Source organism: Nocardioidaceae bacterium, from assembly GCA_018672315.1.
Lineage (GTDB): Bacteria > Actinomycetota > Actinomycetes > Propionibacteriales > Nocardioidaceae > TYQ2.
The window spans coordinates 2684243-2741160 of the sequence record CP076053.1 but is presented as its reverse complement, the minus strand read 5'-3'; the positions used below and the strand labels follow the sequence as shown (position 1 = coordinate 2741160).

Here is a 56918-nt window from a genome sequence, read left to right as displayed (position 1 = left end):
CCGAGCCCGGACGGTCGTGGGTGAAGGAGCCGACCGCCCTCACCCGTGCGCCCCCGCCAGGTGCAGCGCGCCGAGCGCGGCCAGGTCGCGCTCCGCGTGGTGCTGGCGCAGGAAGACGGTCAGGTCGGCGACGCGCCGCGCGTGCTCGGGGTCGCGCACCAGCGGCCCGGGACCCAGGCCGTGCCCGACGCGGGTCATCACCTCCTCGCACGCGGCAGCGACCGAGGAGCGCACCTCGTACGCCACCGCGGCGGCCTCGTCGCCGTCCTGGTCCAGCGCGCGCTCCAGCGCCTCGGCCGCCCAGATCAGCTGGCTGCGGGCGTTGCCGATCGCCACCCGACAGGCGCCGATGTGGAGGTGGGCGACCTGGTCGGGCGTACGCAGCGCGGCCGCGCGGACGAGCGCGTCGGCGATGGCGACGGCCGCCCCGAACCAGACCGCGGCGACACCGACGCCGCCGGCGGCGAAGCCGGGCCGCCGGACGTACCAGTCCGCGCCGCCGACCGGCGTCGCCGCCACGTCCTCGAGGGACAGGTCGGGGGTGTCGATGAGCTCGAGGCCGCGCGGCACCCAGACCGCGTCCTCGGGGTGTACGCCGGGTGCGTCCAGCTCGATCGCGAGCAACCGGTCGGCGCCGTCGTCGTCGCGAGCGGTGACCAGGGCGGCCTGCAGGCGCCCGGCCAGCGACGCCCAGCTCTTCGTGCCCGTCAGCACCGACCCGTCCGGGCCGTCGACCACCTCCAGGCGACCGGGGCCTCCCGCGGCGTACACGCCCCAGCGGCGCTCCGGCGGGCCTGCCGACATCTCGGCCTCGGCCAGGATGGCCCGGGCGTCGAGGTGGGGCTCCACGGCACGGGCGACGGTCAGGTCGCCCGCCCCGATGGCCGCCAGCACGCTCCAGCGCCGCAACCGGGAGGCCGGGCCGCGGAGCCCGGTGTCGACGTCCCCCGCGACCTGGTCCAGCGACGACAGGGCCGTGCCGACCGGGTCCTCGCCACCGCGGCACGACCGCGCCCAGACGGCCAGGGCGGGCACCGGGAGGTCATCGTCGTCACGGGCCAGGCGGAGCAGGTCGATCGCGGGCGGGGTCAGCGGGCTCGGGTAGGTGTCGTGATCAGGCATCGTTCCCGACGCTAGAGAGCCCCGGCGCCGCAGGTCAGGCCCGCACGGGTGGCACGGGTGGGCCTGAGGGGCCTGGCTGGCCAAGGCGGGACGCGTACGGGGCCGCCCGCAGCAGCGGACGGCCCCGTACGGGTCAGCTTCGACTCAGGTGACTCACTGGGCGGTGATGCGGCCCTCCCCGCCGGCCGGGTAGTCCTCGGCCGTGACGACGCCGCCCAGACCCTCGGCGACGTAGTCGGCGAGCGCCTGCTGGTAGGTGACGCCGACCGTGGTGAAGTCCAGTCCACGGAAGGGGTACTGGTCGCCACCGCGCGCGGAGAAGTCGTTCGTCGCGACCGCGATCGGGGCGCCCTCGACGACCTGGCCGTTCTCGACGAGCACGGTCCCGTCGTCCAGCGTGACGGTCTGCACCCGGGTGCCCGGCGTGAGCACGTCGCCCGCGTCGTTGACCTCCTGAGCCTGGCCGGAGAGGTCGTAGACGAACGAGAAGCCGGCCACCTGCGCGAACTGCCCGTCGGGGCTGATGCCCGTCTCACCCGCGGGGGCCGAGACAGCGTTCTCCAGGATCTCCTTGAACTGCGAACGGCTGACGCCCGGCACCACGGAGACGAAGTTGGTGAACGGCGCGACGTCGAACGCGTCGAGCGCGGTGAAGTCACCGGGCTCGAGCACGGCGCCGTTGCGGATGCCGCCTGCGTTCTGCAGGGCGACGTCGGGCTCGACGACGCCGAACTCCGCGGCGTTCTGCCGGCCCGCGTAGAGCAGGGCGTCGGCTAGCAGGTTCCCCAGGTTCGTCTCCATGCTGCGGACTGCGTTGCGGGTGCCGTCCAGCGGCTCCTCGGCGTCCGCGAGCACCGTCTCGGCCAGCTGGTCGACGTACGCCTGGACCGGCTCGACGACCGCGCGCTGCACGAAGGGGTTCGGGGCGACAGCGTCCGGCGCGACGCCGGAGACGCGCACGGGGCCGCTGCGCTCGCCGACCTTCACGAGCTCGCCCTTGCGGTTGAACTTCACGATCAGCCGCCCGACGTACTTGTAGTCACCGGCCGTGGTCACGATCGGCACCTCGGTGTCGGTCGCGTCGGTGGCGTACTGCGGGTAGGACAGCGGCTCGCCGTCGAGACCGACCGAGATCTCGTCACCGGGGACGAGCAGGTCGCCCTCGTTCGCCAGCAGCTCGTCGCCACCGCCGGCGATGGCGATGTCGACGCCCTGGAGCCGCGAGACCAGGTCCTGGTCCTCGAGGATGCTCTGCAGGTGGCTGATGAGGATCACCTTGTTGACGCCCTTGGCGCTCAGCGCGTCCACCTGGTTCTGCACGATCGCGGCGACGGCCTGACGCACCACGACGTCACGAGGGCTGGAGACCGAACGCAGCGCCGGGGTGGTGGCGCCGACGATGCCGATGCGCTCGCCGCGCTTCTTGACCACGGTGCGCCTGACGATGGTGCCGTCGGCCTTGAGCGCGGCCAGACTGGCCTCCTCGCTCACGTCGAGGTTCGCCGAGACGAACGGCGGACGGTCCTCGGCGTCGGCACCGAATCCGGTGATGAAGTCGGCCAGCACGTCGGGACCGAAGTCGAACTCGTGGTTGCCGATCGCCATCGCGTCGTAGCCGACCGCGTCGAGACCGATCGAGTCGTAGAACGGGACGCCCTTCTCCAGGCTCGCGGTGAACTCCGGACCGGCGAGGAAGTTGTCGCCGGAGGAGAGCATCACGGCTGCACGCTTCAGGCCGCCCTGTCGGGCGCTGCGGCCCGTACGCGCCTCCTTCTTCAGCTGCGCGGAGAGCGTCTTGAACCGCGCGATGCCGCCGAAGTCCTCGGCGCCGGGGGCACCGAGCAGCTGGGACTCACCGTCGTTGTTGTGCAGGATCGTCAGGCGCAGCGCCTGGCCCTGGCGCTTGTTCTCGCCCTTCTTCTTGCCCTTCGACTTGTCCTTCTTCGCGCGGCGCTCGAGTGCCGTCGCTGCGGCCGCCGCGGTCGTGGTGCCGGCTGTCGGCACGGGCGACGTCGGGGCGGGCGCGGCGGTGCCGGCGGCGGGCACCGCGAGCACTCCGGCGGTCAGGGCGGTGACGGCGGCGGCGGCGAGGCCGGACCGGTGGCGACGCGGTGCGCGCGTCGTGGTGCGAGAGGGCACAGGGGCTCCTAGAGATCAGTCTCGGACGGCATGTGTCGCGACGCCGACCAGGTGGACCGACGCCGAGGTGACCCTAAGCGGACGAATCGGTCGCCGCCATGGTGGATCGCACCGCGCGCGTCGTCGTCACACGGATTTCTCACTCCGTTCACACGCGCACCCCGCGGCGCGGCCCGGGACTTTCGGCCCGGTGGATCACAGGGCCGTTCGGCACTACTTCTGAGGTGTGACGCCCGACACGCTGACGTTTACTTGCAGGTCACAGGTTTCTGGCCGTAACTTACTCTCAGTAACCCGCTCGTATCCGACAAATCAGGCACTCGCCAGTCGGCCACCTCGGCCCGCGTTCCCCAGGGCCCCTTGCACCCACCGAAGGAACCCACCCATGCGCAGCCACGCCCTCGCCGGCGGCGCGCTCGCGGTCGCCGTCGCCCTGACGGTCGCCCTGAGCAGCGTCCTCGAGCTCGACCTCCTGCCACTGGCTCTCGCCGGCGTCGCCGTCGGCGGCGCCGTCGCCCTCATCCCGGCCGGCAACCCCGGCCTGCGCGCCGTCGGCTTCATCGTCGGCACGGTGCTCGGCCTGATCGGCTACGTCGTGCGGGCTGCTGTGCTGCCCGACATCACCGCCGGCCGGGCGGTCGCCTTCGGGCTGATCGTGGTCCTGGTGACGCTGGCCGCCGTCGCGACGCGCGGCCGCATGCCGCTGTGGTCGACGCTGCTGGGCGCCGGCACCTTCTCGGCCGTGTACGAGGCCGCGTACGTCGCGAACCCGCCGCAGGTGCTCACCACCTCCTTCAGCACCCTCTTCGCGCTGCTGCCCGCCTTCGCGATCGGCTACCTCGTCGCGGTGCTGACCGAGCCGACCCGCTCGCTCGCCCCGACCGCGGACGGCCCGCAGGGCCACGTGCCCGCGCAGTCCACCGACTCCCCCACCGCGACCGGCACCACCGGCACGACCTCCCTGGAGAAGACCCGATGAGCACCTCTCTCACCGCCACCCCGCGTCACCGCGCGGACCGGTCGCGCCACGCCCGTCGTACGCGTCTGGCCACCACCGCCGTGGCACCCCTGCTCGCGCTGAGCGTCAGCGCACCCTTCGCCGGCGCGGCGTTCGCCGCCGACGGTGAGAACACCGGCACCGTCGACGTGGTCAACACCGAGACCGTGCAGGTCGTCGCCGACGCCACCGGCGCGGTCCAGTCCAAGAGCCTCTACGAGCAGCTCTCGTTGACCGGCAACGGCCAGGTCGCGCTGCTCAACCCGGTCGTCACCGAGGGCCTGCGCAACCTCGACGGCTTCGGCGGCGTCTCGGTCGAGGACGGCCAGCAGGTCGTCCGCGCCGACGTCGAGGGCAAGGAGAACCTCCGCACCGTCTCCGACTACGAGGGCGACCTGCCCCTGGACATCTCGGTGACCTACATCCTCGACGGCCAGGAGGTCTCCCCCGGCGACCTCGTCGGCGCCACCGGTGAGCTGTCGGTGACCTACACGGTCAAGAACGTCACCGCGAAGCCGCAGGAGCTCACCTTCGCCGACGGCGAGGGCGGCACCATCACCAAGACCGTCGACGTGCCCGTGCCGATGGTCGGCTCGCTGACCACCACGCTGCCGTCGAGCTTCACCGACGTGCGCTCCGAGGCCGCGAACCTCGCCGGCGACGGCCGTGGCGGCACGCGGGTCTCCTTCACCATGACCCTGCTGCCCCCCATCGGGTCCGACACCGCGACCGTCGGCTACACCGCGACGCTGACCGACGGCGAGCTGCCGAAGGCCGAGCTGACCGCCCTGCCGGTCGACCCGCTGTCGGTGCCGACCTTCAAGTCCGCGGCGACCTCCTACGAGGGTGGCGCCGAGACCGGTGCCGAGCTCGCCGAGGGCGCCTCGACCATCGACTCGAACCTGCTCAAGCTGCGCGACGGTGCCGCCGACCTGCTCGCGGGTCTGGTGCAGCTGCGCGACGGCGCGGCCGAGCTCTCCGAGGGTCTGACCGGCAGTGCCGCCCCGGGGTCGATCCAGCTGGCCGAGGGTGCCGAGGAGCTGCGTGAGGGCCTGCAGGGCCGCGCCGCCCCGGGTGCCGCGCAGGTCGCAGACGGCGCCTCGGAGCTCGCCGACGGTCTCGGTGGTGCCGTGACCGGCACCGGCCTGCTGGTCGACGGCTCGCTCGAGCTCACCGAGGGTCTGCGTACGCGCGCCCTCCCCGGCTCGCGCCAGCTCGCCGACGGTGCCCGTGACCTCGACTCCGGTCTGCGTCAGCTCGACGCCGGCGCCGGCGAGCTCGCCGGTGGCGCGACCCGCCTCAAGGCCGGCTCCGGTGCCGCCCTGACCGGGTCGCAGAAGCTCACGGCCGGTCTCACGCAGCTGCGTGCGGGCCTCGGTCAGCTCTCCGGCGTCGAGGGTCTCGGCGCCGCGGCCGCGGGCATCGAGCAGCTGCAGGGTGGCGTGGACGCCCTGCTCGCCGGCTTCGGCTCCGCGTCCGAGCCGACCACCCTGCTCGGCGGTCTCGCCCAGCTCGAGGGCGGCCTGGCGCAGCTGAACACCGGGGCGGGTCAGCTCGTCGGTGGGCTCCAGCAGCTCAACGGCGGCCTGCCCACGGCGAAGGGTGGTGTCGACGACGTGAAGGCCGGCCTCGATGCGGCCGCTGGGAGCACGGCTCAGCTCATCACGACGCTGGACTCGCTCAAGACGAACCCTGGGTGCGCAAGTGACGCAGTCTGTGTAGGCACTGTCACGCAGCTCGCCACCAACGCACGTCAGTCCGCGAGCAAGCTCGGCGAGGCATCGGCCGGCCTCGGCGCTGTCTCCTCCGGCCTCGGAACGGCGATCGGCGCCCTCAGCACCCAGCTCATCCCGGGCGCTCAGGCCCTCCAGGGCGGCATCGGTCAGGCCCAGGCCGGCGCCACCCGCGTCACCGCGGGTGCCCAGCAGCTGAAGGCCGGCACGCAGCAGGTCGACGGCGGTCTCACGCAGCTCTCCACCGGTCTCGCCTCCGCGGTCGAGGGCGTGCTCGCCCTGCAGGCCGGCGCGGCCAGCGCCGAGACCGGCGCGGGCGACCTCACCGCGGGCATCTCGCAGCTCGACGCCGGTGCGGGCGACCTCGCCGCGGGCGCCGGTCGTCTGGCGGCCGGCACGGGTGACGCGACCGCGGGCTCCGCGCGGCTCGCGGCCGGCGCCTCCGACCTCAGCAGCGGCATCGACGACGCCGCCGGCGGGTCGGCGCAGCTCGCCGACGGCATCGGTCAGCTCTCCGACGGCATCGGTGACGCGGCCGACGGTTCGGCCCGCCTGTCCGACGGCGCGAGCGAGCTCTCCCAGGGCATCGGCGACGCCGCCGACGGCTCTGGTCAGCTGGCCGACGGCGCCGGCGAGCTCGCGGACGGCCTCGGCGACGCGGCGACCGGCTCGGTGCGGCTCTCCGACGGCCTCGGTGAGGCCGCCGAGGGTGCCCCGCAGCTGGTGGACGGCGCGCAGCGGCTCTCCGACGAGGGCACCTCGCAGCTGATCGAGGCGGGCAAGGACACGGCTCAGAACTTCGGTGAGCTGTACGCCGTGCTCGAGGCCGGCTCCGAGCGCGCCAACGGCGAGAAGATGGTCGTGGGCGCTCCGTCCGACTCGGTCGGTCTGGCCGCGTACTCCTTCACCCTCGAGGGCGAGGACGGCGCGACCGGTCGCAACATCCGCAACGGTGCAGCCGGCCTGGCGCTGCTCGGTGCCGCAGGCAGCGTCCTGTGGCTCCGCCGCCGTGGCATCTGACACCTGATCGACACGTCACTCCAGAAGGAACGAGGACGGCGGCTGTGGGAGCATCGAACCCCGCGGCCGCCGTCCGCGTCCCACGCGCTCGCCGTCCCGTCTACGTGCCGAAGGAAGCCGTGAGCACCAGCTCCGAGTCCCCCGCCGCCACCGACAACGGCACCGCGCGGCCGCGTCGCAAGCGCGTACGCCTCACCCACGACCAGCGGGCGGCCCAGCTGCTCGAGATCGCCGGCACCCTGTTCACCTCCCACGGCTACGAGAACGTCTCGATCGAGGACATCGCCCGTGCCGCCGGCGTCACCCGGCCGGTGATCTACCAGCACTACGGGTCCAAGGACGGCATCTACCTGGCCTGCGTCGAGCAGGTCAGCGCGGAGTTCATGGACCAGCTCACCGTTGCCCGCGAGGAGGCGGGCGGTGACCTCGTCGCCTTCATCGAGCTCGGCACCTCCGTGCTCTTCGACCTGCTGGTGGAGCATCCGGGCGCCTGGGCGCTGCTCTTCGGCGCGACGCTGACCGAGGGCGGTCCCCTGGCAGAGAAGATGAGCGAGCTGCGCTTCGGTGCGGTCGACCGCATGGGCGAGCTGGCCGCGGAGTTCGTGCCCGGCGCCGACCGCGATGCCCTAGACGCCTTCGCGAACGCCGTCTCCGGCATCGCGGACTCCTTCGGGCGCTGGTGGCTGCGTCGGCCGGACCTGCCGCGCGAGGCGGTCGAGCACTACTTCCGCGTCTTCGTGAAGGGCGCGATGAGCTCCGCGGCTCACGCGATGGCCGACCGGCCGGCATGAGCGAGCAACCCGTCGAGGAGTGGCTCGCGGAGCAGCTCGACGCCCTGGCCGATGCCTTCGATCTCGACGACGACCAGGCCATGGCCGCCGTCATGGTGGCGAGCCTGGCGCACGAGGTCGGCGACGTCGTCCTCGAGCGCCTCGACGCCGAGGGGTCGGATCTCGCGAGCGGCGGCGAGGAGCTGCAGGCGTACGCCACGGAGGTGCTCTCCTCCCCCGCCGGCGGCGACGAGGACCCGGGCGAGGGACTGGACGCGGAGACGCTGCTGCAGATTCTCCCCCACCTCCGCGATCCGGACGTCGCCGAGGCGACGCTGAGCCAGACCCTGAACACGCTCGACCCCGAGGGCGGGCACGAGGCCGTACGCGCCGCCGCCCTCGGACTCGGGACCCTCGCGGAGTTTCTGGTGCCACAGGCGCCGGTCGAGGCACGCCCGGCCCTGCACTGGCTCTGGGCGCGCGCTGCCGAGGCGCTGGCCGACACCGAGGAGGCCGAGCGCCTCCACGAGGCCGCCCTCGATTCCGACCCCGACTGGTCGCCGGCGCTCTATGACCTCGCCCGCGTCGCGAACGACCGCGGCGACGCCGTCCGGGCCCTGTCGCTGCTGCGCCGCAGCCGGGCCCGCGAGGACGACGTGCTGGTCGAGACCCTGCAGCGGTTCGTCCCCCGGGACCGCACCGACATCGGCCGCAACGACCCCTGCTGGTGCGGGTCGGGCCGCAAGTACAAGGCCTGCCACCGAGGTCGCGAGACCCTCACCCTGGCCGAGCGCCTGCCCTGGCTGGTCGCGAAGGCCGACCTGCACCTGACCTACGGCGGTGCGGGCGTGCTCCTGCACGCGGTGGCGGCCTGGTGGACCGACGGGCAGCGCGAGCCCGAGGCGCAGCTCGACGCCCTCGCGGACCCGCTGCTGCGCGACGCGGTGCTCTTCGAGGGCGCCGGTCTCCAGGTCTACCTGCACGAGCGCGGCGCGCTGCTCCCCGACGACGAGAGCGAGCTCGCGGCACGGCTCGTCGCGGCCCCGCGGCAGGTCCTCGACGTCGAGGTCCCCGGGTCGAGCACGGTGCGCGTACGCCCCGTCGCCGGCACCCCCGGTGAACCGACCGAGTCGGTCGAGGTCGACTCCCGCAGCCTGGCGGGCGTACGCAAGGGCGACGTCGTCGCCGCCCGGCTCGTCGAGATCGACGAGCGTTGGCACGCCTTCGGCACCGTCGAGCTCATCGACCCGGCCGCGGCGCTGGGCCTCGCCGAAGGACTGGCCGCTGGGCCCGACGCGTACGAGACCGTGCAGCTGGTCTTCGACGCGATGCCGGCGCAATGAGGATGCCGACAGGCGTTTCCGAATCGACACGTGGCGGTTGTTGACGTCTTAAACCTCTGCTCTCGATACTGCGAGTACGAGCATCACGTCCGTGGGCTCGTCCTCTCGCGCCCTGTCCTGAACCGAGGTCTCGTGTCCCACCGCCACCGCTCCACCCGTCGTCACGTACGCCGCGCCGCCGGCTCGCTCTCCCTGGCGCTCGCCGCCTCGCTCGTCTCCGTCGGCACCGCCTCGACGGCGGCCGCCCATCCGGGCCACCGGGTCCACGAGGCCACGCTCGCCGCCGTCGAGCCCTCCGCCCAGGACGGCTCGCTGCTGGTGCTCGACTCGCTCGAGCGCGTCACGACGAGCACCAACAAGCGCGGGTACGTGCGCTGGCTCGACACCGGCTTCTCGCTCACCGCCCCGGGCAGCGGGGTCGCCCTGTGGTCGGCGCGCGCGTCGTACGAGGACCCGATCATCACCCACCTGCGCACCGACGACGGCGCCACGCAGCTGCCCCCGGGCGTCCTGAAGCGCTTCGGCGCCCTGCCGGGCTTCCTCAGCGTGACGGTCACCGAGGTCGGCAAGCGCCGTCCGGTGCTGGAGACGGTGCGCTCGATGTGCCTGTCCTCCGGCTGGGGCAGCACGCGCATCCGTCCCGACGCGGCCCCGACCTCGGACTACCCCGAGGGCTGCGGCGGCGGGCCGTACTCCCTCGGCTCGGTGATGGGCATCGAGGGCGGCTGGTCCACCCGCATGGAGCCGCCGCTGCGACGCCTCAAGGCGGACGCGGGGCGCTATGACATGACCATCAGCGTGAACCCGCGCTGGCGCGAGATCATGGGTCTCTCCCCCGAGGACGCGACGACCACGACCCGGCTGCGGATCCGTGAGCCCCGCCGCGGTCGCACCGTCCGCAGCAGCTGGATGAGGTACGCCCGGCAGGCGCAGGCCGACCAGACGCTCGCCGACCAGTCGGCCCCCGGCGACGAGCCGGTGCGGCCGGTCTCGACGCCGCCCGCCGGCACGCCCGTGCCCGACCTGCGGTCGCTCCCCGCGTGGCAGATCCAGCTCAACCGCGAGGGCACCGTGCTGCGCTTCGGCGCCACGGTCTGGAACGCCGGCGAGAGCCCTCTGGTCATCGACGGCTTCCGCGACTCCGACAACCGCAAGCGGATGACGACGTACCAGTACTTCTTCGACGGCGAGGAGCAGGTCGGCTACCAGCAGGTCGGTGAGATGCGCTGGCACGCGGCCAACCACAACCACTGGCACCTCGACGACTTCGCCAAGTACGTCCTGCTCGACGCCGACGGTGAGCAGGTCGTGAAGTCCGCCAAGCGTTCGTTCTGCCTGGCCAACACCGACATGGTCGACTACACGGTGCCGGGGGCGAACTGGAACCCGTACAACACCGATCTCTCCACCGCCTGCGGCGACCTGTCCGCCCTCTCGGTGCGCGAGGTGCTCGACTCCGGCTCCGGCGACACCTACCACCAGTACCGCGCCGGCCAGGCCTTCCGCATCAGCGACCTGCCGGACGGCGTGTACTACGTCGCCACCATCGCCAACCCGCTGGGCAACCTCGTGGAGTCCGACACGACCAACAACGAGTCGCGACGCAAGATCCAGCTGGTCACCACCCCGCGCGGTCGCAAGGTGATCGTCGAGCAGATCGGTGACATCGACGAGAACGTCCGCACCCGCGGCAGCTACTACTTCGGCTGACGACTCGGCGGGCGGGTGGCGTTCTGCACGCCCCCGTCCGCCGCATCACTATGCTCTTGACCGTGCCGTCCCCCATCCGCGTCGCCGTGGTCAACGACTACGAGATCGTCGTGCGCGGCATCGCCGCCATGCTGGAGTCCTTCTCCGACCGGGTCGTCGTCGTCGAGCTCGACAGCAACCTGCCGGTGATCTCCGAGGTCGACGTCGTCCTCTACGACACCTTCGGCCAGCCCCAGGGCGCCCAGCTCGACCCCAGCACGGTGCTGGCCGGGGCGGGCGAGGCCAAGCTGGTCGTCTACTCCTGGAACGTCTCGGCTGACCTGATCGACACCTCCTTCACGACCGGCGCCCACGGCTACGTGCCGAAGTCGGTCTCCGGGCAGGAGCTCGTCGCCCTCATCGAGCGCGTCCAGGCCGGCGAGCACGTACGCCCCGAGCCCGACCGCTCCGAGATCGTCGGGGACGTCGGCGCCTGGCCCGGTCAGGACATCGGGCTGACCCCGCGCGAGTCCGAGGTGCTGGCCCTGATCTGCCAGGGCTTCAGCAACGACGACATCTGCGGGCGTACGCACCTGAGCCTGAACACGCTGAAGGGCTACATCCGCAACCTCTACCGCAAGATCGGCGTCGCCGATCGCGCCAACGCCATCCTCTGGGGCGTCGACCACGGTTTCCGGCCCGACCAGGTCAGGCACGTCAAGCCCTGACGCGGGCCCTGACGCGAGCCCTGACGCGAGCCCTGGTTCACGGTGCGAGCCGTTCCCAGTGGCGTACGAAGCCCTCGACGTCGCGGATCCCGAGCGTCGCCCCCGGGTGCTTGATCACCCGCGTCGGGTCGATGCCCGCCACGGGGTCGCGGAAGGTCAGGCACACCGCCCGGTCGCCGTTGGGAGTGAAGCTCACCCCGCGGTCGCTGAAGGACAGGTGGGGCGGGCCGGCGGTCTTCAGGAACGCGAAGTCGCCGGTCAGGGTGGCACCGGTGATGTTGGCCAGCGGCGTACGCAGCCTCCACGGCCCGTAGCGCACCCGCAGCCCCTCCCCGTCGAGCACCACGCCACTGGTCATCGGGGTGATGCCGAAGGGCAGGCCGGCGGCGAGGTAGACGGGTGAGAAGCGGAAGTCGTACGACGTCATCTGCACGCACTACCCCACCCCGCGGGCTGCACCCCTGCTCGTGGCGTCACTATGCTGCGGCGCGTGTCCGCCATCCGCGTCGCCATCGTCAACGACTACGAGCTCGTCGTGCAGGGTCTCGCCGCCATGCTCGGCCGGTTCGGTGACCGCATCGACGTCGTCGAGGTCGACAGCCGCATGCGCGTCGTCTCCGACGTCGACATCGCGTTGTACGACACCTTCGGCCAGCCCCAGGGCGCCGAGCTGAACATCTCCGACGTCGTCACCCCGGGCTCGGCCACGAAGGTCGTCGTCTACTCCTGGAACCACGACCCCGACCTGGTCGAGGCCAGTTTCGAGGCCGGGGCCGCGGGCTACGTGGAGAAGTCGGTGAGCGGCGCGGACCTGGTCGACCGGCTCGAGCGTGTGCACGCCGGCGAGCAGGTGCGCCCCCAGGTCGACCAGCACGACACCGTCGACGGTGACGTGGGCGACTGGCCGGGGCAGCAGCACGGGCTGACCCCGCGCGAGAGCGAGGTGCTCGCGCTGATCTGCCAGGGGTTCAGCAACGACCACATCTGCAGCCGCACGTACATCACGCTGAACACCCTCAAGGGCTACATCCGCAACCTCTACCGCAAGATCGGCGTCGACGACCGGCCCAACGCCATCCTGTGGGGCGTCGACCACGGCTTCCGGCCCGACCGCGTGCGTCGCATCGACACCTGAGGCAGTCCCCTGCGGCCCGCCCGCCCCCACGGGTGTGACTGACCGAGGGCGCTCTCGGAAACCTGGCGGTGGTGAGGAGCTCTCCCTGGACCACCGACGTCGACCATCCGACGGGCGGCCCCGACCGACTGCGGGTGTTGCTGCTCGCGGCCTCGACGAACCCGGTCCGTGAACCGTTCACCGGCGGTCTGGAGTCGCACACCCATCTCCTCGCGCGTCTGCTCGCCGCGCGTGGCCACGAGGTGACGCTGCTGGCCCCCGCCGGAGCCGACCCGGGTCTGGACGTCACCGTGGTCGCAGCGCCACGCTTCGTCCCGAGCCCGGCCGCCGCCGAGGACGTCAACGCGCCGTCCGCACAGTGGATGGCCGACCACCACACCTACCTCGGGGCGATGCTCGACCTCGCCCGCGGCGCGCAACGCGACTTCGACGTCGTGCACGACAACAGCCTCCACCACCTGCCGGTCGCGATGGCTCCCACCGTGGACGTGCCGGTGCTGACCACGCTGCACACGCCGCCGCTGCCGTGGCTGGAGTCGGCGGTCGCACTGGCCGGGCCGGGGGCACGGTTCTCCGCGGTCAGCGGCACCTGTCGTACGGCCTGGCGCCACTGCGTCGACGCGGCCGTCGTCCGCAACGGGGTCGACACCGCGCGGTGGACACCGGGACCGGGCGGCGAGGACCTCGTGTGGACCGGGCGCCTCACCGCCGAGAAGGCGCCCCACGAGGCGATCCTCGCCGCGCGCGCCGCCGGTCGCCGGATCCGGCTCGCGGGACCGGTCACCGACGCGGCGTACGTCGAGGCGTGCGTGCGTCCCCTCCTGGGCCCGGACGCGGAGTACCTCGGTCACCTGCGTCACCCCGAGCTCGTACGCCTCGTCGGGGAGTCCGCCGTCGCGCTCGTGACGCCCCGGTGGGACGAGCCGTACGGTCTGGTCGCAGCCGAGGCGATGGCCTGCGGGACCCCGGTCGCGGCGTACGACAGGGGCGCCCTGAGCGAGGTCGTGACCCGGTACGGCGGCGTGGTCTGTCCTCCCGGAGACATCGGTGCCCTGGCCGCGGCGACGGCGCGCGCCGCCATGCTGCCCCGGGACCTGGTGCGGTCCGCGGCCGTACGCAGCTGCTCGGCGGAGCGGATGGTCGACGAGTACGAGGGCCTCTACCTCGACGTCGTCGGGCGCGAGCGCGCCGCGTGAGCGCCTCGTGAGCGCCGGTGGGGCGGCGGAGATCGGCTGGTACGTGCACCACCAGGGCGCCGGACACCTGCACCGTGCGACGACGCTGGCCCAGGGGCTCGTCGACGTCCTCGGCGTGAGCGTGACGGGGCTGTCCTCGGCGCCGGCGCCGAGCGGGTGGCCCGGCCGGTGGCTGCATCTCCCCCACGACGCGCCGGCCGAGACGGCCGACACGGCCGACACGGCCGAGCGCGACGACGTCACGGCGAGCGGCAGGCTGCACTGGGTGCCGCGCCATCACCGGGGACTCGCGGCGCGTGGGGCGATGATCACGCGGTACCTGCACGAGTCGGCGCCCCGGCTGATGGTCGTCGACGTCTCCGTCGAGGTCACCCTGCTGTCCCGGCTTCACGGGGTGCCGGTGGTCTCGGTGGTCGTCCCCGGCGAGCGTGACGACGCCGCGCACGTGCTCGGCCACGACGTGAGCGAGGCCCTCGTCGGGTTCTGGCCCGAGGCCGCGACCCCGTCGCTGATGCGCGCTCCGAGCTCCACCGCGAGGCGCCTGCGGGCCCTCGGCGCGGTGAGCCGTCACGACGCCGACGTCGCGGCGCCCGGGGCCGATCGCGGCGTACGCACCGCGTCACCGCGTCGCAGCGTGGTGCTGCTCGCCGGGCGCGGGGGCGACGACTGGCCCCCGCCGACCGTCGACCGGGCTCGCGAGCTCACCCCGGACTGGTCGTGGACCGTGCTCGGCCCTCCGGAGATCGGTGGACGGTGGCACGCCGACCCGCGGGCCGTCGTCCGGTCGGCCGACGTGGTGGTGACGCACGCCGGTCAGAACGCGCTCGCCGAGGTGGCCGCCCTGCGTCGACCCTGCGTGGTGGTGCCGGCGGCTCGACCGCACGACGAGCAGCGGGCCACCGCCCGCGCCCTGGCAGACCTCGGGCTGCCCGCCGTGGTGGTCGACGACCCGGCGGGCGCCGACTGGTCGGGCGTGCTCCAGCAGGCCGCAGGCCTGGACGCCTCGGACTGGTCGCGGTGGAACGACGGACGGGCGACCGGGCGGTTCGTACGCCTGGTCGAGGCGGCGCTGTGAGCACGCCCGGCCGCCGATCGGTGGGCGCGGTGGTGCCCGTGCACGGTCGGCACCGCCATCTCGCGCGCTGCCTCGAGGGACTGCTGCACGGCGACCGCGCCCCCGACCGCGTCGTGGTCGTGGCGGTCGACGACGACCTGGTCCGGCTCTCCGCGGCGCTGCGGCGGCACCTCGCCGACCCGCGGGTCACGGTGGTCCACCAGCGCCTCGGGGCACCGCTGGCGATCGCCGCGGCCCGCAACGCCGGCGCGGCGCAGGCTCTGGCCACGGGCGCCGACGTGCTCGTCATGCTCGACGTCGACGTCGTCGCGGGCCCCGGCCTGGTGCAGGCGTACGCCGCCGCCTGCCGCGAGCACCCCGACACCGTGTGGTCGGGACCCGTGACCTACCTCGAGCAGCAGCACGACCGGGTGCCGGTCGCCGACCTGCCCGACCACGACGCACCGCACCCGGCGCGGCCCACGACGAGCCCCGGCGTACGCGAACCGCTCGAGGACCCCGACCTGTTCTGGTCGCTGTCCTTCGCACTCTCCGCGTCGGCCTGGCGCGCCACGGGCGGGTTCTGCGAGACCTACCGCGGCTACGGCGCCGAGGACACCGACTTCGCCCGGCTGGTGCTGTCCGCCGGGTTGCGCCTCGGGTGGGACGGGTCGGCCCGCGGCTACCACCAGTGGCACCCGACGTCCGACCCGCCGGTGCAGCACCTGGAGGCGATGCTGCGCAACGGCGCCGTGTACGCCGACCGCTGGGGGCGGTGGCCCATGCGGGGGTGGCTCGACGCGCTGGCCGACCAGGGTCTCGTGGTCCGTACGCCCGACGGCGGCTACGCCCACCCCTCCGGACCTGCGCGGCGCTAGGTGGCCTGCCTAGCGTCGAGGACACGGGCGCCCGGACCGGGCGTCACCCCCAGCCCTCAGGAGACGCCGTGCCGGACGTCGAACGCACCGTGACCACCACGACCCCGCTGACCCGCGTGTGGGAGTACCTCCACGACTTCAGCAACGCCACCGAGTGGGACCCGCCGACGGTCTCGTGCGAGCGCATCTCCGGCGACGGGGGTCTGGGCACCACGTACCGCAACGTCTCCGAGCTGCTCGGACAGCAGCAGGAGGTCACCTTCGAGGTGGTCGACTTCGTCGAGTACCAGCGCTTCCAGCTCGCCGGCGACGCCGGTGACTCGCTGCAGCTGCGCGACACCATCACCCTCGCCGAGAGCGCGGACGGCGGCACCGACGTGACCTACCACGCCGAGTTCATGCCGCAGGGTGCCGCGAAGCTGGCGACTCCCCTGATGCCACCGGGGCTGCAGGTGCTCGCCTCGCGCGTGGCGGACAGCCTGCAGAAGACCCTCGACGGGCTCTGAGCCTCACCTGGCACGACCGACCACAGATCGACCACAGACCGACCATCGATCGACACAGGAGAACGCATGGGACTGGACGACAAGGCGAGCAACAAGGCCGAGGAGGCCAAGGGCAAGGTCAAGGAGGGCGTCGGTGAAGCCACCGACGACCAGGAGATGAAGGACGAGGGCCGCGCCGACCAGGCCAAGTCCGACCTGAAGCAGGCCGGCGAGAAGGTCAAGGACGTCTTCAAGTAGGCCGCACTCCGTACGCGACAGCGGGCCCGCACCCTCGGGGGTGCGGGCCCGCTGTGTTGCCGGCGGTGTTGCTACGGGGTGGGCTGTGAGATCAGACCGGGTTCTGGTCCCGACCGGCCTCCGACACGGGCGGGTTCTCGGCCCAGCGCAGCAGCGCCGCGACACCGATGGGTCCGGCGAAGCCGCGGGGCACCACGCTCATGTCGGCGCCCGAGAGGCACGCGGCGGCCAGCAGCACACGACCGAGCGGGAGCTCGCCGGCCTCGACCGCGCCCATCGGCAGCGGCAGACCGGTGAACGCGGACGGGTCCACCGTCGCGTCCTCGAGCAGGCCGGGCTCGACCAGCACGGTCTCGACCTGTGCCTTGGTCAGTGCGGTGAGCACGTCGTCAGCACCCTCGCGTGAGCCCTCGTCGCGCCCGCGTGCCATGTCGAGGTCGTTGCCGAGGCCGCCGTCACGCTCGACCGCGGCCCGCTGCAGCACCTCGTGCACCTCGGACCACATGGCCTCCTCCGACGCGCCGTCGGCGCGGCTTCCGGACTCGAGCTGGCGTACGCGCTCCGCCGCGCCCGCGTCGACGTGCTCGACGGCGGCGACGAGCTCGGTGAGCATCTGGACCTCGCCGGCCAGGAGCAGGAGCGGGCGTCCACCGAGGGACCTGCTCTGGCTGACGACCTCCTCGGCGATCTCGCGGGCGTTGGCCTTCCAGTTCTCCTCGGCCAGTCGCTCGACGCGGTTCTCCGCCTCGCCGCCGACGCCGTCGACCTTGGAGATGTAGTACGTCTCCCCTCCCTCGACGGTCGTCGAGGACTCCGGGTCGCCGGCCGCTGCGCGGTAGGCGGAGACCTCCGCGCCGGTGCGGTCGGCGACCGCCAGCACGAAGGAGACCGCACGGTCCTCGACGGTCACCCAGGGCAGCAGGTGGGGCAGCGGACCGTGGTCGACGGTGCGGCCCGAGTCCTCGACACCCGCGTGCACGGTGTCGAGCACGACCTGACCGTCCGTGGCGACGAGCGTGCGGCGTACGGATCCCTGCAGCCCGGACTGCTCGGCGATGCGACGCCCGATCTCCTCGACCAACGTGTCGTCGACCCCGGCCTCGCGCAGGTCGGACTCGACGTCGCGGCGGCGGATGTCGATGCGGTGGTCGGCGTCCTCGACGTCGCGACTGACGTCGACATGGACGGTGGTGAAGGGGCCGGCGTGCTCGAAGACCGGTCGCAGGGCGCTGAGGTCCATCGGGACTCCTCGGGTCGGTGGGTGGTGACCCGCGCCTACCCGCGCGGACGCGGCTCCCACACATGTCATCGGGTACCGCTCGGAACGATCTCGGTGCGCCTCCCACGAAGTGTCGGTGGTCGAACGTATGTTCGACTCATGCGCATCGAGGGAAAGCCGGACGGCTGGACGGGGCCGACCACGGTCCCCGTGTCCGACCTGCCCGCGGTGCTGCCCTCGCTGCCCTCGCTGCTGTCGACGCACGAGGTCGAGGCCCTCGACGAGTCCGCGCTGCTCGAGCTGATCGGCTCCGCCGAGCGCGCGAAGTCCGCACTCGCCGCCCTGCAGGCACGGGCGAGCGCGACACTGCACAACAAGCGCTGCCGTCGCGAGGAAGCCGGCGGGGTCCCGCAGGCACAACGCGGCCGCGGCCTCGCCTCCGAGATCGCCCTCGCCCGCCGCGAGTCACCCCACAAAGGATCCCGGCTGCTCGGACTGGCCCGAGCGCTCGTCGAGGAGATGCCACACCCGCTCGCGGCGCTCCAGCGAGGTGACGTCACCGAGTGGCGCGCCACCGTCGTGGTCAAGGAGACCGCAGTGCTCACCGCAGCCCACCGTCGCACCGTCGACGGCGAGCTCGCAGACCGGCTCCCCGACCTCGGCGACCGCCGCGCCGGCGCCGCGGCCCGTGCCATCGGCTACCGGCTGGACCCCGGCTCGAGCCTGCGCCGGGTACGCGGAGCGCACGCCGACCGCTGCGTCACCGTGCGACCGGCACCGGACACCATGACCCACCTGACCGGCTTCCTCCCGGTGAAGGACGGCGTCGCCTGCCATACCGCGCTCACCCGGGCCGCCGACGCCGCTACGGCCGCCGGCGACGACCGCACCCGGAGCCAGCTCATGGCCGACCTGCTCGTCGAACGCGTCACCGGTGTCGCCCCCGCGACCGGCACCCCCGTCGCCCTGCACCTCGTCATGGACCAGCAGGCGCTGCTGGCCGCCCCCACCGACGCACCGCCCTCGGCCCACGAAGCCGCCGCCGAGACCGCGGCGCACCTCGACGGCTACGGACCCATCCCCGCCTGGCTCGCCCGCCGGATCGTCCGGGACTCCGACCGCGTCTGGCTCCGACGGCTGTTCACCGACCCCGTCACCGGACAGCTCGCCGCCACCGACTCCCGTGCCCGCGAGTTCCGCGGCGCGCTCCGCCGCCTCCTGGTGCTGCGCGACCAGACCTGCCGTACGCCGTGGTGCGACGCCCCCGTACGCCACCTCGACCACGCCACTGCCGTCAGCGACGGCGGGCAGACCACGTACGCCCACGGGCAAGGTCTGTGCGCCCGGTGCAACTACGCCAAGGAGCTCGACGGCTGGTCGCACCGGCCGGAGGCCACCGGCACCACCGTGCGCGGACCGACCGGTCACAGCTGGTTCAGCCCCACCCCGGTGCACCGACCACCCGGGCGAGCACCCGCGCCGGCTCCCTCACCCCGCCGCAGCCCTGCGGAGACACACCTCGCGGCACTCATCGCCGCCTGAACGGCCCTCCCCTGCCGCCCATACGTCTCGAAGGGCAGACGCGGGGGCACACCGCGTGATCTCATACCGGTCCATGAGGTCATCGAGGCTCGCTGCCGTGCTCACCACCGTCGCGCTCGTCGCCCCGGCGTCGGTCCTCACGGCCTCGCCCGCCGTCGCGGCGCCGGCCTCGCGCGACGGCTGCGTCTCGAGCCGCCCCGAGCCGGGATCGGACCAGCGCGTCCGCATCTGCTACACGCTCTTCAAGCCCGCGGGTGCGAGCCGGCGGGCCAAGGCGCCGGTCGTGCTGCACAGCCACGGGTGGGGCGGCAGCCGCACCACCGATGCCGCCGAGTTCGAGGACTACCTCGACGCCGGCATCGGGGTGCTCTCCTTCGACCAGCGCGGCTTCGGCGACAGCGGCGGCAAGGCCCACGTGATGAACCCCGCGTACGAGGGTCGTGACGTGCGACGGCTCGTCCGCTTCGTCGCCCAGCGGCCGTGGGTGCGCAAGGACGCACCGGGCGACCCGCGACTGGGCGCGATCGGCGGGTCCTACGGCGGCGGCTACCAGTTCCTGGCGGCCTTCGAGCACCTCCGCACCAAGGGCACCCCGGTCCTGGACGCCCTGGCGCCCGAGATCACCTGGTGGGACCTCAAGCAGAGCCTCGCGCCGAGCGAGCTGGTCCGCACCGAGTGGGTGGCCGCGCTCAGCGCCGCCGGCCTGCCGAGCGACGCGCTCCCTACCGGCGTGTACGTCTCCCTCCTCGAGGGGGCCGCCGCCGGCACCTGGCCGCAGGGCGCGGTGCCCGGGGGCGCCGATCTCGACCGCTTCTTCCTCCGCAACGGCCCCAAGTGGCAGGTCAGCCAGGGCCGCCGGCTCGACATCCCCGTGCTGTTCGGGCAGGGAGCCACCGACAACCTCTTCCCGCTGCGGCAGGGCCTGCAGAACTGGCAGAAGGCGCTGACCGACAGAGCGCGCAGGAAGAGCATCTTCGTCGGGTACAACGGTGGCCACACCCTGCCGTCGCTGTTCCCGCTCGGCGTGCAGGTCTCGGCGGACCCGTGCAGCCAGCGGCTGGGCAGCGAGGAGTTCGGCGACCTCGCGCTGCGGTTCATGGAGGAGAACCTGCAGGGCAAGGACCGCGGTCTGCGGGGCTTCGACCGGTTCCACCTCGCCACCAACGACGACCGCTGCGTGACGACCCGTTCCGTGCGTCCCGACGCACGGTTCGACGTCGCCGACTTCACGGTGCCGACAGTGGCCGGACCTCCGGTCTCGACCCGTATCGCGCGCGGACCGATCACCGTGGCGGGGCGCAGTCGCCTCGCCGCGGACGTGACGACACTGGCACGCGGCAACCGCGCCTTCCTGGCGCTCGCCGTAGGACGCACCCCGCTGGACGCCCGCATCGTGCAGAACAACTCGCTGCCGGTGCGGATCGACAGGGTCGTGAGCGACAAGCGCGTACGCGTCGAGCTGCCCTCGGTGGCGGTGAAGGTGCCGAAGGGGCAGTCCCTGTTCCTGCTCGCGTCGCCGCTGGCGGACATGTTCGCCGGGTTCGGCAGCCGGACGCCGTCAGTCATGCAGTTCAGCGACGTGCGGGTCGCGCTGGCGACGCGCTGACCGACTCAGCGCACCTGGTCGCCGGTGATGCGGTAGCTCTCACCCGAGCGACCCACCTCGATCTGCCGGGTCTCGGACTGCGACCCTCCCGCCGTGGCGTACGTCAGGTCCACCAGCACGCTGCCGCCGTCCGAGGGGCGGGTGCCGTCGACGCGTACGGCATCGATGGTCGACCAGAACCCACGGTAGGTGTCGTACCCGATCCTGGCCTGCTCCCCGGCGGACAGCTGGGCCCACGCCGCGTCGATGCGGTCCGGGAGGAGCGAGTAGTAGCCCTCGATGAAGTCCGCCCGGGTGCCCGAGGGCGCCTCGCTCGGAGCTCGCGACGGCGCCTCCGAGGTCGGTGCGCTCGACGACGGTTCCTCCGTGGTCGGTGCGCTCGACGACGGCGCGGCTGAGGTCGGAGCGCTCGACGACGGCGCGGTCGCGGCCGGACCCTCGGCAGCGGTCGGGGTGTCGTCCCGGGTCATGAGCCACCCGCCCGCGACGACGAGAGCAGCGAGGGCGAGCAGGGCGACCAGAGCGCCCACAGCGAGACCTCCGGGGCGGCGTCTGCCGCTGCCCTCGTCGGGGATGACCGGTCCCACCGACCGGGGAGGCGCTACCGGCATCGCCACCGTGGCTTCTCCGGCGTCCCGCGCGACACCCGCGACACCCGCGTCGCCCTCGTGGACCCGGCGCAGCTCGTCCGCGGCCTGCCGCATGGTCCACCGGTCCTCGGGGCGAGACTCCATCATCCTCGCGATCGGGCGTGCCAGGTCACCTGCGCGCCGCGGCGGGCGCGGTGCCTGCGAGGCGATGGTGGTGAGCATCGCGATGGCGTTCGCCTGCTCGGCGTACGGCGCCTCGCCCTCGGCGGCGGCGTACAGGGAGGCGCCGAGCGCCCACACGTCGGAGGCGGGCGAGGGGTCCTCGCCGCGCGCCAGCTCCGGTGAGAAGTACGCCGGGGTGCCCGTGACGAGGCCGGTGCGCGTCAGGTGCTCCTGCCCCAGGGTGCGGGCGATGCCGAAGTCGGCGATCTTGGCGACGCCGTCGTCCCGCAGCAGGATGTTGCCCGGCTTCACGTCACGGTGCACGGTGCCGCGTGCGTGGGCTGCCGCCAGCCCGTCGGCGACCTGGGCCCCGATCCGCGCGAGCTGGTCGGTCGGCAGCCGCTCACCGGACCTGATCAGGTCCGCCAGGGTGCGGCCGCGGACGTACTCCATGACCAACCAGACCTGGTCGTCCTCCTCGACGGCGTCGAAGACCGAGACCACGTTCGGGTGGTTCAGGGCCGCGGAGTGCCGCGCCTCGCGCAGGGCACGGGCCACCTGCGTGGTCGACTCGCCCGGCATGCCTCCGAGCTGCTTGACCGCGACGTCGCGGCCGAGCCTCTCGTCGCGGCAGAGCCAGACGCTGCCCATCCCGCCGCGTCCGATCTCACGCTCCAGGCGGTAGCGGCCTGCGATGACCTGCGTCGGCATCCTGCTCCTCTCTCGAGCTCCTGTCGTCGACACCCCCGCGGGCGGGCCTGCTCCCCGTCACAGCCGCGGGTCGACGGCTTCGGACTCCAGCGCCAGCACGGCGAAGACCAGCTGGTGAATCTGCCACAGAGGACGCCGTTCGACGAATGCGGCCAGCGACTCCAGGCCGAGTCCGTGCTCGCGTCGCGCCAGGCGACGCTTGGTGCCGAGGTGCCGATCACGCAGCAGGTCGAGGCTGTCGACGTAGTCGGGACCGTAGACGAGCCGCAGGTACTCCCTGCCCCGCACCTTCACGCCCGGTTGCACGCCGCGCCCACTCTCGACAACCGGCTCCGCGTCGGCGGGCTTCACGACCATGCCCTCTCCCCCGGCCTCGGTCAGCCCCCGCCACCAGGCGACGGCGTCCTCGCGGGCGGTCGCCGAGTCGAGGTCGACGAAGCGGTGGCGGGTCGGCGTGAGCAACGGGTGGCCCAGACCGGTCAGTCGCGTCAGCAGATCCATCTGCCAGGTGTGCGTACGCGTCGCCGCGTACGCCTCCCCCTCACCGGCCAGCACGGCGAACGGCGCGAAGCTCACCCCGTCCAGCCCGTCGGTGGGACGCACGTAGCGGCGGTACGCCTCGCGGAACGCGGTCGCGTTGTCCAGGCGCCGCTCGAGCCGGGCGCTCAGGCCGGCGACGTCGAGACCGCGGGCGGCCGCCTGGTCCAGTACGTCGAGGGCGGCCGGGACCGCGTGGCCGGCGGCGGCGCCGACCGAGGCGTACTGGTCGCGGATCAGCCCGCCCGCCTTCGCCGACCACGGCAGGAGCTCGCCGTCGAGCACGAGCCAGTCGGTGTCGAGCTCCTCGAAGACGCGCGCGCACGCCTCGCGGAGGCCGTCGACGAGCCGATGCCCGAGAGCGCCGGCGAAGAAGGCACGGCCCGTGCGCGTGTGCACGACACCGGCGGAGCCGTCGTCCACCCCGAACCGGCGCGCGGCCACCTCGGCGTCGCGGCACAGCACCGCGATCGCCCGGGACCCCATGTGCTTCTCCTCGCACACCACCCGTGAGACGCCCCACCCGGCGTACTCCTCGAACGCCTGGGCCGGGTGCTCGAGGTAGCCCGCCTCGGCCTGCTCCCCCGACGCGGTCGCGACAGGCGACATCGTCGCCGGCAGGTGCACCAGCCACCGCGGGTCGACCGCGAAGCGGCTCATGACCTCCAGCGCCGCGGCGGCGTTCTCCTCCGGCACCTTCACGCGCCCGGCGTACGCGGTGCCCTGCGCGACGTCGAACCAGTGCGTGCCCGCGACGTCCTCCAGGCGCAGGACGGACGGTTCGCGCTCGACCGAGGCGTCGCGCTCGGGCGCGAGGGGTCGCGCCGGCTCGTACCACTCCTGCTCCGCCGGCACCGACACGAGCTCCCGCTCGGGCCACCGCAAGGCGGTGAGGCTGCCACCGAAGACCACGCCGGTGTCGAGGCAGATCGTGTTGTTGACCCACTCGGCATCGGGCACCGGGGTGTGGCCGTAGACGACGGCGGCGCGACCGCGGTACTCCGCGGCCCACGGGTAGCGCACCGGCAGGCCGAACTCGTCGGTCTCCCCGGTGGTGTCGCCGTAGAGCGCGAACGCGCGCACCCGGCCCGAGGACCGCCCGTGGTAGCTCTCCTTCAACCCGGCGTGCGCGACGACGAGGTCGCCCCCGTCCAGCACGTAGTGGCTGACCAGACGGTCCATGAACTGCAGCGCCTCGGCGCGGAAGTCGTCGGTCTCCGCCTCGAGCTGGGTGAGCGACTCGGCCAGCCCGTGCCTGACCTGCACCTTCGCCCCCTTGAGGGCACGGACGAGCTTGGCCTCGTGGTTGCCCGCCACGCACAGCGCGGTGCCCGCCGCGACCATGCCCATGACCAGCGACAGCACCTCAGGCGTCCGCGGGCCGCGGTCCACGAGGTCCCCCACGAACACGGCCGTGCGGCCCTCGGGGTGGCGGGCGCCGACGGCGCGGCCGGCGTCGTCGAGGTCCAGCTCCCAGCCGAGCTCGCCCAGGAGCGTACGCAGCTCGCCGGCGCAGCCGTGGACGTCGCCGATGACGTCGAAGGGACCGCTCTCGTCGCGACGGTCGTTCCACGACCGCTCCCGGTCGATCGTGACGGTGTCGATCTCCTCGGCGCCGCGGAGCACGTGGACGCGGCGGAACCCCTCCTTCCTGATCCGCCGCATCGACCGCGTCAGGTCGCGCTGCTGACGGGTGACGACGTGGTCGCCGAACGCACGGTCCGGGCGGGACCGGTTGCGGTCGATCGCCAGGCGCTCGGGCACGTCGAGCACGATCGCGTCGACGAGCACGTCGTGGCTCTTCGCCAGCCGCACCAGCGAGGCCCGCGCCGGGCCCTGCACGTTGGTCGCGTCGACGACGGTGAGCAGGCCGCGGCGCAGGCGTACGCCGACGATGAACTCGAGCACCTCGAAGGCGTCGGGGGTGGCCGACTGGTCGTTCTCGTCGTCGGCGACGAGGCCCCGGCAGGTGTCGGAGGAGACGACCTCGGTGGGCAGGAAGTGCCGGGCGGCGAAGCTGGACTTGCCGCTGCCGGAGACACCGACCAGCAGCACCAGACCGGCCTGCGGGACACCGACCCGGTGGGTCCCCGACCCGTTCACGCCCTCGCTCATGCGGTGGCCTCCTGCCCCTCGATGCGGGTGAAGACGCCCATCTGTGTCGGAGCTCCCCGCTCGGCGTCGACGTCACCGATGCCGTGATGGGTCACGGCGTACGCGTGGGCTCCCGCGACCTGGGCGCACCAGGCGGCGAACTCGGCCCGCGTCCACTCGAAGCGGTGGTCGGGGTGACGGGGCCCGTCGAGGTGCTCGTAGAGGTCGTTGTACTCCCGGTTCGGCGTCGTCACGACCACCGCACCGGGCCGCGCGGCGGCGAACACGACGCGTACGAGCGCGTCGAGACGCTCGGGGTCGACATGCTCGACGACCTCCATGAGCACGGCGGCGTCGTACCCGGCGAGGCGGTCGTCCTCGTACGTCAGGGCGCTCTGGACGAGGTCGATGCGCTCGCTCTGTCGCTCGCTCAGGGAGTCCAGGCGCAGGCGGCGAGCGGCCTGCTGCAGCGACCTGGTCGAGACCTCGGCGCCCGCGACGCGGGTGAAGTCCGGCGTCTCGACGAGGCGGGCGAGGAAGGCGCCGGGGCCGCACCCCAGGTCGATCACGGACCGCGCTCCCAGCTGCAGCAGGGTGGCGAGGACGGCGTCGTGGCGCTGCCGGTTCAGCGGCGTACGCCGCGCGGCAGGCAGCAGCGCGTGCTCCTCGTCGGCGGGCACGGCCTCGTCGGTGTCGTCGCCGACCTCGGCGAGTCGCGCCAGGGCGTCGCGGGCGAGGCCGGTGCGGGCGAGGTAGCGGCGGGTGATGAGCTCACGCTCGGGGTGGTCCGCCAGCCACCCCTCGCCGGAGCGCAGGAGCTTGTCGACCTCGTCGGGGCCCTGCCAGTAGTGCTTGGACTCGTCGAGCACCGGCAGCAGCACGTACAGCTGGGAGAGGGCGTCGGCCAGGCGCACCGTGCCGACGAGGCGGAGGCGTACGTAGCGCGAGTCGCCCCAGCCGGGCAGCGTCGTGAGGGTCTCGTCGAGCGGGATCGGATCGGCCTCGACGGTCCAGCCGAGCGGCGTGAAGAGGCGGACGGCGATCTCGGGCCCGCCCCGACAGGGCAGCACGGGGATCGAGATCTCGAGCGGGATCGCCGAGTCCGCGAGCTCCTGCCTCGACCGGCAGCGGCCGGCGCGCGCGGTGCGGAAGACGTCGGCGACCGCCGCGCCGAGCAGGGACGAGGCGGCGTACGACCGGTCGTTGACGTACTGCGCGAGGCTGAAGTCGGGGACGTTCTTCCGGCGGGAGCGCGCGAGCCGCACCGGGTCGACGTCGAGCACCACGGCGGCGGTGCAGCGCTCCTCCCCCGCCTCGGGGTAGAACACGGTGGCCGTGCCGAAGGACTGGTCGAACTCCTGGACGCGGTCAGGGTGCTTGTGCAGCAGGTGACCGAGATCGGTCGCGGGCCGATGCGTGGTCGTGAGGGTGAGGAACACGACGTGCAGTCTGCCCTGAGCAGGGCGGCGTCAGCCCGGGAGCGGACCGTGCATCTCGACGACGGAGTAGAGCTGGCTGTCGATCCCTTCCACCGTGCACTCCGCGTGCGCGTGCAGCAGGGTCTCGATCATGCTCGAGAAGCCGAGCACCCTCTCGTTGTAGGCGCAGACGTCCCAGCCGCAGACCCCACGAGCGTCGCGGACGTCGCCGATGACGGCCTCGATCATCGCCCGGAAGACACTCGACCGCTGGTGCTCCGGAGCGACGAGGGTGAAGCCCAGGTAGTAGACCGCATGCCGAGCGGTGTGCTCGGGGTAGCGGGCGGCGAAGTACTGCGGGCTGATCCACGGCACGGTCTCGAGGTCGCGCGTCAACGTGGTGAGACCGATGACGTCGCCGTCGTCGTCGCGGGCGAGGTACTTCATGACCCGCGGGTCCCGCATCTCCTCGACGAACTCCTCGGGGTGCAGCACCTGGCGGGCCACTGCGCGCGTCGCCATGGGCTCGAAGGCCGCGAGGTAGAGCTGGTGGAACCGCTCTGTCACGTCGTCGGAGAGCTCGCGCTGGACCTCGATGGCGATCGTCTGCTCGACGGTCTCCGACTCAGCCACGGGTGCCCCACCCCTGCACCTCGTACGCCGCGACGGCCACCGCGCACACCGGGTCGTCGACGCACTCGGCGCTCGCCACGGCCGTGCCGGTCTCGACGTCGTCCCAGCCGCGCGAGGCGCACAGGTCCTCCAGGCTGAGGGTGATCTGCGTGCGCAACGCCTCCTCGCTGCCGCTGTGGTGCTCGACGAACACCCCGCCCGTGGTGCGGCGGTCCACGGCCCAGCCCAGACCCGCCCAGACCACCTCGCCGTGCTGCTCCGCGCCCGCCTGGGCGAGCACGCACCACAGCCGGTCGCCGTGCTCGGCCTCGATCGTCTCGCGGGTCTCGACCACCGTGCTCTGCTCCGGGATCACCGAGGACAAGGTGATCAGGTTGACGTCCGCCACGCCCGCCTCGCCGAGGGCGCTGTCGAAGGCGGAGAGCCGCGTACGCCCCGTGCCGCTCCCTGTACGAACGGTGATCCGGGGCCCCGCAGGAGGCTCGACGCCCCCGTCGACGGGGTGAGGATCGGTTGTCATGTGCGCTCCGATGGCTGAGGGCGGTCGCGACCGGGTCCGGACTGCGACCGGCAGCGTATCCGCCACGGGCTCGGTCGTCCGGGCGGGCTCACGGGGCGGCGTCGGCGAGCGTACGGACCGCTCTGAGCGAGACGAGCGCGGTGGTCCCGACCCCGACCTCGCTCGTGAGCCTGACCGAGCCGCCGTGGCGCTCGACGATGCCGCGACAGATGCCCAGGCCCAGGCCGGAGCCGTCCTGCTCGCGGATGTCGGAGGAGTCCACCTGCGCGAAACGGTCGAAGATCGTCTCCAGGCGATCGGCAGGGATCCCCCGGCCGCGGTCGCTGACGCGCACCACGATGTCGTCCCCGTCGTGCGTCGCACTCAGCTCGACCGCGGACCCGGGCGGCGAGAACTTCACCGCGTTGCTGATCAGGTTCGTCAGCGCCTGCACGATCCTGTCCCCGTCGGCCATCACCCGGGCCGGACAGTGCACGGTACGGACCAGATCCACCCGCCGGCTCGTGGCGAAGTCGGTCAGCTCGCGCTGGGCCACGGCCAGCAGGTCCTCGATGTCGTGCGCTGCGAGGGACAGGGTCAGGTTGCCCGAGTCGATGCGCTCCTGGTCGAGGATGTCGCTGATCATCCGTGACAACCGCTCGGAACTGCGCAGCGCCCGGTCGGCCATCGAGGCCGCCGGGCCCGGGAGCTCACCGAGGTCGCCGTCCGCGAGCAGCTCGAGGGACCCGCGGATCGAGGTGAGCGGGGTGCGCAGCTCGTGGCTGACCACGGAGAGGAACTCGTCCTTGATCCGGTTGATCTCGTGCCGCTGCGTGATGTCACGGAAGACGACCACGCCACCCAGGACGTCGTCGGTCTCGCTGTCGACCAGGGGGCTGGCGGTGATCTCCACCGGGAAGACCCCGCCGTCGGCCCGTACGTAGCGGTCCTCCTCGCCGGCGGCGACGACACGGTTCCGGATGGCGTCGGCGATGTAGCAGCCGGCGGCCGCGTACGGCGTCCCGTCGTCGGCGGGCGCGTGGAAGATCTCGTGGGCGTCGAGGCCGATGAGCTCGTCGACGGAGTAGCCCAGCATCGATGCTCCCGAGGGGTTGACGAAGGTCATCATGCCGTCGGCGTCGACGCCGTAGATCCCGTCCGCGACCGAGGTCAGCAGCACCTCGGTCCTCCGGGCCATCTGACGCAGGTCGACCGTCCGTGCCCGGATGTCGGCCTCGAGGTTGCTCCGCAGGTGCCGGTTGTCCCGGGCGATGAGCCCCTGCCGCACGCCGGCACCACCGATGAGGATCACCCACAGCGCGGCCTCGATGCTGACCAGGTCGGCGTTCCTGTCGCCCAGGACCTCCACGATCACGGCCAGGAGCAGGACCACGAAGACGACCGCCGTGTCCCAGTCCTCGGCCCCGGCGATCCCGTCGCCGGTCACTGCGCTGGCGTCACCGGACGGGGCCCAGGCGGCGGCCGCGATGAGCAGGTAGCCGAGCATCCAACCGAGGTCCAGGGGCGTCCCGAAGACGAAGTCGCCGTCGGCCACCAGCACGGCGTACCCGAGATCCGTCATCGTGTAGACGATGAAGCCGGCGGTCACCAGGCCGAGGGCCAGTCGGTCGGCTCCGCGGGTGCGCCGGAGCAGGATGAGCGCCGCGGTGGCCAGCACGACGTCGAGCATCGGGATCAGGATCCCGGCAAGGAACGCCAGGTCCCCGCTGGCGGCCAGGAGGCGGTCGTAGACCAGCACCCAGGTCATGATGAGCACGGCCGACCCGAGGATCAGCCCGTCGAGGGCCAGGACGGCCATGTCCGTACGGTTCCGGGTGACCTGCGTGAAGTAGGCCAGGCTGGCGATCGAGAGCGCGAGAGCGAGCGCGATCGCCACGTCGTCGAGCGGCAGCGCGACCAGGACGTCTCTGTCCAGCACGGCACCCACCACGTTGCCCCAGAGCGCGACCACGCCGCCGGCTGCGAGCAGGCGCCAGGCGCGCCTGCGGTTGCCGGCGGACCAGCGCCCGCGGACCGCCGCGCTGACGGTGGCCAGGACCCCGGTCAGCAGCAGTCCGACCGCCGAGGCGCTCTCGCGGGTCGCCGCCGGGAGCGACGATGTCAGCAGCCCGGCGAAGACCACGGCCAGGGCGACACCGATGAGGACGAAGGCCACGAACAGCTTCCGCTGGAGCCCTGCTCGTGGCACGGACAGCGGCATGGTCAGAGGCTATGTCTCCTGAGCCCCGACGCACCCGCTTTCGTCGATCCCCTGGGTAGTGGTCTGATCTCGCCCACGGGGTCAGGAGTCGGCCGCAGGCACCTGCAGCTGCTCGAGCAGCGCGAGGACGCGTCGTTCGATCTCGTCGCGGACCGGCCGCACGTCCTCGACCGTCATCCCTGCAGGATCGTCGAGCTCCCAGTCCTCGTACCTCTTGCCGGGGAAGATCGGGCAGGCGTCGCCGCACCCCATCGTGACCACGACGTCCGCGGCGCGTACGACCTCGTCCGTCCACGGCTTGGGGAACTCACCGGAGATGTCGATGCCGCGTTCCGCCATCGCCGCGACGGCCGAGGGATTGACCTCGTTGCCGGGCTCGGAACCTCCCGACCACGCGAGGGCACGACCGCCCGCGTGGGCATTGAAGAATCCGAGGGCCATCTGCGAACGACCCGCGTTGTGGACGCACAGGAACAGGACGACGGGCTTGCCGTCCTCGACGTGGCCCTCGACGCGGGCCATCGCCTGGAGCCTCTGCTTGGCGAAGCGTTCAGCGAGCAGCGGCAGGTAGTTGAGCAACGTGGCGCGTCCCGCGAACTCGTCGTAGGAGGAGTGCAGGAAGCGCTCGATGGTCTCCACGCCGTAGATGCCGGCGAAATCCTGCTGCAGCCGCGTCGAGGCGGTCTTGAGAGCGACCTGCTGGTCCAGGGTCACGGCAGGGTTCAGGTGAGCGGACATGCGGTGCCTCCGGAGCTCGTGGTCAGACAGGGGTGGACACGCGTCGCGCCAGCTCGCCGACGCGTACGGACAGGTCCTCGACGGCCACGTCGAAGGCCTCGGTCGTGCTCGCCCCGACGGGATCGGCGACCGACCAGTGCACCGCCGACACCTCGCCGAGCGTCTCGTGGGCGCGGTCGCAGACCGTGACGACCAGATCGCCGTCGACGAGGACGTCCGTCAGAGATCGCGGCTGGATCCGTGGCATCGGCAGGTGATGACGCCTCGCGGCCTCGACAGCCCCCCGGTCGACGGTCGCGGCCGGGTGGGTCCCTGCGGACGCCGTGGGGATGTCGCTGGTCTGCTTCCACAGAGCGGCTGCGAGGTGCGACCTGGCCGAGTTGGCGGTGCAGACGAACACGACCCGGTCCGGCGTGTCGGACGCCGCAGGTGCCGTGCGGGACAGCACGTCACGAGCGAGGCGGAGGTACGTGCGCCGGCCGTCCCCCTCGGAGCGTCGACGGCTGACCAGGCCGGAGGACTCGAGCGTCCCGAGGTGATGGGCGAGCAGGTTCGACGGCATCCCGAGCACGCGTGACAGCTCGGACGGTGAGGCGTCGCCGATGAGGAGCGTGTCGACGATGCGCAGCCGAGCCGGATCTCCCAGCGCCGCGTGCACCGCGGCGCGACGCGTGAGCTCCGCATTTTGCTCAGTATTCATTGAGTCAAGTTTGGCTGACCGATCTGCAGGTGGTCAAGAGGTGCGCGGGGCTCGCGCGTCTGTCTCATCCGCCACGTGGCCCCAGGAGGTCACCCAATGCCGTTGGCGTGGGCCCGCCGGCGTCCAGCACCTCGGCCACCAGGTCCTCGATCACGCCGGTCGGCAGCCCGCCCGCGGCGAGGTTGGTGCGCGCCTTGGCGACGACCTGTTCGCGGGTCAGCGGGCGGCTCGCCCCTCCGAGCACGTCGGGGACGCTCGCCTCGACGCGCCTGCCGTCGCGGGTGGTGACCGTGACACGCGCCGGGTAGACGCCCGGGAAGCCCGAGTCCTCCCAGGGCTCGGCGGTGATGCGCCGTGACAGCTCGAGCCGCTCCCCGCCGATCTCCCGGGTGAAGAGATCCAGCCCGACCTCGCCGTCGACGACGCGGGCAGCGAGCACGTACGGCAGGCTCCATCGCACGTCGTGGGGTGTCGCCGGGTGCTGCCGCGACTCCCACGGGTCGGCGATGATCGCCATGGCACCGCGTGGCACGTGGCAGTGGATCGAGGCCACGTCGTGCGCATCGACGGTGTCGAGCACCTCACCCACCGCCTCGACGAAGGGGTGGATGAAGTGGCAGCACGGGATGAGCTTGTAGGCCGCTGACAGCAGGTGCCACCGATCCCCGAGGTCATCCAGCTCCTCGCGCAGCCTCGTGGCTGCAACCTCGTCCCCGGCGTACAGCTCGTAGAAGCCGAGCGGGCCCTCGAGCACGCGCTCCGGCCCCGTCATGCCGCTGCGGGCCAGCTCGGCCGCCCACAGCCCGGCGTGGGCGGCCCATGCCGGCTGTCCCGCCTTGACGGTGTCGCCGTCGGCGAGGAAGGCGAAGGTGCCACCGACCTGCGACCCCGCGATGCCCAGTGCGTCGACGATCGTGTCGACGGGGTCGCCGTGCAGCAGCCCGGACACGAGCGCCGCCGCGAACGGCCCGACGGCGGACGTGGTCTGGAACCCTCGCGCCTGCAGGGCGCCGGGGCTCGCCAGCCCCATGCGTACGAGCACCTCCCAGCCCAGAGCGAAGGCGGAGAGCATCGCCTCCCCGTCGGCCTCGGTCTCCTGCGCGACGGCGAGCGCGGCGGCGGCCACCGTGCTGCTGCCGTGGACGATCGAGGCGACGTGGGTGTCGTCGAACTCGAGCGAGTGGATCAGCGCCCCGTTGACCAGCGCCGCCACGGGAGCAGTCGTGGTCAGTCCGGAGCCGAGCACACTGGAGCGGCCGCCCGGGTGCCCGGCTGCGATGGCGGGCAGGGACCCCAGCGGGCTGTGGATCGAGCCGGCGATGCCGACACCCAGCGCGTCGAGCAGGTGGAGACGAGCCGCCTCCGAGACCTCGGCCGGGAGGTCGCGGTGCACGCGGACGGCTCGCTCGACGAGGTCCCGGCTCACGGACGGCGTGTGGGTCATCGCAGTGCCTCCTCCATCAGGTCCCGCCAGGCCGAGCGGTCGTCGCGCTCGCCGTCGACCAGCCCGCGTGCCACGGCGGCGAAGGCGGGGGCGGTCGCCCCGGTGAGTGCCGCGATCTTGTCGAGCACCTGCGCGTCCTCCAGCGGTCGATCCGGGCCCCCGACCGCGCTGAGACACCGCGCCGACGCCGTGCTGCCGTCACCGAGCGTCACCGTCACACGCGCAGGCCGGTCGTGCGGAGCAGGCGGGAGCGGCTCGTACGGCGTGAGGCGCACCGTTGCTCGCAGTCGAGCGATCTGAGGGTCGTCGAGGAGGGCCGCATCGAAGACCGTGGGGTCGCTGCGTCCGGTCCGCAGCACCGCTGCGACGACGTGCGGCACCGAGAACTTGCCCGCCAGGGAGGTGCTCGGCGTGGTGCTGTCCAGGGCCATCGCCAGCGGGTGGGTCTCCACGAGGATCGACCGCACCTCGTCGGGATCCCGGTCCTGAAGGAGCTCATCGCGGACCTCGAGCGCGGCTTCGAGCGCCGAGTGCGTGTACTGGCAGGCCGCGTAGACCTTGTGGTAGCCGTCGAGGATCGCCCAGCTGTCGAAGTCCCCCGCCAGCTCCTCCTCCGAGACACCGTTGCCCATGCCTCGTCGCAGGGCGCCCCATGCGCTGTCGTCCTCGCCCAGCAGACCGGCGTGGGCGACGTCCGCGGCGAGGAAACCCAGCGTCGCACCCGCCGCGGGCCAGGCGTTGCGCACCTGGGCGCCGGTGACGGCGTGGCCGAACGGTCCGGCCATCGCGAACGTCGCAGCGACGTCAGCGGCTCGCAGCACCGCGTCGGCGTCCCGCGTACGCAACCAGGTCAGACCCGCTGCCGCCCCGATCGGCGCCAGCGTGGCGTGCGGGTGCAGCACGAGCGGACGGGCCGGGGGCAGCGCCCGGGCGTACGCCGTGACGACCTCGTAGCCCACCACCGTGGCGCCCAGCACCTCGGCCACGCTCGCCCCGGTCGCCTCGGCCTCGGCCACGACCGCGGGCACCGTGTAGAGGCCGCCGTGGCAGGTCGCGGGCCGGTAGCCCTCATCGAGCTCGTCCCACGCGGCGGCTGCGGCGTTGATCACCGCCGCCTGCTCCCGCCTCACCCGATCCCCGGTCATCAGGCTCGACTCGGACGGTCCGCCACGCTCGCGCGCGATGTCGGCGAGCGTCCGCACCTCGGCGTGGGCGTGCCCGGCCGTCGCCGCGGCGAGGTCGTCCATCACGACCATCGCGGCCTTGCGCCGCACGGCAGCGTCCTCGAGAGCCGTCGCACCAGCAGCGACGTGAGCTCGGAGCCGATCGCGCCAGGTCCACCACGATCTCGGTGGCCCGGAGCCATCCGAGCCGTCGGAGCCATCCGTGCTGCCCGCGTGGTTCATCCGGCGGCCGCCGCCGTCCCTGCGAGACGTCCCAGCCCGACAGCGGTGAGGAGGCCGTTGCCCGAGGAGTAGCCACGCCCACCCTGCTGTCCGCTGATGCCGGCGGCCACCCCGCCGACGGCGAAGAGCCCGGGCACCGGCGTCCCGTCCTCGGTCAGGACGCGCGCATCGGCGTCGATCTCCAACCCGCCCTGGGTGTGGAAAAGCCCCGGCGTCACCCGCGAGGCGACGTACGGCGGCTCGAGCGGGGCCAGACCGAAGTCGGTCCGTCCGAAGGCGTCGGGCTGCTCCCCCCGGGCGGCCGCCGCGTACGCCTCCAGGGTCGACCGCAGCGCCTCGACCGGTGCACCGGTGACCGAGGCCAGGTCCTCGACCTCGTCGCACACCTTGGCGCCACCCATCTCGACGAGCTCGGCGTACTCCTCCTCCTTCAGCGTGATGTCACGGATCCTCGTGTCGTAGACCGCCCAGATCGGCGCGCTGCCACGCAGCACCTCCACCGCGAAACCGGAGTAGCCGACGATCTCGTCGCCCAGACGGGAGCCCGTCGCGTCGACCAGGACTCCCCCCTTCTCCTGTGTCGTCCAGGACAGGATCGACCCGTGCGGGTAGGCGACCGCCGCGTAGCCCTGGTAGGCCGTCCGGTTGCGCAGCTGTGCGCCGAGCTGGACGCCCCACTCGATGGCCTCGCCCGTCGATCCGTGGGCACCGAAGTACTCGAGCCCGACCAGGTCCGGCGCCCACCGCGCGACGAGGTCCCGGTTGTTGGCGAAGCCGTTCGCCGCGAGCACGACCGCCCGCGACCGGATCTCGTGGCGTCCGCTGCGCTCCCCGTCGACCACCACACCGGTCACGGTGCCGTCGTCGACCAGCAGCTCGGCGACCGGGTTGCCGCGCACGATGTCGACACCGGCGCCCTCGCAGGCGGCGACGAGGTCGCGGCTGAGGTCGATGCCCCGCCGCGACGGCGGGGCGTGGAGCCGCTCGACGGAGTGGCCCACGTGCTTGTAGTCGGTGATCAGCTTCAGACGCACCTGGTGGTCGTCGACCAACCACTCGACCAGGGATGCCGAGGTCTCGGCGAGCCGACGCGTCAGGTGCTCGGCCTCGTGGGGACCGCTCTGTCGGAGGAGGTCCGCGGCCATGCGCTCCGGGTCGTCCTGCACCCCGGCCTCGGCCTGGAAGCGTGAGCCCGCGGCCGGGATCGACCCGGTCGACAGGGCCGTGTTGCCCCCCGGCTCCTCGAGCTTCTCCAGCACGACGACCGAGGCACCGGCGTCGGCGGCAGCCAGTGCCGCGGCCAGGCCGCCTCCCCCTGCGCCGACGACCACCACGTCGACGTCCGTCTCGACATCAGCGCTCATGCGGTCGGCACCTTCGCCATGAGACCGCCGTCGACGAGGATCGAGGTGCCGGTCACGAAGGCGGCGTCCGGCGAGGCCAGGAAGGTCACGGCGCCGGCGACGTCCTCGGGCGAACCCATGCGTCCCACCGGAGCGGCGGCCGCCGCGCCGGCGGCCACACCCTCGGGATCATCCTGCGCGTCGAAGAAGCCCTGCAGGTTCGGGGTGAGGATGAAACCGGGGCACACGGAGTTCACCCGGATGCCCACCGGCCCACCGTCCAGCGCCATCGCCTTGGTGAGGGCGAGCACCGCGCCCTTGGAGGCGACGTACGCCGCGTCCTGCGCGAACGCCGCGAAGGACGCGGTCGAGCCGACCGTGATGACGCTGCCGCCGCCGTGGGCGACCTGCGCCGGCCAGGTGTGCCGGTTCAGCAGGAACACGCTGGTGAGGTTGGCGTCCATCTGCCGGTGGTAGTCCGCGACGCTGAGCGTGTCGAGGGCTCCGACGACGGTGATGCCGGCGGCGTGCACCACGACGTCGGGAGCACCGTGCTCCTCCAGCAGCGCCGGCACGCGCTCGTCGACATCGGCCTGGACGGTCGCGTCGAGGACAGCGCCGGTCGCGTGGTCGCCGCACGCGGCGACCGCGTCGTCCAGCCTGGCCCGGTCGCGGCCGAAGAGGAGCACGTGCGCTCCCTCGGCAGCGAAGCGCTCGGCCACACCACGGCCGATCCCCGAGCTGGCCCCGGTGACCCAGACCCGGCTGCCCGCGAACCGGTCGCTCGCGCCGCTCATGCGTCGCCGCCCATCGGGAGCGCGGGCTCGCCGGCGGTCCAGCCGCCGTCGACCGGGATGACGACGCCGGTGATGCCCGAGGCCCAGTCCGAGGCGAGGAACGCGATGGTGCGCCCCATCTCCTCGGGCTCGAACATGCGCCCCAACGGCACGCGTCGCGAGACCGCGGCGTCCAGCTCGGGGGTCATCTGCTGCCGCGCCATCGGGGTGAGCGTGAAGCCCGGGCAGATCGCGTTGACGCGGACGTTGTCGCGCGCCCAGTCGACGGCCAGCGAGCGGGTCAGCGCCGACACCGCCCCCTTCGAGGCCGAGTACGCCGACTGGTCGGGAAGGCTCACCAGGGCCGCCTGGGAGGCGACGTTGACGATGGCGCCGGCGCCGCTGTCCCTCAGAGCGGGGTAGAGCGCCTTGGCACAGTTGAACGACCCGACGACGTTGACGTCGTAGGTGCGTCGGAAGTCCTCCGGGTCCACCCGGTCGGCGGGGAGGTTCTCGGTGATGATGCCGGCGCAGTTGACCAGCACGTCGACACGACCGTGCTCGGCCACGACGGCTTCCGCGGCCTTCGCGACGGCCTCGTGGTCGCGGATGTCGACGCCGGTGACGCCGTCGCCGTCGTGCAGGTCCCAGGCGACGACGGTCGCGCCGGCACCCCGGAGCACCTCCACGGTCGACGCCCCGATGCCGGAGGCACCTCCGGTGACCACGGCCACCTTTCCGTTCAGATCCACCATGGGTGTCAGTCCTCTCCTCGGTTCGGTTCCCTGCTCGGGTCCGTCGGGTCGTGCGTCGGGTCGTGCGTCAGGTCGTACGCGGGGTAGTCGGTGTAACCGCGCTCCCCGCCGATGTAGAAGGTGTCCTCGTCCCAGGTCGCCCGGTCCACCCCGTGACGCCACCGGTCGACGAGGTCGGGGTTGGAGATGAAGAGCCGACCCACGCTGACCAGGTCGGAGACACCGGTCTCGACGATGGGAGCCACCTCGTCGAGCTCGCTGGAGCCGAGGTAGCCCGTGTTCACGACGTAGGTCGAGGGCCACCGCCGGCGCAGCTCCTCGTGGAGGGTCGAGGTGCGGCCACGCAACGTGTGCAGGTAGGCCAGACCCATCGGCGCGAGCGCGTCCACGAGAGCCAGGTAGGTCTCCTCGTTGCCGCGGTCGTGCATGTCGTTGAACTGGCCTCCGGGCGAGATGCGCAGGCCAACCCTGTCGGCGCCGACACGGTCGGCGACCGCGCGTGCGAGGTCCACGACGAAGCGCGTACGCCCCTCCGCCGAGCCGCCGTAGCGGTCGGTGCGTCGGTTCGTCCCCGGTGAGAGGAACTGGTGCAGCAGGTAGCCGTTGGCACCGTGCAGCTCCACGCCGTCGGCGCCCGCGGCGACCGCCCGGGCTGCTGCGTCCGCGTGGTCACGGATGGTCTCCTCGATCTCGGCGAGGGTCATCTCGCGCGGCTCCGGGCAGGGCACGAACTGTCCGCGCTGCCGGGTCTCGACCTCGAGGTCGGCACGTACCGCGCTGGGCGCCACCTGTGCCGATTGCGTCGCCCGGACGCTCGGGTGCCCCACCCGCCCGGTGTGCATCAGCTGGAGGAAGATGCGTCCGCCGGCGCCGTGGACGGCATCCGCCACTCGGGTCCAGACCGCCTGCTGGGCATCGGTGTGGATCCCCGGTGTGCCGGGATAGCCCTGCGCCTGGACGCTGGGCTGCGTCGCCTCGGAGACGATCAGGCCCGCGCCCGCCCGCTGCCGGTAGTACTCGACAGCTGCCTCGGGGAGCACGCCCTCCTCGTCCGCGCGGTTGCGCGTCATCGGCGCCATCACGACGCGGTTGGCGAGCTCGACGTGCCCGAGCCGCCAGGGGGTGAAGATCGTCCCGGTCATCGTGTCTCCCCCCCTGCGTCGGCGAGCAGGAACATCGTGTTCTGCAAGGACGCGTGCAGGTGCCTCTTCATCGAGGCCCTGGCCCCGTCGCCGTCCCTGGCCCTCAGGTGGGCGATGAGCTCGTCGTGCTCACCGACGGCCTCCTTCGCGCGCTGACCGGTCGCGCCCGAGCGTGACCGCGCCAGTCGCAGCTCGACGTTCACCTGGGTCACGGCCTGCTGCAGGCGCTCGTTGCCGGCCTCGCGCACCACCAGCGTGTGGAGGTCCAGGTGGTCGAACGGCGAGGGCGCCGGGCCCTGCGTCACCTCGGAGACCGAGGTCTCCTGCAGCCGGGCCAGCTCCTCGAGACCGGTGTCGCTGATGCGCGCCGCAGCCAGCTCGGCCGCCTCGCACTCCAGCGCGATGCGCACCTCGAAGAGCTCGCGCACCTCGGCGAGGTCGAGGCGGCGTACGAAGGCACCTCGGTGCGACTCGAGCACCACGAGCCCGGCGTGCGCGAGTCGCTGCAGGGCCTCGCGCACCGGCCCCCGGCTCACACCGAGGTCGGCGGCGATCTCGACCTCGTTGAGCCGCGAGCCAGTGACCCGCTCACCGGTGACGATCTGGTCGCGGAGCCGCGCCTCGACCCTCCCGGCGAGCGTCAGGTTGCTGCGGTCGATCGGCGCGACGCCCTCGAACCGCCCGCCGTCAGGCATCGATCCTCACGCACACGGTCTTGATGTCGGTGTAGTCGTGCATCACCGCATGACCCATCTCGCGGCCCCAGCCGGACTCCTTCACCCCGCCGAACGGCATCGCGGCGTCGAAGACCCCGTAGGTGTTCACCCAGACGTTGCCCGCCTGGATCCGCGCCGCGACGCTGTGGGCGGTGCCCACGTTGGCGGTCCAGATCCCCGAGGACAGTCCGTACCTGCTGTCGTTGGCCATCGCGACGACCTCGTCGACGTCGGAGAACCGGTTGGCCACGACGACCGGACCGAAGATCTCCTCCTTCACCACGCGCGCCTCCTGGGAGACCCCGGCGATGATCGTCGGCTCGATGAAGTAGCCCTGCTCCCCCACCCGGCCGCCACCGGTGACGATCTCGCCCTCGTCGCGACCGACGTCCAGGTAGCCGCTGACGCGCTCGAAGTGCTCCAGGCTGCCCAGCGGCCCGATCTCCGTGGCGGGGTCGAACCCGTCGCCCACGGTGATGCCGCGGGCCTTCTCGGCCATGCCGGCCATGACCTCGTCGTAGACGTCGTCGTGGACGTAGAGCCGGGACCCCGCCGCGCACGCCTGCCCGGCGTTGCTGAAGATGCCGTCGGCCGAGCCCGCGATCGCCGCCTCGATGTCGGCGTCGGGGAAGATGATGTTCGCGCTCTTGCCGCCGAGCTCCAAGGTGACGCGCTTGAGGTTGCCCCGTGCCGCGTCCACGATGCGACGCCCCGTCGCGGTGGACCCGGTGAACGACACCTTGTCGACGAGCGGGTGCTCGGCCAGCCGCTGCCCGACGGTGTGGCCGTAGCCGTTGACCACGTTCACCACGCCGGGCGGGATGCCCGCCTCGAGCGCCAGCTGGCCCAGCCGCAGCGTCGAGAGGGGCGTCGTCTCGGCCGGCTTGATCACGACGGTGTTGCCGGCAGCGAGCGCCGGGGCGAGCTTCCACGCCGCGATGTTGAGCGGGAAGTTCCACGGGATGATCAGACCCACGACGCCGAGGGCCTCGCGCCGGGTGTAGGTGTGGTATTCACCGGGCGCCGAGACGGGGATCGTCGAGCCCTCGAGCTTGGTGGCGAAGCCGGACATGTAGTGGAACAGCCCGGCAGCGGCCGGCACGTACCCGCCGACCGACTGGGTGTACGGCTTGCCCTGGTCCAGGGTCTCCAGCCGGCCGAGCTCCGCGGCGTCGGCCAGCATCAGGTCGCCGAGGCGCCACAGGGCGGCCGCACGCTCGTCCGGCTTCATCCGGGGCCAGGGCCCGGAGTCGTACGCGGTGCGCGCGGCGGCCACGGCGCGGTCGAGGTCGGTGACGTCACCGAGGGCCACGTCGGTGATGGCCCTGCCGGTCGCCGGGTTGATGGTCTCGAGGGTCGCGCCGTCGGCGGCGTCGACGAAGTCGCCGTCGATGAGGAGTCGGGTGTGCTCGATCGGCGCGTTGACGTCGACGTCGGGGGTGGTGGTCATGCCTGCTCCTGAGCTGGGGGTGGGGTGGGTGTTCGCCGAGGGACCGGCCGAGGGTCAGTGCTCGTGCACGATCACGCCGCGGATGTTGCGTCCGGCGTGCATGTCGGCGACGGCCTGGTTGATCTCCTCGAGCTTGTAGCGACGCGAGACCAGCTCATCGAGCTTGAGCGTCCCGTCGGCGTACATCTTGAGGAGCTTCGGGATGTCGGCCGTCGGGTTGCAGTTGCCGTACATGACGCCCTGGAAGTGCTTGGCGAAGTTCGTGAAGTCCTGCGGGCTGATGGAGATGCCCTCCTCGGCCTGGCCGACGGAGACCAGGACGCACGAGCCGGACTTGCCGACCGCCCGGAAGGCGTCGCCGATGATGTCGCCGTCGACGCGTCCCACGCAGATGAGCGCCACGTCGACGCCCTGACCGTTGGTGAGGTGGTCGATGCGCTCCTGCGCCTCGGGGATGGAGGTGTACGCCTCGGTCGCCCCGAAGACCTTCGCCTGGTCGTGCTTGTCGGCGACGGGCTCGATGACGATGATGTGGTCCGCGCCCGCGTGCTTCGCGCCCTGGACGGCGTTCGCTCCGACCCCGCCGAGGCCCAGCACGAGCACGACGTCCCCGGGCTTCACCCCGCCGTTGACCGCGGCTCCGAACCCGGTGGCGACGCCGCACGAGGCGAGGCAGGCCAGCTCGAAGGGGATGTCCTCGGGCAGCTTCACCGTCTGCATCTCGTGGCAGACGATGTAGTTGGAGAAGGTGCCGAGCCGGGTCACGCCACCGACTGGGTTGCCGTCGGCGTCGTGGAAGTGCGGGTTGCCGTCCATGCTCATGCCGAGCTCCATGCCGGCACCGTTGTTGCAGATGTACTGCATCCCCTGGGCGCAGTAGACACACTGGCCGCACGCGGGGATGAACAGCGTCGCGACCCGGTCCCCGACCTGGACGCGGGTCACCTTGGAGCCGACCGCCTCGACGACGCCGGCGCCCTCGTGACCGCCGACCATCGGGAGCTGCACGGCGAGGTCGCCGGTGACGAAGTGGTCGTCGGAGTGGCACAGCCCGCTGGCCATGACCTTGATGCGTACCTCGTTCTCACCGGGCTCGTCGAGGTCGAGCTCCTGCACCTTCCACTCCTCGTTGACGGCGTGGATGACGGCTGCCTTGGTCTTCATGGTGGTTCCTTTCGAGGCTCTGCTTGGGGTGGTGACGGAGAGGTGGCTGGATCAGGCGGGTGCGTCGCGCACCTCGGCGCGGCGTCGCCGCTCGCCGCGGCTCTTGACGACCTTCGACATGACGACCGCGATGACGAGCGCCCCGCCGTAGAAGAGCTGCTGGACGTACTGCTGGGCGCCCATGAGCTGCAGGCCGGTGATGCCGGTGACGAGGAAGTAGACGGCGATGAGCGTGCCCCACGGGTTGAAGCGGCCGATGCGCAGGACCGTCGACCCGAGGAAGCAGGCGGCGAAGGCCGGCAGCAGGAACGCGGCGCCTGAGACCGGGTCGGCGCTGGCGGTCGTGCCGGTGTAGACGACGCCGGCGACGCCGGCGATGCCGGCCGAGGCGGTCAGTGCCCCCAGGCGCAGTCCCGGCACGTTGACGCCGTTGAGCCGGGCGACGTCGCGGCTCTGCCCGGCGAAGAGCAGTCGCTGCCCCACTGCCGTGTGGTCGAAGACGTACCAGATGACCACGCACAGCGCGACGGCGTAGTAGAAGTCCAGGGGGATGGACAGGAACGGCTGGGTCAGCATCACCTCGGACAGCGTGCGGTCGACGCCGGTGATGGTGACCGAGCTGGAGATCAGGTAGATCAGGCCCTGCACCACGGTGCCGGTGCCCAGCGTCACGATGAGGGGGTCGATCTCGAAGACGGTCACGATCAGACCGTTCACGATGCCGACCAGCAGGGCGGCGACGATCGCTGCGAGCACGGCCGCCCAGATGTTCCACCCCTTGTTGACGTTGAGCACCGCGACCACGACGGCCGCCAGGTTCAAGGTCGAGGCGATCGACAGGTCCAGGTCGCCGGTGCGCAGCGGGATGATCAGGCCGAGGGCCAGGATCAGCAGCACCGCTTGCGACCCGAGCATGTTCGAGACGTTCGCCGTCGTGGGGAACGTGTCGGGCACCAGGAGGCTGAAGACGATGATCAGCAGCGCCCAGACGCCCAGGAGCGCGAAACGCTCGGGCTCGGCAGGACGCTTCGTGGTCGCCGTGCCGGTGCTCTTCTCGTCGGTGCGGGGCGGTGAGGTGGTCGTCATGATGCTTCCTCTGCGTAGACGGCGGACGCGAGGGCGTCCTTGGTGATGTCCTCGCCGTGCACCTCGGCACGGGCGCGACCCTGGTCGATGACGATGACGCGATCGGCCATCTCGACGAGCTGCTCGTAGTCCGAGGTCGCGCACAGCACCGACATGCCGTCGGCGATGGCGGCCCGGATGAGGCGGAAGATCTCGCGGCGGGCGCCGATGTCGACGCCCTGGGTCGGCTCGCTCAGCAGCATGACCCTGGGATCGGTGTCGAGCCACTTGCCGAGCAGCGCCTTCTGCTGGTTGCCGCCACTGAGGTGGCCCAGCTGCGCGGCCGGCATCGGCGGCTGCACGTTCAGCCGCTCGCACGCGGCCTGCGCCTGGGCCCGGATCGCCGTCCAGTCGACGAGGAAGCCGTTGGCACGCCCGGTCAGGAACGGCAGCGACATGTTCTCCAGGACCGTGAGGTCCAGGACGCCGCCCTGCCCCTTGCGGTCCGCGGGGATGAGGACGACGCCGCGGCGCATCGAGTCCGCGGGCCGGGGCCGGTCGGTGGCGACCCCGTCGAGGAGCACCGTGCCCGCGCGGGCGGCCCGTGCTCCGTAGAGCAGCTCGGGCAGCTCCTCGAAGCCCGACCCGGCCAGGCCGGTGACACCGACGACCTCGCCGGGGTAGAGGTCGAGATCCAGGTCGCGCAGCCGCTCCCCCGTGAGACCTCGCGCTGACAGCACGGGCTCGAGATCCTGGGTCGTCGTGCTCGTCAGCTTGACCGCGGCGTCGTTCCCGGTGCCGAGGATCAGCTGCACGAGGTCGTCGCGGGTCGAGCCGGCGGTGTCGCGGGTGCCGGCGGTCTCCCCGTTGCGGAAGACGGTCACCCGGTCGGTCACCTGCAGGATCTCGTCGAGGTCGTGGCTGACGAGCAGCACCGCGTCACCACGCGAGCGCAGCCGGTCGAGCAGGTCGAAGAGGAGCCCCACCTCGTGGCGGGGCAGGAACACGGTGGGCTCGTCGAGCACCAGGATCTGGCTGCGCTTCCCACCCGTGAGCTCCTGGGCGCCGACGGCCCTCACCACGGCGACCATGGCGCGCTGCACCGGGGTGAGCATGTCGATCGTGGCGTCGACGTCGACGTCGACCTCGAACCGCTCGAGCAGCTCGCGGACGCGGGCCCGCTCCGCGGACCAGTCGACGCGTACGAAGCCGCGTGCGCTGCCCGTCGAGTCCAGGGCCATGTGCTCCAGCACCGTGCCGGCCGGGGCCAGCCCCAGGTCCTGGTGCACGAAGCCCATCCCCTCCTCGCGGAGGCCGCGGGAGCCGAAGGGGCTCCGCAGCTCCCGCCCGTGGATGCTGACCACGCCGCCGTCGGCGTCGTGGAAGCCGGCGAGCACCTTGATGAGGGTGGACTTGCCGCTGCCGTTGGCGCCGAGCAGTCCGTGCACCTCACCGGCGCGGACGTCGAGGTCGACACCCCGCAGGGCGGGGACGCCGTTGAAGGCCTTGCGGAGGGAGGAGACCCGGAGCAGCGGGGCGGGCGTGCCCGCCCCGCTGGCCGGGACCGACTGGGTCTCGGTCATGACTTACTGCAGCCCCCAGAGCTCGAAGAAGGCGTCGGGGTACTCGTCGCCGAAGCCCTCCGAGGGCGACGGCGGGTTGCCGAAGTCGGCGACGTTGGACTCGTCGACGAGGCGGAGCGGGCCGGTCTCACCCGGGATCGGGTCCGCACCGAGCATGGCGCGGAAGGCGACGTCGATGTTGACGTGCGCGACCCAGTCGGGGCTCTCCGCGACGTTCACCGCGACACTGCCGTCCTCGATCATCTTCAGGATGGCGGGCGTGCCGTTGAAGGTGTAGATCTGCACGTCGCGTCCACCGGCAGCCTGGGCGATGCCGGGCGCGGCGTACAGCGAGATCGAGTCGTAGATCGGCAGCACCGCGTTGATCTCGGGGTCCTTGAGGAGCGCGGACTGCACCAGGCCCTGCACCTGGGTCGACCACTGGGCGACGGGCGCGTTGACGACCGTGGTCGTCGACCCCGCGGGCCCCTCGTTCTCGAGGGTGTCCTGGATGGTCTGCACCATGCCCTCCGAGGGTCCGGTCTCGGAGACCTCGATCACCAGCGCGTGGACGGGCTCGCCCTCCAGGTCGGCGATGGCGTACTGCGTGAACAGACGGGCGGCCTGGTTGAAGGGGGCGAAGGCCTCGTACTCCAGGCCCGGGGTCCCCTCGCCCTCGCTGTCGCTCAGGTGGAGCGGGATGACCGGGATGCCGGCCTCCTTGGCGGCGTCGATCTGCGGGCCGAGCGTCTCGGCCAGCGGGCCGTTCAGCAGGATCGCACCGGCGTCGTCGTTGATGGCCTGCTGGATGCCCTGCTGGTAGGAGGTCTGCGTGCCGTCCGAGGGGAAGGTGCGGAAGTTGACGCCCGCCTCCTCGGCGACGCTCTTCATCGCCTCCTCGCCCACGGAGTAGAACTCGGCCTTGCTGTCGATGGGGATCGAGTAGATCGTCTGGCCCTCGAGGCTCGAGACGTCGATCGGTTCACCCAGGTCGTCGACGGACGGGATGTCCTTCGCGGCGTCGACGGCCTGCTGGGCGGCTTCCGCGGCGGCCGTGTCGGTGCCCGAGCCGGCATCCGCTCCGGCTCCGCCGGACGAGCTGCCGCAGGCGCCGAGCAGCAGCGTCGCCACCGACGCCGCCGCCAAGGCGGTGAGCTTGTTGGTCTGCATGGGTCCTCCAGAGTTGCGTTGAGTGGGTCCGGGCGAGGTGCGGGTGCGGGTCAGCGGGTCGCGAGCTCGGGGCTGGCGACGAGGTCGTCGTAGATGCGCGCGATGGACCGGCGCTGGAACATCTCGACCAGTGCGTCGGGGTAGCCGACGTAGTCGTCGGTGTCGACGTGGATGTTGTCCTCGAAGCGCACCTCGTCGCAGGCCTGGTCCTTGGAGTGACCCGCGTCGATGGTGGCGGCCACCTCGGCGACGACCTCGCGACCGAGCTGGCGGTAGCGGTCGACGACCGCACGGTCCGCGACCTCGCCGTGCCCGGGCACGAGGAACTCGAAGTCGTACGCGCTGACGGCGTCGATGGCGTCGAACCAGTCGACGAGCCGGGAGTCCTGGAACGAGGGCAACCCCGCCTCGCAGACGATGTCGCCGGTGAAGATGACGGCGTCGCCGGGGAACCACGCCAGCAGGCTGTTGGCGGTGTGGCCGGGGCGGAAGGTGAGCTCCAGGGCGACGTCGCCGACGTGCAGGTCGAGCTGGTCGCTGAAGACGACGTTCGGCACCTTCACCTCGTAGTCGTCGACCCAGGCCACGGCCTCGGGGTCGATGCGCGAGAACAGGTCCTTCAGGTACTGGTCCGAGGGGGGTTCGGTCAGCAGACGGGTGCGGGTTCCGCGGTGGGCGACGACCTCGCCGCGCTGCCAGAAGTTGCCGATGGTGTGGTCGGGGTGGTGGTCGGTGTTGACGACGAACCGGGTCTCACCGAAACGCGCGGCGGTCTCGGCCCACCTGACGGCGTCGGTCGGCCGGTGCGGGCTGTCGACCTGGATCAGGCCGGCGGGGTCGACGATGAGCGAGTTGTTGCTGCCCAGGTGCGCGACCTCGACGTGCACGCGGCTGCTGATCTGCTGCAGGGTCATGGCTGCTCCCCCGTCGGCATCGATGCTCCGCCGAGGAAGCCCGGGAGCAGGTCGACCCGCATCGGGCTGAAGACCTCGATGAAGACGGCCTCGCCCTCGATGCTGCGCCCGCCGTGGACCGCGTGCCGGGGCACGATGGCCACGTCGCCGGCGGCGAGCTCCATCTCGGTGCCGTCGATGCTGAACCGGATGCGCCCCTCGAGCATGACCAGCGCCTGCTCGGCGTCGTCGTGCACGTGCGGCGGCAGCTCGGTGGGGTGCACCCAGGTGATCCGGTTGACGCTGATCTCGCGGCCGGCGACGGCCCGCCGGAAGTTGTTCGGGAGACCTTCGGTCTCGGGCAGCTCGGTCCATGACGTCGCATGCATGCCGGTGCCTCTCTGTCGATGGGCTATGACTCGGATCACGCTAGGTCGTCAACTACTAACTGTCAACAGTGTGCACTTGGCGTTTTCGCGTGGATTTCCTGCGCCGTTCAGGTACGCCGATAGGCCGCTGCGCCGGACCTCTCGAGGCCCCGCGCACCGGTCTGTCGGCCTGCCGGTCTCAGCGTCCGGGAACGCCCTCCAGAGCGCTCAGGAGCTCGTCGGTGGTGGAGACGTCGGCGTACTTCTGTCCCATGTCGAAGAGGTTGACCTCGTGGACGAGCGGACTGCGGTCGTACACCGCGTCCGAGGGCACTGCGACCTTGTAGTTGTAGGAGAACGCGTCGACCGCACTCCCCCGGACGCATCCGGAGGTGGAGCACCCGGTGACGACGAGGGAGTCGATGCCCGCCTGCACCAGGTAGCTCAGCAGCGGGGTGCCGAAGAACGCGCTCGGATGACGCTTCGGCAGCAGGATCTCGCCCTCTCGCGGGGCGATGTCGGGGTGGAACTCATAGCCCTTGTCGGGGATGTCCATGATGCCCGGCACCTTCGCCCCGAGCGCTCCGGCGTCGAAGGACTTCTTGGGCGCGACGTACGGGTAGAGCACCGGCCAGTCCCGGGAGCGGAAGAGCTCGAGGAGGCGCTTGATGTTGCCCACCGCGTCCCACGCGGCCTCTCCGACGCTGGTGGTGAACTCCTGGATCGCCTCGTCGAAGGGACGTGGCTCGGTGCCGGTCGTCCGGTACTGCACGTCGATGATGAGCAGCCCTGGCCGGGACCCGAGACCGACCGGCCGGCCGAAGCCGGCCGCGTCGTAGCGCTGCCTGGTGGTCTCGTCGATGAGGTCGCTCATGCCTCCGCCTCCTTCTCGGCCGCGGCGAGGGCGGTCGCACCGCTGTGCTCACGCCGCAGGTACTGACCGGTGGTCTTCTCGGCGAGGACGCCGTCCCGCATCGCGAACCGACCACGCACCAGGGTGTGCACCACGCGCAGCGGCACCTCCGTGCCCTCCCACGGCGTGTACTCCGCGCCCGAGTACTGGGTCGACGCGTTGATCGTGTAGCTGCCGTCGAGGTCGACCACCGCGAGGTCGGCGTCGGAGCCGACGCGGATGGTCCCCTTGCGGGGATACATGCCGAAGAGCTTCGCCGCGCGGGTCGACGTCGCGTCGACCAGCCGGTCGATCGACACCCCCCGCCGCAGGCCCTCGCTCAGGGTCAGGGGCAGCACGCCGCCGGTGCCGGGGAACCCGGCGGACGCCGTCCAGATGTCCTTCTCCTTGGCGGTCCGGTGACGGTGGTTGTGGTCCGACCCGACGCTGTCGACCCGGCCGTCGGCGAGGCCGAGCCAGAGCGTCTCGAGGTCCTCCCGCTCACGGATCGGCGGGTTGACCTTGCCGTAGGTGCCGCAGCCGGACTCCGTGGTCAGCGTGAGGTACTGCGTGCACGTCTCGACGAACAGGTTCTCGTAGGACTCCCGCTGACGCTGCATGGCGTCGAGCGCCAGCTTGCTGCTGGTGTGGACGGCGTACACCGAGGCCCCGGTGATCTGGGCCATGTACGCCACTCGCTGCACCGCCTCCGCCTCCACGAAGGAGGGGCGCGACTGGTTCCAGGCGCTCAGCGGGCCACGGGACTCGTCGATCGGACGGTTCTTCAGCTTCCAGACGAGCTCGATGTTCTCCGGGTGGGGGTTGATCATCGCGCCGGCGTCGGCGGCGGTGCCGAGCACGTCGTACATGTAGCCGTCGTCGTTGCCGGGCAGGCCGAGGTAGGCACCCTCGTCGCCCTTGAAGTTCATGAAGAACTTGAAGCTGGAGACCCCGAACTCACGGATGTAGGCCGGGATGTCGTGCACGTGGTCGTCGGAGCCGACGACGATGTGGAAGCCGAAGTCGGTGAAGGAGTCCTGCTCCATCACGGCCTGGGCGCCGGGCACGACGGTCTCGTACGGCTCCCCGCTCATGAGGTAGACGAGCATCGTGGTGACACCGCCGTTGACGGCCGAGGCCGTCTCGAGGCGCGCGTCGTCGGGGTCGCGCGGCACGCGGATGTCCTTGCCGAGGTGGACGTGCGGGTCGATCGCCCCGGGGAGCACGAGCTTGCCACCCAGGTCGACGACCTCACGCGCCCGGGCCTGCGAGCTGGGCGAGACGATCCCGGCGACGCGGCCGTCGGTGATGAGCAGGTCGACCGGGGAGACCCCCGAGCCGTGCAGGTAGACCCGGCCACCGGTCAGGCGTGTGTCGTGGACGGTGGTGGTGGTCATGCTCGCTCCTCACGGTCGGTGACGTCGGCGGCGTAGCGCCGGTCGAGTGCATCGAACTCGGGCTTGCGCACGAGCTCCTGGCGGTCCGCCCACGAGATCATCAGGTCGCCGGCGTCCAGCGTGTCACCGTGATCGATGAGGTGCTCCATCACCTGCCGCATGCCGGCGACGGCTCCACGCATGGCCGCGTTCGCGTACAGCGCGATCGAGAAGCCCAGCTGGCCGAGCTCCTCGCGCGAGGTCAGGGGTGTCAGGCCCCCTTCGACCATGTTGGCCATGTGGATGCCGGGCACGTCCCGCACCACCCGTGCCATCTGCTCGTGGGTACGCGGGGCCTCGACGAAGAGGATGTCCGCGCCGGCCTCGGCGTAGGCGCCGGCGCGGTCGATCGCGGCGTCGATGCCCTCCCCCGCCAGCGCGTCGGTGCGCGCGATGATCAGGGTGTCGTCGCTGTGGCGGGCGTCGACGGCGGCCTTCACCTTGCCGACCATCTCCTCGACGGTGACGACGCCCTTGCCCTCGAAGTGTCCGCACTTCTTGGGGCTGACCTGGTCCTCGAGCTGGATCGCCGCCGCTCCCGCCCGCTCGAGCTGACGCACGGTGCGCTGCACGTTCAACGCGTTGCCGAAGCCGGTGTCGGCGTCGACGACGAGCGGGATCTCGACGCTGTCGGCCATCGCGGCCACGTGCCCGGCGAGCTCGGTCGCGGACATCAGTCCGAGGTCGGGCATCCCGAGGTAGGTGTTGGTGACGCCGGCGCCGGAGACGTACACGGCCTCGAACCCCGCCTGCTCGATCACGCGCGCCGTCAGCGCGTTGGGCGCACCGGGCAGGAGCAGCGGTCGTTCGGGTCGCGCGAGCAGCGCGCTGAGCGAGGAGGGGCTGGACATGCGGGTCATCTGACCTTTCCGAGGGTCGGCGGAGACGTCGCACGAGGGGGGGCGGCGACGGATCCGGTCGAGCGCAGACCGGGTGCGGACTGAGATCCTCAGTGTGCGCGGTCACATGTCAACTGTCAACAGTTGCGCCTGGTGTCGGTGGGCCCTCTTCCCTCACGCGCCGGCGCGCCCGCCGGGCCGCAGGGCGAGCACCGACAGTCCGTCCACCAGCAGGTCGATGAGCGAGACATCAGGGTCCTGCAGCCAGAGCTCGTACGCCGTCAGCGCAACGGCGAGCGCGACGTGCCCCACCAGCTGCGGCTCCAGCTCGTGGGGAGCACGCCCCAGGCGCCGCGCGGCGTCGTCGGCGACGACCTGACGCCACTCGGCGTACCGCAGGGCGGAGTGGGCCTGCAGAGCCGGTGTGGTGAGGATCAGCCGCATCCGGTCGACGTGTGGCGGTCGCGCGTGCGCCGGGAACCGGTTGAAGTCGACGATGCCGCGACCCACCGCCTCGAGCACGGGCACGTCGTCCGGGATCGCGGCGAGCAGCTCGCGGAGCGCGTCGAGCGTCTGGTCGAAGCGCCCCCAGGCGATGTCGTTCTTCGACGGGAAGTAGCGGAAGAGCGTGCGTCGACCGACGCCCACCTCCGCCGCGATGTCCTCCAGCGTCGTCGCCTCGAAGCCGCGCTCGGCGAAGAGCCTGAACGCCGCCTGCTCGATGGCGTCGTGGCTGGTCACTTCAGGTCGTCCCACCGGCTACCTCCTCGACACGCGTGCAATCTAGGCCTTCCGTTGTTGCCCCGGGTGCAGTTACGGTGTCCAAACTGTCAACAGTTTGCGAGAGAGGATCGCCATGAACCCCGACACCCCCACCTCAGCCGACACCCCCACCGCGTCGCCGGAGGAGACCGTGACGAGCGAGATGCTCATCGAGGAGGTCTCGATCGACGGCATGTGCGGCGTCTACTGATGCTCGACCAGGCCTGGACCCTGTCGCCCTCGGTGGCGTTGCGACCCGAGCCCTTCGGGGCGCTCGCGTACCACTTCGGCAACCGCAAGCTCACGTTCCTCAAGCGGCCCGAGCTGGTGGCCGTGGTCCAGGCCCTGGGCGACCAGCCCGACGTCCGTGGAGCCCTCGAGGCGGCCGGCGTGCCGCCCGCCCAGCACGAGGCGTACGCCGAGGCGCTCGCCGGGCTCGCCCGCACCGACATGATCCGGCCCCGCAGCTCCGAGGAGAACGCATGACCATCACGCCCACCCGGCCGGCCCCGACCGCCCTCACCGCTCGGACCGCTCCGACCGCCCCGCCTGCGCGACCGACCGGCGGCACGCTCGTGGAGCAGTTCGAGCTCGGCCTCGACGCTCCGATCTGCCTGACCTGGGAGCTCACCTACGCCTGCAACCTCGAGTGCGCACACTGCCTGTCGAGCAGCGGACGACGGGATCCGCGCGAGCTCACCACCGAGCAGTGCGAGGCGGTCATCGACGAGCTGCAGCGGATGCAGGTCTTCTACGTCAACATCGGCGGTGGCGAGCCCACCATCCGGCCCGACTTCTGGCACCTGCTGCAGTACGCGATCGACCACCAGGTCGGGGTGAAGTTCTCCACCAACGGGGCACGTCTGACCCCCGAGCGCGCCGCGTTCCTCGCTTCCCCGGCCTGCAACGGGTACGTCGACGTGCAGATCTCCCTCGACGGGGCGACCGCGGAGGTCAACGACTACGTGCGGGGCCCCGGCTCGTACGACATGGCCCTCACGGCGCTGCAGAACCTCCAGGACGCCGGCTTCACCGACGCCAAGATCTCGGTGGTCTGCACCCGGCAGAACATCGGCCAGCTGGACGAGTTCCAGGCGCTCGCGGACCGGTTCGGTGCGACCCTGCGCCTGACCCGGCTGCGCCCGAGCGGTCGCGGCGCGGACGTGTGGGACGAGCTGCACCCCCTCCCCCACCAGCAGCGCGAGCTGTACGACTGGCTCATGGCCAAGGGCGAGGGCGTCCTGACCGGCGACTCGTTCTTCCACCTCGCCGCGTTCGGCGAGGCTCTGCCGGGTCTCAACCTGTGCGGTGCCGGTCGCGTCGTGTGCCTGATCGACCCCATCGGGGACGTGTACGCCTGCCCCTTCGCGATCCACGACGAGTTCCTGGCGGGCAACCTGCTCACCGACGGCGGCTTCCAGGCGGTCTGGCAGACCTCCGAGCTGTTCACCGAGCTGCGTTCCCCCCAGACCGGTGGCGCCTGCGCCTCCTGTGCGTTCTTCGACTCCTGCCGCGGCGGCTGCATGGCCGCCAAGTTCTTCACCGGGCTCCCCCTCGACGGACCCGACCCCGAGTGCGTCCAGGGCTACGGCGAGCAGGCACTGGCGGGTGACCGGGTGATCCCCGCCTCGAGCCAGGACCATTCCAAGGCCGCGCCGACGCGGAACCAGCCGGTGATGCTGAAGCTGCTGACCCGACCACCGGCCAGTGCCTGCGCCGAGAGCCCGCTGGCCGGGTTCGATCCCACCACCGATTCCTGCGCGACGAAGGGCTGCTGCTCATGAAGAAGCCGACGAACCCCTGGAAGCAGAACCCCTGGTTCGAGTCCGTGGCCGTCGCCCAGCGCCGGGCGCGCAAGCGCCTGCCCGCTCCCGTGTACGGCGCGCTCGTCGCGGGCTCGGAGCGCGGCCAGACGATAAGCGACAACGAGTCGGCCTTCACCGAGATAGGGTTGCTGCCCCTCGTCGCAGGCCACGCCGCGGAGCGCTCGACGCAGACCCGGATCCTCGGCACGGACGTGTCGCTTCCGGTGCTCATCAGCCCCACGGGCGTGCAGGCGGTGCACCCGGACGGGGAGGTCGCCGTCGCCCGGGCCGCTGCGGCCCGGGGCACGATCATGGGGTTGTCGAACTTCGCGTCGAAGTCGGTGGAGGAGGTCACCGCCACCGGCGCCCAGACGTACTTCCAGATGTACTGGACCGGTGACCGCGACACCATGATCCAGCGCATGCAGCGGGCCCACCGCGCCGGCGTGATCGGGCTGATCGCGACGCTCGACTGGTCCTTCTCGATGGGTCGTGACTGGGGCTCGCCCGAGATCCCCGAGAAGGTCGACCTGAGGACGATGGTGCGGATGGCCCCGCAGGTGGCGACCAAGGCGCGCTGGATGTACCGCTTCGGTCGGTCCGGCCAGATCCCGGACCTGACGGCCCCGAACCTCGCCCCGCCCCAGGAGTCTGTCGGCCCGACCTTCTTCGGCGCGTACTACGAGTGGATGACCACGCCGCCGCCGTCGTGGGAGGACGTCGCGTGGATGGCAGCGACCTGGCACGAGATCAGCGGGACCCCGTTCGTCCTCAAGGGCGTGTGCCGGGTCGACGACGCGCGACGCGCGGTGGACGCGGGCGTCGACGCGATCTCGGTCTCCAACCACGGAGGCAACAACATCGACGGCACACCGGCCGCGATCCGGGTGCTCCACCCGATCGCGCAGGCGGTGGGCGAGGACATCACGGTGCTGATGGACGGTGGCGTACGCCGGGGCTCCGACGTCGTGAAGGCCCTGGCCCTCGGCGCGTCGGCGGTGATGATCGGCCGCGCGTACCTGTGGGGTCTCGCCGCCAACGGCCAGACCGGCGTCGAGAACGTCATCGACGTCCTCGGCGGAGGCATCGACTCCGCGCTGCGTGGACTCGGGGTCTCCTCGGTCCAGGACCTCTCCCCCGAGCACCTGCTCGTCCCCGACGGCTTCCACGTGTCCTCGGACCGCGCCCCCTCACCCGTCCTGTCGTGAGCTCGCTCGCCGACGCGACGTGGCCGGAGATCGATCGGCGGCCGCTGGTCCTGGTGCCCGTCGGGTCGGTCGAGCAGCACGGGCCCCACCTGCCGCTGGACACCGACACCACGATCGCCGTCGCCGTCGCGGAGGCCGCGGCGCGCGAGGTCGGCGGGTGGGCGGCGCCGCCGCTGGCGTACGGGTCGAGCGGGGAGCACCAGTCCTTCGCCGGCACCTCCTCGGTGGGGACCGACGCGTTGACCCACCAGGTCGTCGAGCTCGTGCGCTCGATGACGACCTGGGCGGCCGGCGTGCTGCTGGTCAACGCGCACGGAGGCAACCTCACGGCGCTGCGCGCGGCCGTCGAAACGCTCGGCATGGAGGGTCGGCGGGTGGCGTGGGTCGCGTGCGCCACCGAGGAGGTCGACCTGCACGCAGGGCGTACGGAGACCTCGCTGATGCTCCACCTGCGGCCCGGGTCCGTACGACTGGACCGTGCCGAGGCCGGCAACTGCAGTCCGCTCGCGGAGATCCTGCCCGCGATGATGTCCGGGGGCGTCGCCGCCGTCTCCGCCAACGGCGTGCTGGGCGACCCCGCCGGCGCGTCGGCGCAGGAGGGCCTCGGGGTGCTGCGCGCGATGGTGGCGGACGTGACGGACGCGGCCCGTCGCCTGACGGCGTGAGGGGCGGTCGATGACAGAGCGCGTCGCGATCGTCACCGGGGCGGCCCGCGGCATCGGCGCGGCCGTGGTCGACCACCTGGTCGCCGACGGCTGTGCCGTGGTCGCGCTCGACGTGTGCTCGGGGTCCCCGCAGGCGACCCGGGAGGACCTCGAGCAGGTGGCCGCGCGCGGCGGTGATTCGGTCGTGCCGGTCGTCGCCGACGTCCGCGACCGGTCGGCGCTCGAGACGGCGGTGGATCTCGCGACTGACCGCTGGGGACGCCTCGACGTCGCCGTCGGCGCCGCAGCCGTCGTCCGCGGTGGCGCGCCGCTGTGGGAGACCGCCGATTCCGACCTGCAGGACCTGTGGGACGTCGACGTGCGCGGCGTGTGGAACCTGGCCGCGGCGGCGATCCCCGCGATGCTGCGCAGCCCGAGTCCCGAGCGTGCGCGCTTCGTGGCCGTCGCCTCGGCCGCCGGTCACCACGGCCTGTTCCACCTCGCGGGCTACAGCACCGTCAAGCACGCCGTGGTCGGTCTCGTGAAGGGGCTCGCCGCGGACCTGCGCGGCACCGGGATCACGGCGTGCGCGGTCTCCCCCGGATCCACCGACACCGCGATGCTGGCCGAGACCGCAGGGCTCTACGGCGTGGACGTCGCGACGCTGGTCGCGCAGCAGGACCTCGGCCGCGTCCTCGCGCCCGCGGAGGTCGCCGCCGTCATCGCCCACGCCTGCTCCCCGGCCGGCGCGGTCTTCCACGCCTCGGACGTGCACGCCGACGGCGGCTTCAGGCCATGACGTCGACCGCGCCCGCGGCCGCGCCCGTGCACGATCAGCCCGCGGAGCCCGCCCTGCCAGACGGCTTCACGGTCGAGCTGCTGCCGACGACATCGCAGCTCGAGGGCGGCCGGCTCCTGGTCGGCGGCGCTCCGGTCACGGCGATGCGCCTCTCACGCGCCGCCGGCGATCTGCTGTCCGGTCGCCGGCTCACGGTGACCGACGTCGCGAGTGCGGTGCTGGCCGACCGTCTCCTGGCACGCGACATGGCGGCTCCCGTGGTCGACGACGTCGAGGCGAGACCGGCCGAGGAGATGACGGTGGTCGTGCCGGTCCGCGACCGCGCGGAGCAGCTCGACCGTTGTCTCGCGGCTCTCGGACCACTCCGTGTCGTCGTGGTCGACGACGCCTCCCGCGGTCCGGGCGCGGTCGCGGCGGTCGCGACTCGCCACGGCGCCGAGCTGGTGGTCTTGGCGGACAACGTCGGACCGGCCGGTGCGCGCAACGCAGGGCTGGCTCGCGTACGCACCCCCCTGGTCGCCTTCGTCGACTCCGACGTCGTCGCGTCCGCGGAGGTGCTGCTGCAGCTGACGCGGCAGCTCGCGGACCCCTCGGTGGCCCTCGTCGGACCCCGTGTCGTCGGCCGTACGACGAGGGCGGACCCGCGATGGTTCGAGCCGTACGACGCCGCGGCCTCGTCCTTGGACCTCGGTCGCCGCCCCGGCTCCGTAAGCAGCGGCGCCGCCGTGGGCTGGCTGCCCAGCGCGTGCCTGGTCGGCGAGGTGGCACGGCTCGGTGACGGGTTCGACACGAGGCTGCGGGTCGGCGAGGACGTGGACCTGGTCTGGCGACTGACCGCGGCGGGGAACCGCGTGCGGTACGACCCCGGGTGCGTGGTGCACCACGACGTACGCCCCACACTGACCGGGTGGCTCGGCCGCAAGGTCGTGTACGGCTCGGGCGGTGCCGAGCTGGCCAGGCGTCACCCGGGTCAGTTGGCCCCCGCGGTGCTGTCGCCCTCGATGGCCGTCGCGGGGCTGGCGCTGCTCTCCCGGCGGAGGTGGGGCCTCGCCGTGGCCGGTGCCACCGTTGCGCACGCTGCCGTCTCGGTCGATCGGGCGCTCCCCCGCGAGGTGCCGCAGCCCACCCGGGCGCGGGCATCGGTCGCGCTGGCACTGCAAGGCGCCGGCTGGGCGGTGCGACAGGAGTCGTCGCTGCTGGTCAGGCACTGGTCACCGGTCTCGGCGGTCCTGCTGGCCTCGCGGCCTGGCCGTCGGGTGATGGCCTCGGCTCTGGTGATCGACGGTCTCGTGGCCTGCTACGAGCGACGGCACACAGGGCTCGACGTCGCCACGCTGCTGGTCGGGCGGCGACTCGACGACGCGGCGTACGGGGCCGGGCTCTGGTGGGGTGCCTGGCGCGCCCGGTCTCTGGCGGCGCTGCTGCCGCGGCGCCCCTCTCGGCCCGGTGGGCCGAGCGGGGCAGGCCGTGGCGTACGCGACCTCAGGTCTGCGCGTCGATGAGGGCGATCGCGTTGTCGAGGGAGTTCAGCAGGTGACGACGCAGGAGGCGTACGGCCGCCTCGGCGTCCCCTGCCGAGAGGGCGTCGACGATGTCGCGGTGCTCCGCCACCGCCTCGCGGGCCCGTGCCGGCTGGCTGGCCGATCGTGACCGCGCCAGCCTGATGCGGGCCGACGTCGCCTCGGCGGCCTCCACGAGGGCAGTACTGCCCGAGAGCTGCACGAGCACCCGGTGGAAGTCGCGGTCGGAGGGATAGGCGGCGTCGCCGTCGGCGAGCACCGAGGCCGCCCCGTCGACCTCGCTCACGAGAGGCTCGAGGCTCGAGGCGTCGCCCGACTCGGCCACCAAGCGGGCGGCGTGCGTCTCGAGAGCGATGCGCAGCGTGTAGAGGTCGGAGAGCTGCTCGGCGGTGAAGGCCGGCACGAACGCCCCGCGGTGCGGCACGAGGTTCAGCAGGCCCTCGCTGCTGAGCCGCCGCATCGCCTCGCGCAGAGGACCGCGGCTGATGCCCAGCGCCTGGGCGAGGTGCACCTCGTTGAGTCGCTCACCGGAGGCGAGCTGG

53 protein-coding genes (2 of these 53 running past the window's edge) are annotated in these 56918 nt (G+C 72.2%); 21 read left to right on the top strand and 32 right to left on the bottom strand.

Features of this window, described 5'->3' with window-relative positions; genetic code table 11:
* From KLP28_13240 to KLP28_13230, 3 genes are all read right to left on the bottom strand, one after another.
* Window positions 1–43, bottom strand: partial view of a PIG-L family deacetylase gene (locus tag KLP28_13240; protein QWC84523.1) — the 5' portion only. 1376 nt of this gene lie to the left of the window's left edge; 43 of the gene's 1419 nt are visible here — the first part of the coding sequence; it begins with the start codon at window positions 41–43; its stop codon lies beyond the left edge, outside the window.
* A complete protein-coding gene (locus tag KLP28_13235; protein ID QWC84522.1) occupies window positions 40–1122 on the bottom strand; it encodes an acyl-CoA dehydrogenase in 1083 nt (360 codons plus the stop codon). Before KLP28_13235 ends, KLP28_13240 begins: the two co-directional genes overlap by 4 nt.
* 153 nt (window positions 1123–1275) lie before the next feature.
* Complete coding sequence (locus tag KLP28_13230; protein ID QWC84521.1) at window positions 1276–3261, bottom strand: 5'-nucleotidase C-terminal domain-containing protein; 1986 nt, start codon at window positions 3259–3261, stop codon at window positions 1276–1278.
* 385 nt (window positions 3262–3646) lie between these two features.
* Between KLP28_13230 and KLP28_13225 the strand changes: the two genes are divergently transcribed.
* The 6 genes from KLP28_13225 (at window position 3647) to KLP28_13200 (ending at window position 11541) form a co-directional block, all read left to right on the top strand.
* Window positions 3647–4240, top strand: coding sequence for a hypothetical protein (locus tag KLP28_13225; protein ID QWC84520.1), 594 nt, complete (start codon window positions 3647–3649; stop codon window positions 4238–4240).
* On the top strand, window positions 4237–7011 hold the full coding sequence (locus tag KLP28_13220) for a hypothetical protein (GenBank protein ID QWC84519.1): 2775 nt from the start codon (window positions 4237–4239) through the stop codon (window positions 7009–7011). Before KLP28_13225 ends, KLP28_13220 begins: the two co-directional genes overlap by 4 nt.
* Before the next feature lie 119 nt (window positions 7012–7130).
* Complete coding sequence (locus tag KLP28_13215) at window positions 7131–7802, top strand: TetR/AcrR family transcriptional regulator (GenBank protein QWC84518.1); 672 nt, start codon at window positions 7131–7133, stop codon at window positions 7800–7802.
* Window positions 7799–9124, top strand: coding sequence for an SEC-C domain-containing protein (locus tag KLP28_13210; protein QWC84517.1), 1326 nt, complete (start codon window positions 7799–7801; stop codon window positions 9122–9124). The genes KLP28_13215 and KLP28_13210 overlap by 4 nt, the downstream gene beginning before the upstream one ends.
* 132 nt (window positions 9125–9256) lie before the next feature.
* Window positions 9257–10834, top strand: coding sequence for a hypothetical protein (locus KLP28_13205; protein ID QWC84516.1), 1578 nt, complete (start codon window positions 9257–9259; stop codon window positions 10832–10834).
* A gap of 50 nt (window positions 10835–10884) precedes the next feature.
* Entirely contained in the window at window positions 10885–11541 is a 657-nt protein-coding gene (locus KLP28_13200; protein ID QWC84515.1) for a response regulator transcription factor, read from the top strand.
* Window positions 11542–11578: 37 nt separating this feature from the next.
* Here the strand turns inward: KLP28_13200 and KLP28_13195 are convergent, their stop codons facing one another.
* On the bottom strand, window positions 11579–11968 hold the full coding sequence (locus KLP28_13195; protein ID QWC84514.1) for a hypothetical protein: 390 nt from the start codon (window positions 11966–11968) through the stop codon (window positions 11579–11581).
* 51 nt (window positions 11969–12019) lie between these two features.
* On the opposite strand from KLP28_13195, the gene KLP28_13190 reads away from it, so the two are divergent.
* From KLP28_13190 to KLP28_13165, 6 genes are all read left to right on the top strand, one after another.
* A complete protein-coding gene (locus KLP28_13190; protein QWC84513.1) occupies window positions 12020–12676 on the top strand; it encodes a response regulator transcription factor in 657 nt (218 codons plus the stop codon).
* A gap of 128 nt (window positions 12677–12804) precedes the next feature.
* Window positions 12805–13872: a glycosyltransferase gene (locus tag KLP28_13185; protein ID QWC86980.1), complete on the top strand. Its 1068-nt coding sequence runs from the start codon at window positions 12805–12807 to the stop codon at window positions 13870–13872.
* A gap of 7 nt (window positions 13873–13879) precedes the next feature.
* On the top strand, window positions 13880–14947 hold the full coding sequence (locus KLP28_13180; protein ID QWC84512.1) for a hypothetical protein: 1068 nt from the start codon (window positions 13880–13882) through the stop codon (window positions 14945–14947).
* Window positions 14944–15804: a glycosyltransferase gene (locus KLP28_13175; GenBank protein QWC84511.1), complete on the top strand. Its 861-nt coding sequence runs from the start codon at window positions 14944–14946 to the stop codon at window positions 15802–15804. The genes KLP28_13180 and KLP28_13175 overlap by 4 nt, the downstream gene beginning before the upstream one ends.
* Before the next feature lie 68 nt (window positions 15805–15872).
* Window positions 15873–16310, top strand: a complete 438-nt coding sequence (locus KLP28_13170) for an SRPBCC family protein (protein QWC84510.1) — start codon at window positions 15873–15875, stop codon at window positions 16308–16310.
* Between the two features lie 66 nt (window positions 16311–16376).
* Entirely contained in the window at window positions 16377–16547 is a 171-nt protein-coding gene (locus KLP28_13165) for a CsbD family protein (GenBank protein QWC84509.1), read from the top strand.
* 91 nt (window positions 16548–16638) lie between these two features.
* Here KLP28_13165 and KLP28_13160 read toward each other — a convergent pair whose 3' ends face one another.
* A complete protein-coding gene (locus KLP28_13160; protein ID QWC84508.1) occupies window positions 16639–17787 on the bottom strand; it encodes a hypothetical protein in 1149 nt (382 codons plus the stop codon).
* A gap of 138 nt (window positions 17788–17925) precedes the next feature.
* Between KLP28_13160 and KLP28_13155 the strand changes: the two genes are divergently transcribed.
* The gene (locus KLP28_13155; protein QWC84507.1) at window positions 17926–19308 is read left to right on the top strand and encodes a DUF222 domain-containing protein; all 1383 of its coding nucleotides are present in this window, start codon (window positions 17926–17928) and stop codon (window positions 19306–19308) included.
* 73 nt (window positions 19309–19381) lie between these two features.
* Window positions 19382–20914 carry a CocE/NonD family hydrolase gene (locus tag KLP28_13150; protein ID QWC84506.1) on the top strand — a complete coding sequence of 511 codons (1533 nt, stop codon included), beginning with the start codon at window positions 19382–19384 and terminating at the stop codon, window positions 20912–20914.
* Window positions 20915–20919: 5 nt separating this feature from the next.
* On the opposite strand, the gene KLP28_13145 is transcribed toward KLP28_13150, so the two are convergent.
* The 26 genes from KLP28_13145 to mftR all read right to left on the bottom strand — a co-directional run bounded on the left by KLP28_13145 (window position 20920) and on the right by mftR (window position 50394).
* On the bottom strand, window positions 20920–22377 hold the full coding sequence (locus KLP28_13145; GenBank protein ID QWC84505.1) for a protein kinase: 1458 nt from the start codon (window positions 22375–22377) through the stop codon (window positions 20920–20922).
* A gap of 57 nt (window positions 22378–22434) precedes the next feature.
* Complete coding sequence (locus KLP28_13140; GenBank protein ID QWC84504.1) at window positions 22435–25029, bottom strand: polynucleotide kinase-phosphatase; 2595 nt, start codon at window positions 25027–25029, stop codon at window positions 22435–22437.
* Complete coding sequence (locus KLP28_13135; GenBank protein QWC84503.1) at window positions 25026–26447, bottom strand: 3' terminal RNA ribose 2'-O-methyltransferase Hen1; 1422 nt, start codon at window positions 26445–26447, stop codon at window positions 25026–25028. The genes KLP28_13140 and KLP28_13135 overlap by 4 nt, the downstream gene beginning before the upstream one ends.
* A 30-nt stretch (window positions 26448–26477) precedes the next feature.
* The gene (locus KLP28_13130) at window positions 26478–27059 is read right to left on the bottom strand and encodes a hypothetical protein (GenBank protein QWC84502.1); all 582 of its coding nucleotides are present in this window, start codon (window positions 27057–27059) and stop codon (window positions 26478–26480) included.
* Entirely contained in the window at window positions 27052–27579 is a 528-nt protein-coding gene (locus tag KLP28_13125) for a pyruvoyl-dependent arginine decarboxylase (GenBank protein ID QWC84501.1), read from the bottom strand. Before KLP28_13125 ends, KLP28_13130 begins: the two co-directional genes overlap by 8 nt.
* A gap of 88 nt (window positions 27580–27667) precedes the next feature.
* Window positions 27668–29779 (bottom strand): PAS domain S-box protein, encoded by a 2112-nt coding sequence (locus KLP28_13120; GenBank protein ID QWC84500.1) that lies wholly within the window; start codon window positions 29777–29779, stop codon window positions 27668–27670.
* A gap of 81 nt (window positions 29780–29860) precedes the next feature.
* The gene (locus KLP28_13115) at window positions 29861–30517 is read right to left on the bottom strand and encodes an arsenate reductase ArsC (protein QWC84499.1); all 657 of its coding nucleotides are present in this window, start codon (window positions 30515–30517) and stop codon (window positions 29861–29863) included.
* A gap of 22 nt (window positions 30518–30539) precedes the next feature.
* Entirely contained in the window at window positions 30540–31217 is a 678-nt protein-coding gene (locus KLP28_13110; protein ID QWC84498.1) for a helix-turn-helix domain-containing protein, read from the bottom strand.
* A gap of 64 nt (window positions 31218–31281) precedes the next feature.
* Complete coding sequence (locus KLP28_13105; protein ID QWC84497.1) at window positions 31282–32661, bottom strand: MmgE/PrpD family protein; 1380 nt, start codon at window positions 32659–32661, stop codon at window positions 31282–31284.
* On the bottom strand, window positions 32658–33935 hold the full coding sequence (locus KLP28_13100) for an MmgE/PrpD family protein (protein ID QWC84496.1): 1278 nt from the start codon (window positions 33933–33935) through the stop codon (window positions 32658–32660). Before KLP28_13100 ends, KLP28_13105 begins: the two co-directional genes overlap by 4 nt.
* A gap of 128 nt (window positions 33936–34063) precedes the next feature.
* Window positions 34064–35431, bottom strand: a complete 1368-nt coding sequence (locus tag KLP28_13095; GenBank protein ID QWC84495.1) for an FAD-dependent oxidoreductase — start codon at window positions 35429–35431, stop codon at window positions 34064–34066.
* A complete protein-coding gene (locus tag KLP28_13090; GenBank protein QWC84494.1) occupies window positions 35428–36207 on the bottom strand; it encodes an SDR family oxidoreductase in 780 nt (259 codons plus the stop codon). The genes KLP28_13095 and KLP28_13090 overlap by 4 nt, the downstream gene beginning before the upstream one ends.
* Window positions 36204–36941 carry an SDR family oxidoreductase gene (locus tag KLP28_13085; protein ID QWC84493.1) on the bottom strand — a complete coding sequence of 246 codons (738 nt, stop codon included), beginning with the start codon at window positions 36939–36941 and terminating at the stop codon, window positions 36204–36206. Before KLP28_13085 ends, KLP28_13090 begins: the two co-directional genes overlap by 4 nt.
* Window positions 36942–36946: 5 nt before the next feature.
* Window positions 36947–38083, bottom strand: coding sequence for an alkene reductase (locus tag KLP28_13080; protein QWC84492.1), 1137 nt, complete (start codon window positions 38081–38083; stop codon window positions 36947–36949).
* Window positions 38080–38778, bottom strand: coding sequence for a GntR family transcriptional regulator (locus tag KLP28_13075; protein ID QWC84491.1), 699 nt, complete (start codon window positions 38776–38778; stop codon window positions 38080–38082). The genes KLP28_13080 and KLP28_13075 overlap by 4 nt, the downstream gene beginning before the upstream one ends.
* Window positions 38771–40249 (bottom strand): aldehyde dehydrogenase family protein, encoded by a 1479-nt coding sequence (locus KLP28_13070; GenBank protein QWC84490.1) that lies wholly within the window; start codon window positions 40247–40249, stop codon window positions 38771–38773. Before KLP28_13070 ends, KLP28_13075 begins: the two co-directional genes overlap by 8 nt.
* Before the next feature lie 54 nt (window positions 40250–40303).
* Complete coding sequence (locus KLP28_13065) at window positions 40304–41413, bottom strand: Zn-dependent alcohol dehydrogenase (GenBank protein QWC84489.1); 1110 nt, start codon at window positions 41411–41413, stop codon at window positions 40304–40306.
* A gap of 51 nt (window positions 41414–41464) precedes the next feature.
* Complete coding sequence (locus KLP28_13060) at window positions 41465–42499, bottom strand: ABC transporter permease (protein ID QWC84488.1); 1035 nt, start codon at window positions 42497–42499, stop codon at window positions 41465–41467.
* Window positions 42496–44061, bottom strand: a complete 1566-nt coding sequence (locus tag KLP28_13055; protein ID QWC84487.1) for a sugar ABC transporter ATP-binding protein — start codon at window positions 44059–44061, stop codon at window positions 42496–42498. Before KLP28_13055 ends, KLP28_13060 begins: the two co-directional genes overlap by 4 nt.
* Before the next feature lie 3 nt (window positions 44062–44064).
* Entirely contained in the window at window positions 44065–45210 is a 1146-nt protein-coding gene (locus tag KLP28_13050) for a sugar ABC transporter substrate-binding protein (protein ID QWC84486.1), read from the bottom strand.
* Between the two features lie 50 nt (window positions 45211–45260).
* Window positions 45261–46124 carry an MBL fold metallo-hydrolase gene (locus tag KLP28_13045; protein ID QWC84485.1) on the bottom strand — a complete coding sequence of 288 codons (864 nt, stop codon included), beginning with the start codon at window positions 46122–46124 and terminating at the stop codon, window positions 45261–45263.
* A complete protein-coding gene (locus KLP28_13040) occupies window positions 46121–46492 on the bottom strand; it encodes a cupin domain-containing protein (GenBank protein ID QWC84484.1) in 372 nt (123 codons plus the stop codon). The genes KLP28_13045 and KLP28_13040 overlap by 4 nt, the downstream gene beginning before the upstream one ends.
* 178 nt (window positions 46493–46670) lie before the next feature.
* Complete coding sequence (locus tag KLP28_13035) at window positions 46671–47345, bottom strand: isochorismatase family protein (protein ID QWC84483.1); 675 nt, start codon at window positions 47343–47345, stop codon at window positions 46671–46673.
* Window positions 47342–48760, bottom strand: a complete 1419-nt coding sequence (locus KLP28_13030; protein QWC84482.1) for an amidohydrolase family protein — start codon at window positions 48758–48760, stop codon at window positions 47342–47344. The genes KLP28_13035 and KLP28_13030 overlap by 4 nt, the downstream gene beginning before the upstream one ends.
* Entirely contained in the window at window positions 48757–49650 is an 894-nt protein-coding gene (locus KLP28_13025; GenBank protein QWC84481.1) for an isocitrate lyase/PEP mutase family protein, read from the bottom strand. The genes KLP28_13030 and KLP28_13025 overlap by 4 nt, the downstream gene beginning before the upstream one ends.
* A 162-nt stretch (window positions 49651–49812) precedes the next feature.
* Window positions 49813–50394 carry a mycofactocin system transcriptional regulator gene (gene mftR / locus KLP28_13020; GenBank protein ID QWC84480.1) on the bottom strand — a complete coding sequence of 194 codons (582 nt, stop codon included), beginning with the start codon at window positions 50392–50394 and terminating at the stop codon, window positions 49813–49815.
* Between the two features lie 100 nt (window positions 50395–50494).
* Here mftR and mftA point away from each other — a divergent pair, with 100 nt between their 5' ends.
* From mftA to mftF, 7 genes are read left to right on the top strand one after another with little or no spacing between them, the layout of a single operon-like run.
* Window positions 50495–50611, top strand: coding sequence for a mycofactocin precursor MftA (gene mftA, locus KLP28_13015; protein QWC84479.1), 117 nt, complete (start codon window positions 50495–50497; stop codon window positions 50609–50611).
* On the top strand, window positions 50611–50886 hold the full coding sequence (gene mftB / locus KLP28_13010) for a mycofactocin biosynthesis chaperone MftB (protein ID QWC84478.1): 276 nt from the start codon (window positions 50611–50613) through the stop codon (window positions 50884–50886). The genes mftA and mftB overlap by 1 nt, the downstream gene beginning before the upstream one ends.
* Window positions 50883–52184: a mycofactocin radical SAM maturase gene (mftC, locus tag KLP28_13005; protein QWC84477.1), complete on the top strand. Its 1302-nt coding sequence runs from the start codon at window positions 50883–50885 to the stop codon at window positions 52182–52184. Before mftB ends, mftC begins: the two co-directional genes overlap by 4 nt.
* Window positions 52181–53413, top strand: coding sequence for a mycofactocin biosynthesis FMN-dependent deaminase MftD (gene mftD / locus KLP28_13000; GenBank protein ID QWC84476.1), 1233 nt, complete (start codon window positions 52181–52183; stop codon window positions 53411–53413). Before mftC ends, mftD begins: the two co-directional genes overlap by 4 nt.
* Window positions 53410–54078 (top strand): mycofactocin biosynthesis peptidyl-dipeptidase MftE, encoded by a 669-nt coding sequence (gene mftE, locus KLP28_12995; protein ID QWC84475.1) that lies wholly within the window; start codon window positions 53410–53412, stop codon window positions 54076–54078. Before mftD ends, mftE begins: the two co-directional genes overlap by 4 nt.
* A 10-nt stretch (window positions 54079–54088) precedes the next feature.
* Window positions 54089–54856 (top strand): SDR family oxidoreductase, encoded by a 768-nt coding sequence (locus KLP28_12990; GenBank protein QWC84474.1) that lies wholly within the window; start codon window positions 54089–54091, stop codon window positions 54854–54856.
* Window positions 54853–56358, top strand: a complete 1506-nt coding sequence (gene mftF / locus KLP28_12985; protein QWC84473.1) for a mycofactocin biosynthesis glycosyltransferase MftF — start codon at window positions 54853–54855, stop codon at window positions 56356–56358. Before KLP28_12990 ends, mftF begins: the two co-directional genes overlap by 4 nt.
* On the opposite strand, the gene KLP28_12980 is transcribed toward mftF, so the two are convergent.
* Window positions 56339–56918: the 3' portion of a GntR family transcriptional regulator gene (locus tag KLP28_12980; protein ID QWC84472.1), read on the bottom strand. 77 nt of this gene lie beyond the right edge of the window; only the last 580 of its 657 coding nucleotides appear in the window; the start codon falls outside the window, past its right edge; its stop codon occupies window positions 56339–56341. The two genes, mftF and KLP28_12980, sit on opposite strands and share 20 nt — an antisense overlap.

Excerpts from the sequence above, each read along its gene's own strand:
- KLP28_13195 (QWC84514.1), bottom strand. The coding sequence starts at position 11,968 with ATGACGTCGTACGACTTCCGCTTCTCACCCGTCTACCTCGCCGCCGGC.
- KLP28_13075 (QWC84491.1), bottom strand. The coding sequence starts at position 38,778 with ATGCCTGACGGCGGGCGGTTCGAGGGCGTCGCGCCGATCGACCGCAGC.
- mftC (QWC84477.1), top strand. The coding sequence starts at position 50,883 with ATGACCATCACGCCCACCCGGCCGGCCCCGACCGCCCTCACCGCTCGG.
- KLP28_13155 (QWC84507.1), top strand. The coding sequence starts at position 17,926 with ATGCGCATCGAGGGAAAGCCGGACGGCTGGACGGGGCCGACCACGGTC.
- KLP28_13220 (QWC84519.1), top strand. The coding sequence starts at position 4,237 with ATGAGCACCTCTCTCACCGCCACCCCGCGTCACCGCGCGGACCGGTCG.
- KLP28_13045 (QWC84485.1), bottom strand. The coding sequence starts at position 46,124 with ATGACCCTGCAGCAGATCAGCAGCCGCGTGCACGTCGAGGTCGCGCAC.
- KLP28_13055 (QWC84487.1), bottom strand. The coding sequence starts at position 44,061 with ATGACCGAGACCCAGTCGGTCCCGGCCAGCGGGGCGGGCACGCCCGCC.
- KLP28_13095 (QWC84495.1), bottom strand. The coding sequence starts at position 35,431 with ATGAGCGCTGATGTCGAGACGGACGTCGACGTGGTGGTCGTCGGCGCA.
- KLP28_13085 (QWC84493.1), bottom strand. The coding sequence starts at position 36,941 with ATGGTGGATCTGAACGGAAAGGTGGCCGTGGTCACCGGAGGTGCCTCC.
- KLP28_13035 (QWC84483.1), bottom strand. The coding sequence starts at position 47,345 with ATGAGCGACCTCATCGACGAGACCACCAGGCAGCGCTACGACGCGGCC.
- KLP28_13090 (QWC84494.1), bottom strand. The coding sequence starts at position 36,207 with ATGAGCGGCGCGAGCGACCGGTTCGCGGGCAGCCGGGTCTGGGTCACC.
- KLP28_13165 (QWC84509.1), top strand. The coding sequence starts at position 16,377 with ATGGGACTGGACGACAAGGCGAGCAACAAGGCCGAGGAGGCCAAGGGC.
- KLP28_13120 (QWC84500.1), bottom strand. The coding sequence starts at position 29,779 with ATGCCGCTGTCCGTGCCACGAGCAGGGCTCCAGCGGAAGCTGTTCGTG.
- KLP28_13210 (QWC84517.1), top strand. The coding sequence starts at position 7,799 with ATGAGCGAGCAACCCGTCGAGGAGTGGCTCGCGGAGCAGCTCGACGCC.
- mftD (QWC84476.1), top strand. The coding sequence starts at position 52,181 with ATGAAGAAGCCGACGAACCCCTGGAAGCAGAACCCCTGGTTCGAGTCC.
- KLP28_13110 (QWC84498.1), bottom strand. The coding sequence starts at position 31,217 with ATGAATACTGAGCAAAATGCGGAGCTCACGCGTCGCGCCGCGGTGCAC.
- KLP28_13065 (QWC84489.1), bottom strand. The coding sequence starts at position 41,413 with ATGAAGACCAAGGCAGCCGTCATCCACGCCGTCAACGAGGAGTGGAAG.
- KLP28_13235 (QWC84522.1), bottom strand. The coding sequence starts at position 1,122 with ATGCCTGATCACGACACCTACCCGAGCCCGCTGACCCCGCCCGCGATC.
- KLP28_13060 (QWC84488.1), bottom strand. The coding sequence starts at position 42,499 with ATGACGACCACCTCACCGCCCCGCACCGACGAGAAGAGCACCGGCACG.
- KLP28_13115 (QWC84499.1), bottom strand. The coding sequence starts at position 30,517 with ATGTCCGCTCACCTGAACCCTGCCGTGACCCTGGACCAGCAGGTCGCT.
- KLP28_13225 (QWC84520.1), top strand. The coding sequence starts at position 3,647 with ATGCGCAGCCACGCCCTCGCCGGCGGCGCGCTCGCGGTCGCCGTCGCC.
- KLP28_13140 (QWC84504.1), bottom strand. The coding sequence starts at position 25,029 with ATGAGCGAGGGCGTGAACGGGTCGGGGACCCACCGGGTCGGTGTCCCG.
- KLP28_13080 (QWC84492.1), bottom strand. The coding sequence starts at position 38,083 with ATGACCGGGACGATCTTCACCCCCTGGCGGCTCGGGCACGTCGAGCTC.
- KLP28_13200 (QWC84515.1), top strand. The coding sequence starts at position 10,885 with ATGCTCTTGACCGTGCCGTCCCCCATCCGCGTCGCCGTGGTCAACGAC.
- mftF (QWC84473.1), top strand. The coding sequence starts at position 54,853 with ATGACGTCGACCGCGCCCGCGGCCGCGCCCGTGCACGATCAGCCCGCG.
- KLP28_13160 (QWC84508.1), bottom strand. The coding sequence starts at position 17,787 with ATGGACCTCAGCGCCCTGCGACCGGTCTTCGAGCACGCCGGCCCCTTC.
- KLP28_13145 (QWC84505.1), bottom strand. The coding sequence starts at position 22,377 with ATGCCGACGCAGGTCATCGCAGGCCGCTACCGCCTGGAGCGTGAGATC.
- KLP28_13150 (QWC84506.1), top strand. The coding sequence starts at position 19,382 with ATGAGGTCATCGAGGCTCGCTGCCGTGCTCACCACCGTCGCGCTCGTC.
- KLP28_13190 (QWC84513.1), top strand. The coding sequence starts at position 12,020 with ATGCTGCGGCGCGTGTCCGCCATCCGCGTCGCCATCGTCAACGACTAC.
- KLP28_13050 (QWC84486.1), bottom strand. The coding sequence starts at position 45,210 with ATGCAGACCAACAAGCTCACCGCCTTGGCGGCGGCGTCGGTGGCGACG.
- KLP28_13070 (QWC84490.1), bottom strand. The coding sequence starts at position 40,249 with ATGACCACCACCCCCGACGTCGACGTCAACGCGCCGATCGAGCACACC.
- KLP28_13040 (QWC84484.1), bottom strand. The coding sequence starts at position 46,492 with ATGCATGCGACGTCATGGACCGAGCTGCCCGAGACCGAAGGTCTCCCG.
- KLP28_12990 (QWC84474.1), top strand. The coding sequence starts at position 54,089 with ATGACAGAGCGCGTCGCGATCGTCACCGGGGCGGCCCGCGGCATCGGC.
- KLP28_13030 (QWC84482.1), bottom strand. The coding sequence starts at position 48,760 with ATGACCACCACCACCGTCCACGACACACGCCTGACCGGTGGCCGGGTC.
- KLP28_13125 (QWC84501.1), bottom strand. The coding sequence starts at position 27,579 with ATGACAACCGATCCTCACCCCGTCGACGGGGGCGTCGAGCCTCCTGCG.
- mftA (QWC84479.1), top strand. The coding sequence starts at position 50,495 with ATGAACCCCGACACCCCCACCTCAGCCGACACCCCCACCGCGTCGCCG.
- KLP28_13105 (QWC84497.1), bottom strand. The coding sequence starts at position 32,661 with ATGACCCACACGCCGTCCGTGAGCCGGGACCTCGTCGAGCGAGCCGTC.
- mftB (QWC84478.1), top strand. The coding sequence starts at position 50,611 with ATGCTCGACCAGGCCTGGACCCTGTCGCCCTCGGTGGCGTTGCGACCC.
- KLP28_13025 (QWC84481.1), bottom strand. The coding sequence starts at position 49,650 with ATGTCCAGCCCCTCCTCGCTCAGCGCGCTGCTCGCGCGACCCGAACGA.